Genomic DNA, 57,671 nt, shown 5'->3' with positions numbered 1-57,671 from the left:
CCTATCGGTTATTTGGTTATAGAGCTTAACTCTGAAACACCAAAAGCTTCTGATGATGCACTTCTATCCTTGTGTGTCGAAAACATATCCCTTGTTTACGCTGAAGAAACAAGTCGAGTTCTCCATGCTCCTGAGTCAATCAACCTACAAAACTTTATCAATTCTTTTCAAGAACATATTTGGGTTAAGAACTTACAAGGGCAATATGTCATATGTAATGAAAGTGTAGGCCTAGGGTGGAATAAATCACGTTCAGAGATCATAGGCAAAAACGATGAACAGTTATTTGATTCTGCAACGGCCAAAAGTTTTAAACAAGGTGACAGTCAAGCTATATCAGCGAAGGAACCCATTGTTGTAGCAGAATGCGAACGTATCGATCAGCATAATAACCGTCATTGGTTAGAAACGATTAAAGCACCGTTAATGGATGGTTGTGATGACTTAGTCGGCGTTATTGGCATTACACGTAATATTGGTCGGCATAAAGAAGCGCAGACACAATTGATGCTAGCTGAAAGCGTATTTGAAAATACTGTTGAAGGTGTACTGGTTACTGATAGAGACGGTAATATCACTGAAGTTAATGCCGCTTTCAGTAAAATAACCGGCTTTAGTCGAGAAGAGGCCATTGGTCAAAATCCACGAATTTTGAACTCAGGCAAACATGATGATTTATTCTTTTCACAAATGTGGAATACCTTATTAGTTAAAGGTAAATGGCATGGCGAGATTTTCAATAAACGCAAGTCAGGAGAAGTGTTCCCTCAGTCAGTGACTATTAACGCTGTATATAGTCAGAAAGATCAAATTAACTTTTTTGTTGCGGTTTTTACTGATATATCTGCGCAAAAACGAAATGAAGAAATGTTGGTCAATTTATCTTATTACGACAGCTTAACTCAACTCCCCAATAGAGTATTATTTCGTTCTAACTTGCAACAACAAGTAGAAAGGGCCTTTAAGCAACAGACGCAACTGGCGGTCGTATTTTTCGATATTGATTTCTTTAAGCATATAAACGACAGCCTTGGTCATGATGTGGGTGATCAATTATTGGTTGAAGTTGGTAAAAGGTTATCTGAGCTTAGCTGTGAACAATGCATTGTTGGTCGATTAAGCAGTGATGAGTTTGTTCTCTTGCTGACAGATATTACCCAAAATGAAATGGTAACGAGCCATATCAATAAGATTAAGACCTTGATAGAGCAGCCCTTCAAGTTTGATGATAATCCTTCTATAAGAGTAACACTAAGTATGGGGGTTTCGGTCTTTCCTCATGACTCTTTAAACAGTGAACATTTACTGCAAAACACTGATACAGCCTTGCATATGGCTAAGCAAAGTGGCCGTAATAACATCACTTTTTATGACTCAACAATGACGATGAACTCTGCTGAGCATTTCAAAATCCAAAGTGCATTACATGAAGCAATTCAAGACAACCAATTTCATTTGGTCTATCAGCCGAAATTATCATTAGTCACAGGAAAATTAGTGGGGTTAGAGTCTCTTATTCGTTGGCAGCACCCTGAGTATGGTTTAATTTCACCTGCTGAGTTTATACCAATTGCTGAGAAAACTGGGCTAATTCATGAAATTGGATTACAAGTATTAACTATGGCTTGTAAACAAGGCGTTAATTGGCTTAACGCTGGCTATCGTTTTGGCCATTTAGCGGTGAATGTCGCGAGTTTGCAGTTTCAGCGCACAAATTTTATCGATAATGTTGAACGAATATTATCTGAAACCGGCTTTCCGGCTGATTTACTAGAATTAGAGATGACCGAAAGCTGCATGATGTATGAACCCGATAGAGTAATATCAGATTTAAAACGCTTAGGTAACCTTGGGATTCAATTATCCGTAGATGATTTTGGTACGGGATACTCATCATTAAATTATCTTAAGAAGTTACCGATCAATGTACTTAAAATTGATCAGTCCTTTGTGTCAGATATTCCATTTGACAGTAATAATACTGCCATTGCTAAAGCAATAATTGTACTTGGACATGCGCTAAAGTTAACTGTCATAGCTGAAGGGGTAGAAACAAAAGAACAGGCGGCCTTTTTACTGGAAAATGGCTGTGACCAAGCTCAAGGGTATTATTTTAGCAAACCACAGTCTGCGAAAGCTCTCACTTCGCAATTACCTTTATTATAACGTTGTACTTAACCCTATCTTTTTTAAAGCGGTAATTTATATATTACCGCTTTTTCATGGGTAAAATTTTATTGAACTAACCTACAACAATCCAGCATTAAGCGTAGGTGTCGATACCTACGCTTTCTTGTTGATCAGATTGAGAACTAATTTGGACGAGTGTTTCCAAAAATACACTGCCAATATCTTTGGCAGATAAATCCTCAGTCAATGGTTTTAGTTCATCTAATGCATTTTTTAATTCAACTTGTTGCTCTTTCGTCAGAGAACTTAGCATGTCTGAAACTTGCGTTTGTTCTTCTTCTGATAATGTTGCTACAGCAGGTTCAAGACCTGGTGGAGTTGAGCCTGGTGGTGGAGGTGGGCCTTTCGGTTTGTCTGCTGCGCTTATATCGAACTGATTCGTAGAGCTTGAGATATTGAGTGAACTCGTATTAATTTGCATGTTAGCCTCTATTATCTTTTTTGACGTTGAGGTGGCTTATGATCCTCTGGGACTGCCACAAGTTGGTCATCCATCATTTGGCATGTCGCTGAAATTTCATCTCCTTTAGGAGTGGTGATGTTTACCACGTCATTTTCTGTTTTATCTTCACAGAGGGTATAAGCTTCTTGAGGCGGTTTTCTCTTTTGCCTTTGTTGTTCTTGAGCCAATAAAGCGCTAGAAAAACCAATGCTGGTAATGAGAACTGAGCTGATAACAAGTAATTTTTTCATGTAAGTTCCTATTTATTGATGAATCTAGTTTTTGGGTGAGTTTTACCATACCAAGTAAATATGCAGGAAATGTGCAGAAACGAAGGAGATTGTAATTAGCTTGTTTAACGAACTAGTGAGAACAAGAACAGATAGATATACTCAGTTAACATGTAAATTGCGATCCAATATTATCACCATGAGAATAATGGCTTGTTCATAAATTTTATTTTTATATCTAAACCTTGGTAAAACCTGAATGAAAATTTCTCAGAAGTTATTTTTAGCCTTTGTCGGCCTGACGAGTGTGGTGCTTATTGCAACCTTATCTCTTGCTCGATGGGGTTTTGATCAAGGTTTTATAAGCTATACAAACTCCTTACAACAAGAAAGGTTAGAAGAGCTCGCTGTTTCATATTCTGAGCTTTATCAACAATCAGCTTATGATTGGAACAATGTTTCGAAAAAAAAGTTTGCGCAAATTATTCGTCAGTTTACGCCATTACATGGACCGTTTGAGGGGGCTGAACGAAAAGGTCCCCCGCCAAGACCTAAACATAAGCCACCTCGGTTTGATGGACCTCCACCGCATTTGACTGGTGAAGCTAGAGGTGATCTACCGCCTCATTTAAGAGACTCAAATCAAACAGTGCCGCCTAAACGACGCAGGCCTGTTACTGCATTGTATTCAATTTCAGGACAGTTATTGGCCGGCGATAAGTTTGATATTCTCGGTTCGACCATTTCTGTTGACGTCACATATAATGACCAAGTCATAGCCACGCTATACACAAAGGCGGTTGTCAAAGTAAACAGTATTTCGGCAGAAGCATTTTCTAAGCAACAGCTCTGGACAAGTATTTGGATAGGTTTGTTGTGCTTGATTCTGGCCAGTTTAATTTCTTGGGTGCTAGCACGTTTGCTACTTATTCCCGTTCGTGAAGTCGTTAACGGGATTTCTCATTTATCGAAAGGAAATTATAGTGAGCGCTTCAAAGCAGCTAGAGAGGATGAATTAGGGTTGTTAATGAATGATATTGATCATTTAGCCATGACCTTAGATAAAAACCGTACGGCAAAAAATAGATGGTTTGCTGATATCTCCCATGAGCTTCGCACCCCACTGAGTATTCTATGTGGTGAAATTGATGCGATAAAAGCCGGCATAAGACCTTTTAATCAGCAACAACTTACTTCACTTGAGCAAGAGGTGATGCGGATTAAGCATTTAGTGGATGATTTATATCAATTATCACTATCCGATGTTGGCGGGCTTAAATATCATTTTGAACCCACCGATATTACACTATGTATTGCAGAAACCTTGAACTCATTAGCTGATAAAGTGTCAGATAAAGGGTTATCGCTTAACTTTATTCATACAAAAACTATCACAATCAATGGCGATAAAATGCGCCTTCAACAACTTTTATACAATGTTATATTAAATTCAGTGGCTTACACCGATAGCCCTGGCAGTATAAATATTGATTTGATTGAAGAGTTAGGCTCACTATCAATATTAATCAATGACACCAAGCCCGGTGTGCCACTCGACGAGTGTGAATTGTTATTTGATGCATTACATCGACAAGACAGTTCAAGAGTCAGACGAAGTAATGGTGCAGGGTTAGGGTTAACCATTTGCCGTAATATTGTAGAAGCCCATAATGGCCACATCACTGCAAGGCCTTCGAACCTAGGCGGTCTTTGTATTGAAATTTCCTTACCCATTTTATAAGAGTCATATTAATGATGAATGTAAGTCATCCAAAGATGAAAGTGTTGATTGTTGAAGATGAACCTAAAATTGCACAGATATTAGTTGATTTCCTGACACTGGAAGGCTTTGATACACAGGTTTTACACGATGGACTCAACGCAGTTGAAACAATCAAGCAAGGTAACATTGATTTCGTCATACTGGATCTCATGCTGCCATATAAAAATGGACTCACGATTTGCAAAGAAGTGCGACAATTTTCAAGTATTCCACTGCTGATGCTGACTGCGAGAGTTGAAGAAATCGATCGTCTTATTGGTTTAGAAGTAGGGGCAGACGATTACGTATGTAAACCATTTTCAGCAAGAGAGGTGGTGGCTAGAGTTAAAACCATTTTGCGACGAGTCGATGCAGCGCCTCAAACTAACGAAGATGAAATTGCTTATAAGCATCTGCTAATCAATATTCAACGCTTTAAGTGTAGCGTGTCTAGTATTGAGGTTGATTTAACCCCTGTTGAGTTTAGATTGCTGCATACAATGCTTAAACGCCCCGGTGTTGTTCACTCAAGAGATAGCTTGATGCAAGTCTGCTATATTGACGATCGCGTTGTCAGCTCACGCACTATAGACAGCCATATTAAAAATTTACGCTCTAAATTAACGCTAAATAATACCCAAGTAAATTTACTTCAATCTATTTACGGAGTGGGTTATAAATTTGAATAACTTTACTTTATAGGCTTTATTAGGCAGTTATTAAGCCTAACAATATTCAATATTTAGGCTTTTTTTGTAAACTCAGTTTGTTTTCTCGCACCTAGGCTAGCTTTTGTTTAGAATAGCCATGAATTATTACTCCCCTTAGCCATCGCTATTTGGGAAAAGTTAACTGAGGCGGACTGTTTTTCTGCCTAGGAGCCTTAATGCAACTGTTTGTAAAAGATTTAACCGTTATCGATTTTTCTTACTTATGTCCAATTCGTGGCATGGTAGGTGAAAGCTGGATTGTAGATGTACTACTTGATGGCGGCTTAGATGAGCAAAACATGGTTCTTGATTTTTCCAAGGTCAAAAAAACCATCAAAAATACCATTGATGATGTTGCCGATCACCGTTTACTCATTCCTACCGCTTGCGGCGAAGTTCGCTGGCAGCAAAAGGGCGATCGTGTTTGGATGGACTTTTCAAGCAAACTTGGTGATATCCATTTAGCTTGCCCATCTGAAGCATTTGCACTTATCCCAACTGAAGTAATTGACTTTGAAAGTGTTAATTCATTTTTGATTAAAGCATTACGTGAAGCTTTACCTGATAATGTTGAAGGGATTAGCTTAACATTACGTAACGAAGTATTAGACACGCCTTACTATCACTACACTCATGGTTTACGTAAACATGATGGCAATTGTCAACGGATTGCACACGGGCATAGAAGCCCGATCACCGTATTTGAAAATGGCATTGCTGCGCCTAAATGGGACCAGTACTGGGCTGATAGATGGCAAGATATTTATTTAGGTAGCGAAGAAGATGTAGTTGATGTCGCGACGCTTGAGTTATCTAAACAAGCGGATGTTAATGACAATAGTCATTATGGGTTTCATTACCAAGCCCCACAAGGGGATTTTCAATTAGCGATGCCAAGAGACTGTTGTGACATTATTCCTCATGACACTACGGTAGAACTATTAGCGCAGTTCATTGCTGAAACAATGGCGCACAAAACCCCAAGTTCTGAATTCAAAGTTATTGCATTCGAAGGCATAGGTAAAGGTGCGATAGCGGTAAAATGAATGTGTGAGCAATGAGTGTCATATAGAGACTCATTGCCTTTTCTTTTAAGCTGTTAATCTTCTGAGCAGTAACTCCTTTTTTTTCCTTCTAATTATCCTTCATTTGTCTATTAGCATTCTCAACTGTCATTTCTCAACTGTCATTTTTCTATTGGCATTTATTTTTCGTTATATATCTGTACTCATTAATCCGTGTCGATACAAATTTGAATAAATTACCACAACCCCTTAGTATTAAAAGATAATTTGAGTGTCTCTAAATTCATGGTTCTTAAGGTACATAATGGCTGCTAAATTTTTAATCCGTGTCGGGGTAACATCGTTGATGGGACTGATATCGTTCGCTTTTACTGCACAAGCTGAAATCAATTTACAAGGTAAATTCGAGCAAGGTGCGTTGGTAAGGGGTCATGTTCCAGCAGGAAGCACGGTCAAACTTAATGGTGAAGATGTTGCTATTACGGCAAAAGGCGAATTTGCCATTGGTTTCGAGCGTGAAGCTAAAGCAGAGCAAATGCTTGAAGTCGTTTACCCAAGCGGGTTAACCGAGCTAAAAACGCTTAATATAGCGACCAAAGAATATAAAATTGATCGGGTTACTGGGATCAGTAAAAAGATAATGAAACCCAATCCCGCTGCACAAGAAAGAGCCGCAAAAGATGCTAAACAAACTCGTGCAGCAAGAAATACCTTTAGTGAGCAAACTGCATTTATGCAAGACTTCATTTGGCCAGTGACCGGTCGGATATCTGGCGTCTACGGCAGCCAGCGTGTGTACAACGGCAAACCTGGTAACCCGCATTATGGCGTCGATGTTGCCCGCCCAACGGGTACAGTAGTGGTTTCACCAGCCGATGGTGTTATCACACTAGCTGAACCTGATATGTTTTATTCTGGCGGCACTGTGATTATTGACCATGGTTATGGGATAAATTCAACTTTTCTTCACTTAAGTAAAATCTATGCAAAAGTTGGTGATGTGGTTAAGCAAGGACAAGAACTCGCTGAAATTGGTGCGACAGGGCGCGTAACTGGACCACATTTAGACTGGCGCTTGAATTGGTATCAAATGCGCTTAGATCCTGTAACCGTCGTTCCACCGATGAAAGAAGTACTTGCAGCAGAGAAAGCAGCTCAATAAATTTGATTCGAGGTACTAACAAGTAATGTATAAAGATGTTGCTTGGTTTCTGGTTACTACTTATTAAAAAGAATGGGTTCAATTTATTATTGAACCCATTTTTTATGTCTAATATATTATTGCCATAAGCATTGCTATGAGATGATTAATCTTGCTCACTGGCAATAATGGCTTCAATCGTATGAGTATGGACTTTGACGCAAATCCCATTTGATTTAAAAGCAATAGTTGGATTGGCAAGGCGCTCATTGTCACCTTTGGGAGAGCTTAATTTAACCTTGATATCGGTATTACCAGCGAGGATTTCTGCAAGGTTTGGTGCTTTTTCTAAGAGTTGTTGTTGTAAGTCTTCACAATTTTCCGCATTCGACGGAAATACCAGTTCAACATGTTCCCAGCCTTCTTGTGGATACACTTTATCAGAAGGATATGGCAGCTCGACGCAATAAATATCTAAGCCATTGAGCATCAGGGGTTTAGTCAATTTGATGATTAAAATAGGGCGGCCATTAATCATATTATTGGAAATGACTTGACCATATTTTTCAAATTCTTGGCTGAGTATATTCGCAGCATCATTGCTATTCACACGAAGTGCGCAATGATCGCACTCTAGATTTAAACTATCTAAACCTAAGCGTTGAATAAAGGCGCTGATACGCTGACCAAAATCAGGCCAGCTTTGGGTTAACTGGTCATAGTGCATAATATCCTCTGACACCTAAGGCGTGTTTAAAAATGACTGGCGTTATAGATTTAGAGTTAACTAACATAGGTTAGATCTAAAACAGATTAGAGTTGCAATGGATAATAAATAATACCGAATACAAATGCGATGGGTTAAGGCCAAATCTCAATTGGCGTGCCTTCTTCGATGACTCGCCAAAGTTCATCCATTTCTTTATTTGTTACCGCAATACATCCGTTAGTCCAATTATATTGCTGCGCTTGTTCTGGTGTGAGTGATGAATTCGGGTTTTGACCATGGATCATAATCATTCCACCAGGGCTAACCCCTAAGGCATTGGCACGTAAACGGTCTTCTTCATTCGGGTATGAGATATGAATTGATTTATAAAATGCACTATCAGACTTTTTGTAATCAAGAATATAACGCCCTTGCGGGGTGCGTTGATCGCCTTCTTTCAATTTATGACCTTGTGGCGCATCTCCCATGGCAATTTGATAGGTTTTAATTTTTTGGCCTTCATGATAAATCGACATGCTGGATTCAGATTTATTCACCACGACTAAATCGACTTTTGAGTTGGCTAATTGGCTGATAGAGGCCTGAGCGAGGGTTGAGCTAAAAATGGCTAGTAAAATAAAGCATTTAACCAAGTACATGAAGTCTCCAAAAAGCTTTTTTATGAATTTGTGGTGTGAGTTTGTATTGTTAATAGTGTTAACATGAGTATCGTTGAATAGGCAATTTATCAGAACAACATATAATTACGATAACAATTTGAAATTTTTTACAGATAATACCGTACTTTTAACATGTATGCGGGATTAAATTTTCAGTCATCTTTGAGTGAGCTATGACGTTAGAAGAAAAACAAGATACGCCATTTAAAAAACAAATTAGAACGGTGATATTTGGTACTGAAACCCGTATGGGGCGGTGGTTTGATATTGGCTTAATAATTTGTATATTGCTTAGCGTTTTACTGATTATATTAGACACCATTGACAGCTATCATCAGCAATATGGTCAAGTTATCTATTATGCCGAGTGGGCGTTCACTTGGTTATTTACTATTGAATACTTATTGAGATTGTATGGTTCGGTAAGCCGTTTAGCGTATATGCGAAGTTTTTACGGCATTGTTGATTTACTGTCCATACTTCCGAGCTTTTTAGCGTTAATTTTTCCTGGTGCAAACGTGTCTCTCGCATTCAGAATTTTGCGCTTGTTTAGAGTCTTTAGGGTGCTGAAGTTACTGCGCTATTTAAGCGAAGGTAATTTGTTATTAAAGGCCATGATCCAAGCAAGAAGAAAGGTGTTCATATTTTTCTTCTCTGTAAGCCTGATCATTATGGCGTTAAGTGTCGTAATGTATGTGGTTGAAGGCCCTGCAAATGGTTTTACTTCTATCCCTAAATCAATGTATTGGACTATTGTTACTATCACTACGGTTGGCTACGGTGATATCACGCCTCAAACAAATTTAGGCCAAGCGATTGCGTCGTTAACCATGCTAATTGGTTATTCCATTATTGCGATTCCAACAGGCATTTTAACCGCTGAAATATCTCATGAGATGGTTGTTGAACGTGATTTACGTAAATGTATGAACTGTGGAACCCGCGGTCATAACTTACAAGCATTATATTGTCACCATTGTGGTAGCGAGTTAGAGCAACAAGATTCTGAAGGGAACTCATGACCGAAGCTAAGTTTGTCCAAGGCTCCATTTTACGTCACATATTAGTGATGAGCTCTACAGCGGCTGTAGGTATTTCTGCGTTATTTGTGGTTGATTTACTTGATATCTTTTTCTTAAGTTTATTAGGTGAGCAAGAGCTGGCAGCAGCAGTTGGTTATGCAGGTGCTATTTCATTCTTTACAACCTCTATTGGTATTGGTTTATCGATTGCCCTTGGTGCGCTTGTATCTAGAGCTATAGGCGCTAAAAATATGGTGCTGGCAAAGCGCATGTTACTCAACAGTGCGGTAGTATCTTTGCTTACCAGTGTGGTCGTTGCGGTAACAGTATTTATTTTTATCCCAGAACTTTTGGCACTAATTGGTGCTAATGGCGAAACAGCAATACTGGCAGAAAGTTACCTCAGAATATTAGTCCCTTCATTACCATTTATTTGTCTCGCTATGGCATTAGGCGGTGCACTAAGAGCCATTGGTGATGCCAAGTTATCTATGATGTCAACACTGGCAGGTGGCGGAGTAAATTTAGTACTAGATCCGATATTTATCTTCGCTTTAGGTATGGGGATAGAAGGTGCAGCAATTGCGTCTGTGTTTGCTCGTATTGCGGTATTTATCATTTCTGCTCGTGGGATTGTGGTTAAGCACAATATGCTGGGACAGTTTAATCGCCAGCACTTTGTTGAAGACATTCGAACTATTTTCGCGATTGCATTGCCCGCTATGCTAACGAATGTCGCTACGCCAATCGGTAATGCTGTTGTGACAAAAGCCATTGCGGATTTTGGTGATAGTTATGTAGCGGGTTGGGCGGTATTAGGTCGCTTAATCCCTGTGTGTTTCGGGATGATTTTTGCTTTAAGCGGTGCAGTTGGCCCCATTATTGGTCAAAACTATGGTGCACTCGAATTTGAGCGTGTTAAAGAAAGCCTGACTAAAGCGATTCAGTTTTGTGTTGTATTTGTACTTGGCGTATCGATTTTATTATTTTCATTGAAACATCAAATTGTCTCAGCATTTGATATGCAAGGTGAAGCGGCGGAGTTGATTTTATTCTTCTGCAAATATATCGCCATTTTCTTTATTTTCAACGGCATTTTATTTGTTGCCAATGCATCATTTAATAATTTAGGTAAAGCTAAGTACTCCACTTTCTTTAATGTGGGTAAAGCCACTATTGGTACCATACCTTTTGTGTATTTTGGTGCTCAAATAGGCGGAGTGTATGGCGTGCTCATTGGCCAAGCTCTAGGATCGATTTTATTTGGTTTAGGTGGTGTTTGGGTTGGTTATCGATTGATAGATAAAATTACCGCAACAGAACATTTTAAAGCGGATGAAAAGCCCGTATCTGAGGATGATGAGATTGAACTGGAAATGAGCCCGACATCTTCACCGCAATCATCTTCATACATTCAGTTAGCTCAGCTCAATGAAGAACCTTTATGTGAAGAGATAGTTCGTGATGGCGATTTAGACAATCCGCTGTCTTCAAAGGATAAATGATTGAAGCCTTAGAGTTTACGACTAAGACGAAAAAGCCCTCGTAGTGCTAGCAGCATTATGAGGGCTTTTTTTAAAGCTAATTCGATGACTAAACGGGTATTTTTATTTAGTACTAGAATTTAGTTTTAGTATTACTTTGCTTCTGAAGTTGGACTTGCTTCTGCTGAAGTCTCAGTGGCTTCACCAGCTTCTGCAGCCAGTTTTTGTTGCTCTTCAAGTTCCATTTTCGCACGTACGGCTTTGGAGATGTAGCCCACTTTAGGATTCTTTTGCGGGTTATCTTTTACAATTTTGTTTTGCTTAGCTTTAGTCCGCTTTGCGGTTTTTTTGATCATCAGCTGTTTTCTGTTCATGGGTCTATCTAACTCGCTTAATTATGCCGTAGGCACTTTAGAACTGTATAAAACATGTAGCCAGTGATTGCCTACATGCTCTTAAAATTGGATTTGGTTAAGTTTAGCTCAAACTGACGGGAGGTTATAGTTAAACCCTTTATTTATCTTGTTGGATGGTCACTTTTAATGGTTTACATGTGATGTTGTGAACCATAGGTTAAAAATTACGACTAAATTTTTTAATATCTTCTTCTGTTGCGCCATCATTACATTCGCCGCGAACTTCGCCTCGGCCTTCACTCACACTGCGGTTAAGCACTATGTATCCATCCTTGCAATAGCCTGTCATATCAATGGTTTTTTGTAGGCCTAAATCCACTTGTCGGCTCCATAGCTCCAATTGTTCTTGGCGGCGTTCTTGCTCAATGGCATAACTGCGGGCATCTTGGCGACGTCGGTTGACTCTTTGCTGGTGGGGCAGAGGATCTTCAATGCCGCGATCTGTCGCTGTAGCGACTTTAGCTTGGTAAGTAAAAAGCTTTATGCCTTCACCTTTAATGGAAGTACTAAATCTATCTTTAAATTGTCCAGCAAAAGCTTCAGGTTCGATGGGTGCAGATGAGCAAGCTGATAACAGCAGAAAACCAACAAATAATACAGAGTACTTTGGCACCAGTAATAATCCTTTTTAAAAACTTGGAAGGGAACAATTCATATTAAAACGAAACAGCTTCTAATTGATAGTATTTGAAAGTGATTTAGCAGGATAAACAAGATATCAGCATTTGTGTATCGGCTTTACTGTGATAAAGCCAATACACTCTGTGATGTGCCAGTGATTAAATTAAGCGTATTGCTTAGATAAATAAGCAATGATGTCACTGGATTCGTACATCCATTGAGTTTGGCCATCTTTTTCAATTTTTAAACAAGGCACTTTAAGTTGACCACCTTGTTGTACAAGCTCTTGTTTATTGTTTTCTTGTTTGGCATCAACCGTGACGATGTTTAATCCTTGGCTGCGAATTGCTCGGCGCACTTTTACGCAAAAAGGACAGGCAGCATATTGGTATAAAGCTAACGCTTTGGTTTGCTCATCTATCTTTGCTTGCTCTGTAACAGGGCGTTGATATTTTTTACCTGGGAACAAAAAATTTGCTAATAAGATAATACGGCCAAGAATCCAGCGAATGACAAACATACTACTTCCTTTAAATATCGAATTGAACGATTTAGCCATTAGGGCAATCGGTACTGCAACATTCTACTTAATTTGCAGCGACAGTTTACGTGATGTTGTTCACAGATAATAGTCATCTGTGAACGGAATCGGAGTCGACGTCGTTTTAGTGTTTAACAGTCCCTAATAAGCTGTATAAAAAACAATATAAACATGATTGTTGTGTTCTTAAATTAGGCTCCCTTTAAGTGCACCGTTAATTAGCATCTAAGGTCAGTATCGCATGTGCATCGGTTTGTTCAAAATGCACTCGACTTTCTAAGATAAATACACGACTAGGGTCAATGTTGGCTTGTTCAACTAAATAGGTTTTAATGGTTTTAGCCCTTTGCTGAGCCAGTATACCAAGCTGAGCTTCAGAAACAGCTTGCAGGTTTAAGCTGAAATTATACAGTGCAATATGCCAGCGAGTTTGTAATTCGAGGGCCTCGATTTGTGGGTTTTCCTCAGTAATCTTTTGCTTAATTAATAATGGGTCTAATTGGGTTTCAGTTTGATATAACGCGATTAAGGCATCGACTAAAGGACCTTGCTGTGGATACTGGCTTGCTGATAAGTCAGTTGGTAGCGCTGTGACCTCAATGCCTGCTTGGTTTGCCAGTTTTTGATGTAGCTGTTTTTGTTGTAATGCTAATTGGTCATTGGCTAAATCAACGCTACCTTTGATATTAAGTATCAATAGTGGTCGATCGTCTAACGCCTTAGCAAGTGAGGTTAATGTTGTTTGTTGCTCTTGGGTAATAGTTGATTGGCCATACTCAAAGCTTACTTTGTCCATGCTGTCTTCATCACCCCCCACTAAACCTGCTAATAAAGAAAATGGCGCTGTAATGGCTTTGGTAATGACATTAGTGATAGCGCTCATAACGATACTGCCAAAACTGAAGCTAGGAGAATCTAAATCGCCATCTACATCGACACCCAAATCGATGACGCCGTGTCTGTCCTGTAATAAGGCAATTGCTAAGGTGATCGGCAGGGAAGTAGCTAGCGAGCTATTGCTCGGTTTACCTAACTCTAACTGATCAATGACTAAATGGTTACTGCCAACTAATTGATTATTCTCTAATTGATAATTGAGCGCTAAAGATAGTTGGCCTTTATCGATGTAATAGCCCGCATAGGTTCCTGAGTATGGATTAATAGAGGTGAGCTCGACTTTATTAAAGGCGAGGTTTAAATCAAGATATGGATTTGCCAATAAAGGATTAATATCACCTTTTAATGTCACTGGCGCATACTTATCGATTTTCCCTTCTAGATTAACCGATGCGCGTGTTTGCGGGTTGGTAGATATTTGAGTGATTTCACCATTGAGTTGTTCAATACCTGATGCAAAATTAGGTGTTAAAGAATTATCGGCAAAAAAAGCAGAGCTGTCTTTAAAGCCAATTCGCTTTATATCGATAGCAAAGTCTGACTGCTGTGATATTTGCTGATTTTCAGGTAAACGAGACGAACCTTGATTATCTGAGTCAGCGACTACTGGAGCAGTCGTTGCATTAGTAGCAGTAGTAGGTGTAGTTGATTCGTTATTGTCTTTACCTGCAGGAGTGACTATCAAGTCAGCAATGTTAGTGCTTCTGTCTTCGGCAATAATCAATCGGCTAAATAAGCTGTCAAATAACACCTCATCGATAGTTAGGGATTGACCTAAATTATCAAAGGCCAAATCAGTAATAATCATTGACTCCCAATTAAGCAGGGGCTGTTTTAATAGATTATCTTTGATTTGTAATTGATTAACTGATGCTTGTCCTTGATAAACAAACTTCTGTTTTGCATCTGCACTAATGTGACCTTTAGTATTGAACAAACCTGATTCGAGGGTGATATTCATAAAAGGTGCAATATAAGGCTGTAACTTGGTTAAATTGACCTTCTGGTAGTCAATATCCGCTTCTAGACTGATTAACTTAGCGTCAAATACTCCAGTTGAGCTAAATTGGCTCTGATCGTTTATTGAAAGGTCTAGTTGATACTCAATCGGTAATGATAAGTCTGATTTAATGGTTTGGGTGGTGAAATTAATATTAGATAACTTCCAAAAGTTAGCGGTTTTATTCGCGACGCTTTCAGTCAGTTCAAATTGATAATTTTCAACATTTAATTGGTGTAATGTCACTAACCACTCTGGTTTTGACTCTGTTGTACTGCTGCCTAAATCAGAAGGTTCTTGTACGCTAGCTTGCAAGCTGGCTTGGTCTTCAACACTGTCGTTGTCAGTTGTTTGATTAGTTGTTTGATTAGTTGTTTGATTAGTTGTTTGATTAGTTGATTGTGTAGCTTTTGTATTAGCTTCTGTATTAGTTTCTAGATTAGCCGCTTTATGGCTAGAGTCTTGTCGTGTGTTAACAAAAATTGGAGTGAATAATTCGACTAAATTAACTTTCTCAGGGGCAACCGTTAGCCAAAAATTAGCATCGCTGGTGCGAAATTGTTTTATGTCGATGTTTTGTTCTTGGCTAGATACTGTAATACCCTCTAAGGCCAACAAATCTACCGTGGTAACTTGTCGCTGATCATCATTGGCAACAATATTACTCAATGTAATGTCAGTATCAGTAATATTAAAATCAACTATCGGAGAGTCTGTTACTGCTTCAATCCCCGTTTCTGTGGCGGCAAAGGAAGATATTAGGTTCAGGTTTGCAGATTGTAATGAGACTTTAAATAGATCCTCAACGAGAGACCAGTATTGAGTTAACTCCATCTGATTGATAGCAAGTTTACCTTTAGCATCTAGCGGAAATAACTGCGCTTGGGTGTCTAGTTTAATCTGACCATTATTATCATCGCTTATAGTAAGGTTTATTTTATTTGCGTCAGGGCTTTGTGAAAGTAATGCATCAGTTTTCACCATGGTCGCTGAAACATTTATTCTTGGGTAAAGTAATTGGGTCTCAGTTAGCTTATCGTTTATCTGTAAAGCGGCATTATTAAAGTTAAAGCGATTTAGATGAATGGCAATGGGCTGAGTGTCTTGTTCTTTCTCTACATCAGTCTCTATTTCACTTTGTTTATTGTCATCTTCTGAAGGATTAGTTCTAGCTAGGGCTTTGGCTCTTTGATCAAATGTGTTGATGATGTCAGTAAAATTGAATTGATATCCCGATGGCATACTGGTGTCAGTTTGATTTGCCAAAATAGCTAATCGCTCAAGTGACAATGTCGTTCCATCGACAGTTAAATAATCTAAGCTGATATTCAGGTTAAACAGAGACTGCCAGAACATGAAATCTACTTCGGCATTATCAAGATGGAAAAAGGCTTTTTGACTATCTTGTTCATTAACCGTCAGTTGACTCAAGCTCAATTCAAATGTGAATGGGTTAACTTTAATGTTCTCAATTGTGACTTGTCTGCCTAGCATTTCTGATAATGATTTAGGCGCTTGTTTAGTCGCAATGAAAGGGATGAGTAACCCTAACGATAGTACAAAGAGTAAATAAATAAACGAACAGATAATTGCAATTTTCTGGTAACGGGGGCGATGATTAAATCTTTGTTTCATTGTGCTCAACGACGACATCATAGGGACGACTGCTTATAGTAATAGTTAGACAGTATTTGTTAGACATTTTAACGAATTTAAGGTTCAGTTACTCGTTTGTTTAAGATTTTTTTACAATTTTTCTTCATTAGGTGTTTTCAATGGACAAAAGTGGAATTTATCTTTAAGCTAATGTATTAATGAGATTTTTAAGTTTAAATTAGATTGTATTTACCAAGCAGACTAAGGTCCCATAAAAGCTTTGTTGATTTATTGTTGTGTAATTCATTTAAGGCTCTCATTGGTTTTAATTTGTATTCAACACTCAGATGATAATTTTGCCGCTGTGTAAATTAATAATTTCAAGGATGAAAGCATGAATATTCGACTAACTTCAGAGTTAGATACCGATGTTTTAGTGAGCTTATTTGACGACTATAGACAAAGTATGGGGTTTAAATCTGAACCTAAAAAATGCCGTCAATTTATTAAAACTCGTTTAATAGAAAATGATTCGATGATCCTAGCGGCTTTTGAAGAGCAAAAGTGCTTAGGTTTTGTTCAGCTTTATCCTTCTTATTCTTCGTTGTTACTTAAACCTGTTTGGTATTTTGACGATGTATTTGTTGATGCGAGTCGTCGAGGCGAAGGCATCGCGACTCTGCTTATCGAAAAAGCAAAAATGTTAGCCCAAGGTACCGACGTCATGTTAGTCAAACGCACAAAGGTGCTTGATAACGGACTAGAAACTAATTTGTCTAATCAAACCGAAGCTGAAGGGATGTATTTGTATCATTCTGGATTGTAGTAAAAGGTTTTAATAGTAAGTTAGGGCGGGTTGAATTGTGGTCGAGATAAAATCCAATCAAGCGCGGCGAGTGAATTGCCGCCAAGCAATCTAAGCACTCTAAGTAATCTAAGCACTCTTTGTTCGCAAAAATTTGCTCAACAATGTTGAATCCGTTTTTAGCCCAACCCTTTGGGCAGCGTTTGTTGTCCATTTTTTACCAGCTTATCGGTTTCTTTATCTAGAATGACTACATCACAAAGTCTCTGCCTTTCGGCCTTGATGCATAGAATGGCCAACAACTCGCTGCCAAAACAACTTTAAAAGATCAACACACCCTAGTATCTAACCTTTGGAAATTGATAGAATGCCAAAGGTTTTTTTATGTCTGAGGATTTTAGATTGAACAAGAGTTTAGTGACTAATGTCATTGCCGCAGCATTAGTGTTGATTGGCTATTTTGCAGAAGTAACCATGGTATTCACAATAGGGTTATTTGCGCTATCTGGCGCGGTAACCAACTGGCTAGCAGTCCATATGTTATTTGAAAAAGTCCCAGGTTTATATGGCTCAGGTGTTATTCCATCACGCTTTGAAGAGTTTAAAGCCGGTATTAAACATCTGATGATGGAGCAGTTTTTTACTCAAGAAAACATTGATCGTTTACTGACTGAAAACAGTGCGAGTGCTATCGATTTAACGCCTGTAATTGATAAAGTGGATCTTGAACCGTCATTTGACGCTTTGGTGACTACGGTTGAAAACTCATCTTTTGGTGGCATGCTATCTATGTTTGGTGGAACAGAAGCATTGATCCCATTAAAAGAGCCTTTTATTGATAAAATGAAACAGTCATTGACTGAGCTAACTCAAAGCGAAGAGTTTAATCAAATTTTGATTAATGAGCTGGAACAGCCTAATGTCATGGCCGATTTACAACAGAAAGTATCGAACATTGTTGATCAACGCCTTGATGAGTTAACCCCAGTGATGGTGAAGGATATTATTCAAGAAATGATCCGCAAGCACCTAGGCTGGTTAGTGGTTTGGGGTGGTGTATTCGGTGGATTAATTGGCGCTTTAGCAGCTATTATTCAATCTTAATTAGGTGACTAATTAAGTGACTAGTTGCGTGGGATATAGACTATAACACTCGCTATAAAACGTTTTTATGTCAGTTTTTATGTCAGTTTTTATGTCAGTTTTTAATAACTGTTTTCTATACTGATTTTGTATTGCAGCAGGTCATTAGTCGAATTTAATCTGCACTCGAAAAAGTGATAAGGGCTTAAATAAGATCTTGTTTATGATTTGTTTAAGTCCTTGTCTAAACTCTTACCTAAGACCTTGTTTTATTTTCTTATATTAAAGTTTTGTCACTTATTTAATTGTTATCTGAGTTAGGGACTTTTACTGCCAAAGTTCGACATCCCCTAATTATTCCTCTATTTTGAATATAGATACGTGTCATTATAGGCTAACCTATTCAACCTAATTTAAGAGGTTACTTATGTCCCAACATCATAAAATTAATTACTTAGAAATACCTGTTAAAGATTTAGTAAAAACCAAAACGTTTTTTACTGAAGTGTTTGGTTGGCATTTTAAGGATTATGGCCCTGAATACAGCTGCTTTTTGGATGTAGGTATTGATGGAGGATTTTACCAAGCGGAGCAGGGCTTCAATTTGAAAAGTGCCTGCCCGTTGATAGTGTTATACAGCCAATGTCTTGAAACCAGTGAGCGGAAAATATTGGCTGCTGGTGGCGTAATCCTTAAACCTGTGTTCAGTTTCCCTGGTGGTAAACGATTTCATTTTGCAGATATTAATGGGAATGAATATGCAGTCTGGTCCGAATGAACCTCGTTCACCCTGTGTGGGGAATTGCTGCCTTGATCAACAAGATATCTGTTTGGGCTGTCATAGAACTCATCAAGAAATTTTAGCTTGGCACAAAATGAGTGTTGATGATAAAAATACCCACTTAACGGTTCTCGCAATGAGGGCCGCTCAAGCAAAAAAGCGTCGACAATGTCAGGGCGTTACACAGTAGGCCATTTATTTCATTAACTGTCTGTAACAGTTACGCTTCAATTTCTGTCTTGAATAATGAAAACCCTCGAGCTTGGTAATTTTTCAACGCACTAGGGTGATCCAGCGAGCAAGTGTGCACTGAAACACGCTCGGTGTTATCGAGTAACCAAGCTTGTTCTATCGCTTGGCTAAGCAAATATCCACCCATGCCTTTACCAATAAAGCGCACACCAAGCCCAAAATACATAATCTCGACGTTATTATTTCCTTGCTGTTGCAGCTCAAAGTAACCCGCTGGAGAACCGTCAAAATAGGCGACATATAAGTGAAGTTGGCTATCTTCACTGTATTGCTGCCATTGCTTATCAGTCCATCCTAACTTATCTGTCCATTCCCACGCCGAGCCAACAAATTGATATAGAAAACGATTAAATTCGTATTGTGGTACCAGTGCTTTAGTCACTGTTAACCCTTTAGCATCCGTTTTGGCTTGTAACTGCGTTGGTTGTAACATCTCTAAATGGAATATGGTGACATCTGTCATGGCAAGCCTTTCAATGTAATCAGTATTTATGTGGGGTAGACTAAATCAATTAGCGGCAATAAAAAAGCCACCCTGCGGGTGGCTTCAAATTTATTGTTGAGTTAGTTGAAATCTACAACTTAATAAGCACTGTCATGGACGTTTTTAACGGCACGTCCTGATGGGTCGTTAATGCCCTGTAAGCTTTCATCCCAAAGTAGTGCTTCTGGAGTCGAACAAGCCACCGTTTTACCACCGGGTACTGTTTCAGCTGCAGATTCAAGTGGGAAAAACTCTTCAAAGAAACTACGGTAATAATAGGCTTCTTTAGATTCCGGTGTGTTATATGGGAATCTAAATTTAGCATTGGCCAGTTGTAAATCATCTACTTGTTCAGCAGCAATGTCTTTCAAGCCATCAATCCATGAGTAACCAACACCATCACTAAACTGCTCTTTTTGACGCCATACCACTTCATGCGGGAGTGCGTGTTCAAAGGCTTCACGTAAGATGTTTTTCTCAATACGGCCATCTTTAGACATTTTCGCTTCAGGGTTGATGCGCATCGCTACATCCATGAACTCTTTATCTAAGAATGGAACGCGGGCTTCAAGTCCCCATGCTGCCATGGCTTTGTTAGCTCGTAGGCAATCAAATAAATGTAATTTATCTAACTTACGGACTAACTCTTCATGGAAAGCTTGAGCATTTGGCGCTTTATGGAAGTACAAATAACCACCAAATAGTTCGTCAGCGCCTTCACCTGACAATACCATTTTGATCCCCATGGCTTTAATTTTACGGGCCATTAAATACATTGGTGTAGCGGCACGAATGGTCGTAACATCATAAGTTTCTAAGTGATAAATCACTTCTTTAATCGCATCTAAACCTTCTTGGAAAGTGAAGTGGATTTCATGGTGAATCGTGCCAATATCGTCAGCAACTTTTTTCGCTGCAATTAAATCTGGTGCGCCTTCTAAACCTACGGCAAATGAATGCAGTTGTGGCCACCATGCATCTGTTTCACTGTCATTTTCAATACGACGTTTAGCAAAGGTTTGCGTAATCGCTGAAATAACGGATGAATCTAAACCGCCTGATAATAATACCCCGTAAGGCACATCAGACATCAACTGACGTTTTACTGCAGCTTCTAGGGCATCACGTAACTCTTCTTTGCTAGCAGGGTTATCTTTAACTGCATCGTAGTCACGCCAATCACGCTGATAGTATTGAGTTAAATCAGCATCTTTAGAATAGTGATAATGACCAGGTTTAAATTCTTCAACTGTTTTACATACTGGCATCAGTGCTTTCATTTCAGAGGCAATGTAGTAGTTTCCTAAGCTGTCACGACCAGAGTAAAGGGGAATAATCCCCATGTGATCACGACCAATTAAAAAGGCATCTTTTGTTTTATCGTATAGAACGAAAGCAAAAATACCGTTTAGCTTGTCGAGAAAGTCTACACCGTATTCTTGGTATAAAGCTAAGATGACTTCACAGTCTGAGTTGGTTTTGTATCGGTACTTTTCACCTAACTCTTCTTTAAGTTGTTTATGGTTATAAATTTCACCATTCACTGCTAAAACGATACTGTCATCTTCGCTGATTAATGGCTGAGCTCCGTGATCAACGTCAACAATGGCAAGGCGCTCATGAGCGAGAATCGCTTTATCATCTGCATATACACCAGACCAATCTGGTCCACGGTGACGTAATAGCTTCGACATTTCTAAAGCCACTTGACGCAATTCTTTAGCGTCTGATTGAATATCTAAAATTGAAAAAATTGAACACATAATGAGGCTCCAGAAATCGTATAGCGAATCGTAATAATCTTTATCTGGGATTCACTTTGACAGCATTTTTCACAATGTTCAACGCTGATTTTTAAATTATTCTCAACAAAAGGTGGTTTTAGGTGTGGTTAATCTTTGTTTTTGCATTGTCATTTTGAGGATCGGTTAAACTTGTAACGATATTATTGATGAATATTGATTTTACTCTCTGAAATTGCCATTTCGATTTGAGAATATTGAATCAGAGAGAGATAAATTCTAAAGATTAAAATATGTATTTATTTGACGTAAATTTAAACAAAAATCCCTTGTGAACATTATCACAAGGGATTTTAGGCTTTAGGGATGAAACTTTCGCAGTTTAATCTTTAGCAGGGCGCAAACTGTTAAATTCAGAGCCTTTGTAATAACCTGGCCAATCCCCATTATTGGCTAATGTTTCAGCAGCTTGATAGTAAACGGATAAATCTTGTAATGCGCCAGATAAATCCCAGTCAGCTCGGTAATGATCACAAACGTTGTGATAACACCCTTTCATTTGTGCTTGCATCGCTTGTTTATACTGCGCGGTTGCATCATCTAGAGGCACACTACCACCGCCTGCAAATACTGCCGGCACGCCAAGTTTTGCAAAACTGAAATGATCAGAGCGGAAAAAACCACCTGATGCAGGGTTACGCTCACGGGTTGCTGTTCTATTTTGGCCTTTAGCGACATCAATTAAATAGGCTTCAAGCTCCGACTGCCCTTTACCTACAATAGTGTAATCTTGGGTTTTACCATACACATTGGTGCTATCAAGATTAAATACGGCAACTGTTTTATCTATTGGATAAATTGGGTTGGCAGCGTAATAGCGTGAACCTAATAGACCTTGTTCTTCGCCTGTAGTCGCAATAAAGGTCACTGATCGGTTTAACCTATTACCTTGCTGTGCTTGCTTAGCAAACTGGCGAGCGATTTCTAGTATCCCAGCGGTGCCTGATGCATTATCTAATGCACCGTTATAAATATTATCGCCATCTTTGGTCAAACCGATGCCAATATGGTCCCAATGAGCGGTAAATAATATATGTTCAGCTGCGGCGTTTTTACCGGGTAGAGTAGCGACGACATTGTAACTATCGGCGTACTCAGCTTCGCTATTGAAAGCGATGTCTGCTATTTGTTTTAAGTCTAGGTTTATTGCACTGTCTGATGCGCGAGCCATGAGGTTTGTTAGTTCAAAACCCGCTGTTTTGAATATGGCGGTCGCACTATCTAACGTCATCCAGCCTTCTACCGCGATACGTTGATCTTGTACTTCTTTACTGAAAACTAAATCTTGTTGAGCGCCAGTCCAGCTATTTTCTACCACCGACCAAGGGTAAGATGCTGGCGCGGTGTCATGAATGATGATTGCGCCTAACGCGCCTTGTCGGCTAGCTTCTTCAAATTTATAGCTCCAGCGACCATAGTAAGTCATCGCTTTGCCATTAAATTTATCTGACTCAGGGTGAGCAAACCCAGGGTCATTGACCATGATCACCGCGATTTTCCCTTTCATGTCTATGTCTTGGTAGTCATTCCATTGATATTCAGGTGCGTTTATGCCGTACCCTACAAAGACTAATGGTGCATTATTGATGTCTACGCCACCTTTATCATGGCGTGTACCTAGGACAATATCCTTACGGTTTTCCATGGTCATGCCAGCTAAGCTAATTTGTTGTGACTCACTAGCGGTGTAACTCACCATAGGCACAGGTTGTAAGTAACTGTCTTGATAAGTCGTATCTAAGCCCATTTCTTTAAAGGCTGCAGATAAATAATCTAATGTGAGTTTTTCGCCTTTAGTGGTCGGGGCGCGGCCTTCAAACTCATCTGAAGAAAGGGTTTTAATATCTTTTCTAAAACGTGCTTCATCAAAAGTGACTTGGCTTGCGGCAGCTGAAGCACTGTTGATTGTTGAAGGTGCAGAGGTTTGCTCATCAGCACTTTGAGGGCTGCAGGCGCTTAATAACGCTAATGCGCAAAAAGGGAGCAAGTGTTTCATAGGTCATCCTATTGTTATTTTTAAGTATTATTGGAACATTATGGTATTAGAATCACAATGCACTGACTGCATGTTGGTTTCTATAAGCTTATTACTAGAGGTCTATTAACGATAAAATGATTAGTTATGTACACTAAGTATTTTCGGGCAACTAGCCTAATGCTATCAACGCATGATGTATCAAGCTTATGCAGCAAACAAGAGCATAAGCTTGAAATTATGTTACCTAATGTTAACCGAATGAAGATGTAGCAGATTCTACTGATTTAGATGGTTTTTAAAGAGCATCACAACATAAAACCTTGCTGACATACTCTTAAAACTCGTTTTATTAAATTAGATTTAGTTGCCATGTTCCAGCAAAGTTAATACTTTAGACAACATCAATTTCGCCAGCACATTTAAAAACGTGGTTGGGTCTGAAAGGTTCTTTATCAATATCGCCCATTTGGCTGACGCCGCTAGTGACCAGAATTGTTTCAAGTCCAGCTTGGAAACCTGCCAAAATATCAGTGCGCATATTGTCACCAATAATCACGGTATTTTCTGAATGACCTTTAATATGGTTTAACGCTGAACGTATGATCCACGAGCTTGGTTTGCCAACATAAAATGGCTTTTTACCTGTTATCCGTTCAATCGGAGAGCACAATGCGCCGCAAGCAGGGCTGTATGCTGGGCCGTGAGTATCAGGGTTTGTTGCAATAAAACGCGCGCCATTGGCAATAAATCCAGAGGCTTTATGGATCATGTCCCAGTTAAATGAACGAGTTTCACCCACAATAACAAAGTCAGGGTTGATGTCTGTAATGGTAAAGCCTGCATTGTAGAGTTCATGGGTGAGGGCACCTTCACCGATAACATAGGCTTTATTACCTTGTTGGTGCTTTAAGAAATCCGCAGTTGCCATTGCAGAGGTATAAAAACAGCTTTCAGGTACATTAATTCCAGCTGCGCCAAGTCGATTTTGCAGATCTTTCCCAGTTTGTACAGGGTAGTTGGTAAGAATAACCAGCGGATTACCTTGTTCTAGTACTCTATGGATAAAAGTATCACTTCCAGGAATGAGTTTGTTGTCATGCAGTAAAACGCCATCAATATCGCAGATAATATTTTTCATTACTAACCCTTTGGCTAAATTATTAACTTAATTAAAAAATCGATTTGCTGTTAATTCATACAAACATACTTTGGCTTAAAAATCATCTTGAGAAGGGCTAAATTGTGAGCGTAAAAAAGCTGGGCGGGTAATGAATATTGGCCTTTATGAAAGCGGGTATGATTTATTTAAATAAGGCGATAAAAAACGGCTTACTTGCTGATGACATAATCCGACTTCAACAGTAATGCCGGCTTTTTCGAGGATACTGATCCCTTTACCGCTATTTCTAGCATCAGGATCTAACATTGCGACTATGACGTGCTTTATTCCTGACTCAATAATGGCATTAGCGCATGCAGGAGTGCGACCAATAAACGCGCAAGGCTCAAGGGTGATATAAGCAATGACATCTGACATAGCGCCTATAAAAGAATCAGACATATCACTAGAATATGCCTTCAGAGCTTCTATTTCTGCGTGATTATGACCAATTTCCTGCGTGAAACCTTCGGCGACAATCTCATTATTTGTTACTAGTACACAACCAACAGGCGGGTTTGGCTGACATTTTGGCAAAGCCTTATGTGATATTGCTAATGCTCGCAGCATGAACTCTTGTTGCATTGTTGTACTGAACATTATCGAGCTTAGAATGGTTGAGTTGTTATTATTTGGGCTCATTGGATGTATGTACTTATCGGTTATGGTTTATTTCTTTAGACCATGATTTCCACTCTACACTTCTTCCAGGAAATACTATTTTGGTAAACGGCCAGCTATTTTTAAGCCAATGATTAATCGTGTCATAAAGATCGTTTTCTAAATAAACATTATCATCCCTAATCCAGAAATAAACTTCGCAGTGATAATTTGGTGATTGACTTGGATCAATGTATACAGACCCAAGACAGCGAGTATTTGACTTATCAAACACTGAATAGGCAAATGCTGTTCTTGAGTTAAATTCTTGCTGATGGACTTTCAAGCTAGCGGTGTTTTCTTCGAGTGTCATGGAGTTTTGTGGCCAAACGGAACTTGGACCAAAAAGATACCTTAAACGTTTAATGCTTGACATTACAGCGTCGTAATCTTGTTTAGCCACACTTGGTTCGAGCATTCTAAAGTTGAAATTTTTGGTGATGAATGTTGTTGGCACGTCGAAATCTAAAGCAATGAATTCAGTTGTTTGTATTGGCACTTAACACCTCTTTTAGCCGTGAGCATGTTATTTAATGGCTAGTATAGAACATAATGATTAAGCAAGATTTACGATAAAGTTAAACACTTCTTTCATATTTAGAGTGTTACTCAGCAGTTGGTATTAACTTAATCAGACACCAAGTTAGCAGAATTAGATAGGCCTTGGTTTATCGTATGTTGCATATAAATAACATGAAAAAATGAGGTAAATATTGGGTCTAACCAAAGTCGGTCGCCTTTGTTCGCGGCTGATAGGCTGTTAATTCTATTACGAACCATAAATATCCATACCATATCAAAAACAGTAGAGATGACATGAATACCAATGGAGCCTTTCAGCATCAGAGGATCATGTAAATTGATAATGGCGTAAATCAGGCAGCTCAATGACATGGTAAATAAAGCTATTGTAATAGCCATAAATGTAGATGATATTTCTTGCGGGGTACTGTTGTTTATCTGAGTTGAGAATTGATAAAGCTTATAAATAAAATATATCCCAATGGTTAATACACAAAGTAGGAGTGTTTTAACGACTGAGTCAGCTTTGAAAACGTTTTTAAAATCCATTTCAATCAATTCCTGTTAGTAACAACTGAATTTTTTAATTTTTTTTATTTATAGAATCGTTTATTTTGGACTTTTAGCATTAATGACTTTTTTGATAACTGCAGTTGAAGCGATGGCGATAACCAGAACTAAAAAAATGGTAGAACCAATAATATCCTTGTCGATGATGTTATAAACTAATCCAAGAAGGGTAATTGCGGTAATCACTAAGTAACCACTTTTGTCTGATAATTTATCCATAAATATTTCCTGAAACTCCTGTTTCAATCATTCAATAAAGTTGACTAATTAGCGTAAAGTATCACTAGTTAGTTGAGAAGCAAAGGTGAAGTAAAAAATATAGGGAATAGCGCTGGAAATGATTCAAGGTCAAATCTGTAAGGCTTGGATTAGAGTTTCTTTCGCTGGGAAAAAAGTGAGAGAAAGATTTAAGCGTTAAAAAAGAGGCTGTTAAGCCTCTTTTATTCATCAACTATTATTCATCAACTATATCAGTGAGATAATATTATCTCATTAACACTCGACAATATTCACCGCTAAACCACCTTTGGCAGTTTCTTTGTATTTGCTGCGCATATCTTTGCCGGTATCCATCATGGTTTTAATCACTTTATCTAAACTGACTTTATGATTACCGTCACCACGAAGCGCCATACGTGAGGCATTAATCGCTTTAACCGCACCCATGGCATTACGTTCAATACAAGGCACTTGCACTAGCCCGCCTACAGGATCGCAGGTTAAGCCTAAGTTATGCTCCATGCCTATTTCTGCGGCATTTTCTACATGTTCGACAGTGCCGCCCATAATTTCAGTGAGCGCTGCTGCGGCCATTGAGCATGCCACGCCAACTTCGCCCTGACAGCCAACTTCAGCGCCAGAAATTGATGCGTTTTTCTTATACAAAATACCAATTGCTGCTGCAGTTAATAAGTAACGACAACAAACATCCATATCGACTTCTTGAACAAAGGTATGGTAATAGCAAAGTACGGCAGGAATAATTCCCGCTGCGCCATTGGTTGGTGCGGTAACGACTCTATCACCAGCAGCATTTTGCTCATTGACTGATAAAGCGAATAAATCGACCCAATCCATCGCGGTTAATGGGTCCATATTGTTGCGGCCTTCAGCTTGTAAGCGACGATATAACGCTGGAGCTCGTCGACGAAGCTTTAATCCGCCAGGTAGCATGCCTTCTTTTTGATAACCGCGTTCAATACAGTCTTTCATGGTTTGCCAAATTTCCCACAAACCCTGTTTAACATCATCTTCTGAGGCGATACTTAACTCATTTGCCATCATCAGCGATGAAATACTTAACCCATTATCACAGCACAGATCCAACAATTGACTGGCAGAGTCAAAATCATAAGGCGCAGATTTTATCGGCGTAGCAGGGGATGCATTGGTTTGGGTTATTTCATCTTCATCAAGAATGAAACCACCGCCAACGGAGTAATAAGTACGTTCATAAATGCATTCGCCTTGGCTATAGGCATATAACGTCATGGCGTTAGCATGAGCAGGAAGACTTTTACGGCGATGATAGGTAATACCATTGTCGCGAGTAAATTTAACTGAGCGACCATCTGCGAGTATCAGTGTTTGATTAGCGGAGACTTGTTCAAGAATGTTATCAATAGCATCAGTATCGACGGTATCAGGGTCTTCACCCATAAGACCAAGGATGACCGCTTTACCAGTACCATGACCTTTACCTGTTTGGCCTAATGAGCCAAACAGTTCTGAACGTAATTCATCGGTATTCTGTAACAAACCTTGGTTTGCTAAATGCTGCATAAACAGCTTACCCGCTTTCATTGGTCCGACAGTATGGGAACTTGAGGGCCCAATACCGATTTTGAACATATCAAATACGCTAATCATTGTTATCAACCTTAATACTCAGTCGTTTTTTATTATAGTCGTTTATTATTTTACCGCGGCGAATATCACAGCTATAAACCAGATTAACAATTCTTGGTAAACTGTATCTCTAGCCACTGTTTCTCTGCATAATAGTCAATATTACATACAGATTTTAAAGCAGTATTTGCCTGACGGTTTTCAAATCTCGTCTGTTATTTAATTGAGTATCCCATACTTTTTATTAGATCGTTCATTAGATTTTTTTATGCGATGTACTTCAGATTAGTTGAAGTAATTGTAACCCAGATCACAGTGGCGACTTTTTTGTAATATGGACAATCAAGCCCGTGACGCTAAGGCAATAATAGGAGTTAGTGTGAGTTATTTAATGATGGATTTAGCTGGCCTGAGTGTCAGCGAGGAAGAAGCCGCTTTATTACAGCATCAACAGGTGGGAGGAATTATATTATTTTCCCGCAATTTTTCTAATAAAGCGCAGTTAATTGAGTTAGTAAAATCAGTTCGTGAAATTCGTGCAGATTTATTGATAGCAGTGGATCATGAAGGCGGGCGTGTGCAGCGCTTTAGAGAAGAGTTTACTCTGATACCTGCGATGGGAGATATCTTACCTGCAGCTAAAGGGGATATGGCATTAGCACAGCGCTGGAGTCGAGAACTTGGCTTTTTAATGGCGATTGAATTGGTCGCTTGCGATATTGATTTAAGTTTTGCGCCAGTTCTGGATGTTAATGGTGTCAGCGATGTTATTGGTAAGCGCAGCTTTAGCGCTAAACCTAAAGAAGTGGGTTTATTGGCTGAATCTTTTATTGAAGGTATGAATCAAGCCGGTATGGCTGCGGTGGGTAAACACTTTCCCGGCCATGGCAGCGTGAAAGCGGATACGCATGTGGCCATGGCTGAAGATAATCGCAGTAAAGATGAAATCTTTAACTTTGATATGCAACCTTTTAAGCAGCTGATGGCGAAAAAACAATTGAATGGTGTGATGCCTGCTCATGTTGTTTATAAGCAGGTTGATCCTAATCCTGCTGGCTTTTCGTCTTATTGGCTGCAAGACATATTACGTCAGGAACTGGCCTTTGACGGGGTTATTTTCTCAGATGATTTAGGCATGAAAGGTGCCTCGTTTGCAGGGGATTATTTGGGGCGTGCCCAAGCCGCTTTATCGGCTGGCTGCGATATGATTTTGGTATGTAACGATCCTGAAGGCGTTAAAACCTTGCTGTCAGAGTTTTCATGGCCTGAAAAGGGACCAGCGTCGAATGCTCAGGGCTTAAAAGCAGATATGGAGCAAGTGATGATTGGTCTTGGTTCAACTGAACGTTGGGAAAAAGCGCAAATGCTAGCCAAGCAAATCTTAAGCTAGTTTTTTGGAGTAAGCGTGAACTTTGAGAGGACTAATAGGTGATTCTACATCGCTAGTTGGTTAATTGCTAAGCAGTTAACTCCTGGTAGTTAGCAAATATGATACGAGTATGCTACAAAATGATACAAGTGAATTTAACATGCGACTTAAATTCACTTATATCAATGTCATATTATGCAAATTTTTGCTTTATACAGCTAATCGAATGATTAGCTGTTTTTTTATGTAAAAAAACCGAATGAGATGTATTGTCAATACTACCCATTCGGTTCTAATTTTTGCTAAAGCGACTCGCTAACGTTTAATTAAAACCGCTTTTAATTAAGCTGGCGTTGAGTCGAATTGATACCAGAAGCCATCGATTCAGTTACAGCTTCAGCATTTAAATCAGTCAGTGAATCATCTTCAAGTACTAATTCTGCTGGCTTTGTCGTAGTAGGTTGTTCCATCTTTCTGATTTGCATAATAATCCCCATATTTGGGTGATCAAAATAATGCACTTCACCAGATCTTACTCGGCGGTTTTGCACCATAGGTATTGATTGTAAAAATGGACTAATGACTTTTTCATCATTGGCATCAACACTGTATTGATAATAGTCACTTTGATTGGTTTGCTTTTGAATCGGTTTGCGTAAAGCCAACTTAGTTTCAATAAACAAATAATGACTTAAGTAAATATTGATATTACCGTCAAGCTCCCACACCGGCTTTGTTTGAGGTTCATCAACAAAGCTGCCAAATGACGATGTGAAATCAAACGTTGAAAATTCATCATCAACTTCTTCAGCGACTGGGTTACCGGCGTAATCAAATTGCTCTGAAAAATCCTTACCGGCAAAAATACGAATTGGCTTAGCGCGATTACGTGACTTCATATCTTGTTGCCAAGTGATGTGCAGTAAGCTACGAACGTCATTTTCTCGACGGACTGTGCTGATTATTTCTGCAAATTCACTTTGAGACTCAGCTAACAATAACGGCCCTTCACCTAAATACGCCACTTGCGGCGATTCAGCAGCAATCGAAAACGGCACTTGGCTTGGGAATGTGGTTTTGTTGGCGCTAACTAAAGGGTCTTGGCAATCGACTTCGCTGCTTGTCCAGTCGGTTGAGGTACAACCGGTTAGCCCAAGTGCAACGCCAGTAATATCATTACTGATCATGGGCGTGATTAAATCGATATTTTTGCGATTAGCAGGGGTTGCAGTGTTTTCTTGCCACTGCTCGAGACTGTTTGACTGTCTTTCAAATACGAAGACTTCAACCTCAAACCAAGATTTAGCTTGAGCATTAATCGACGCAGTCATCGCTGTTAAAGCGGCAATGGAAATAGCAAAGTTACGCAGCACTATTTAGTTTCTCCAATACGGTGTTTAGCTAATTGCTCTAGCAGAGTCTTGATTAAGTCTAGACGTTGTTTACTGGTTTCTGCAGGCATAGTGAACTTTAACTTATTTGAGCCTTCCATTCGATAAATTTGTGGCTGACTTTGTAATAAACCAATGATAAACATAGGATCGATTTTATGATCGTCAGTAAATTCAATGCTGCCACCTTTTGCATGCATCTCAATTTTACTGGCGCCTAACGCCGTCGCTTGATGTTTGTATAAGGTTAGCTCCATCAAGTTACGGGTTGGATCTGGCAGTAATCCAAAGCGGTCGATAAACTCAACTTTAAGTTCATCAAGCATTTTTTCGGTTTCACAATTGGCAATGCGTTTATATAAAGATAAACGCATATTAACGTCAGAGACATAGTCATCAGGTAACAATGCTGGGATACGCAAATCAACTTCACACTGTGAATTAAGCATGTAAGCGAGTGAAGGCTCTTTACCTTCTTTTAACGCTTTCACTGCTGATTCAAGCATTTCCATGTATAAGCTAAAACCAATTTTAGAAATATGACCGCTTTGCTCATCACCGAGCAGTTCACCTGCACCGCGAATTTCTAAATCTTGTGTCGCTAACATGAAACCTGCACCTAAATCTTCTAGGGCATCAATTGCAGCAAGGCGTTTACGGGCATCAGCACTCATTAGTTTCGGGTGCGGGGTCATTAAATACGCATAAGCCTGATGGTGTGAGCGGCCCACACGACCACGTAATTGATGCAGTTGTGCTAAGCCGAACTTATCGGCACGGTCGATGATAATTGTGTTTGCGCTCGGTACATCAATACCGGTTTCAATGATGGTGGTACACACCAACACATTAAAGCGTTGGTGATAAAACTCTGACATCACTTTTTCAAGCTCACGCTCGCGCATTTGGCCATGAGCGGTAACAACACGGGCCTCAGGCAATAAATCACGAATGTCTTGGGCACACTTTTCAATGGTCTCAACATTGTTATGCAGGAAGTAAACCTGACCACCACGTAATATCTCACGCAAGATAGCTTCTCTGACGGTAGCAATATCATACTCACGCACAAAGGTTTTCACTGCGAGACGTTTTGCTGGTGGCGTAGCAATGATTGATAAATCACGCATGCCAGACATGGCCATGTTTAAGGTACGCGGGATTGGGGTCGCGGTTAATGTGAGAATATCGACATTGGCACGTAAGGCTTTAATTTTCTCTTTTTGACGTACACCAAAGCGATGTTCTTCATCAATAACCAATAAGCCTAAATTATCAAAATTAGCTTCAGCTTGAAGTAATTTATGAGTACCGATGACAATATCGACTTTGCCTTCAGATAGCTGTTGTAATACTTGGTTCTGTTCTTTGGCTGAGCGAAAACGTGACATCACTTCAATGACTACAGGCCAATCGGCAAAGCGGTCTTTGAAGTTTTCGTAATGCTGCTGGGCAAGTAGGGTAGTTGGCACCAGCACAACCACTTGTTTGCCTGCGTTAACGGCAACAAATGCGGCGCGCATGGCCACTTCGGTTTTACCAAAGCCCACATCACCACAGACTAATCTGTCCATTGCCATTGGGGTTTGCATGTCAGTTAAGACGGCTTCAATAGCGGTTTCTTGATCGACGGTTTCTTCAAATGGGAAACCTTGGGCAAACTGGGCATATTCCTCAGCTTCGATTTTCATCGCATCGCCAGGTCGAGCTTGTCTGCGGGCATAGACATCTAACAGCTCAGCTGCGACATCTCGAATTTTTTCAATGGCTTTTTTCTTGGCTTTAGCCCAAGTTTCGTTTCCTAGCTTGTTTAAGCTAGGCGTTTCATCAGCGCCAACACTGTAGCGGCTAATGAGATGCAGTGATGAAACAGGTACATAGAGCTTATCGCCGCCAGTATATTCAAGCTGTAAATATTCAGCGACTAAGCCGCCGGTATCAAGGGTTACTAAGCCTTTGTAAAGGGCTACGCCGTGCTCCAAGTGCACAATAGGCTCACCGACTTTAAGTTCAGCGAGGTTTTTAACTAGAACATCAGAGCTGACTTGTTTTTGTTTTTCACGGCGGCGTTGCTGCGAAATACGTTGACCAAATAATTCAGTTTCACAGATGACACTGACTTCGCCTTTAGGCGAGTCATGAATAATACAGCCTCGTGAGAGTGGCGATACAACAAGACCAATCGTGTCTTTAGCGGTTTTAGCGTTAAGGTAATCATCAAGGTGGTCAAACAGTTTTGGTTTAATACCTATCTTGGCTAAAAGCTCGATAAGTGCTTCGCGTCGACCTTCTGATTCGGCGCAAAATACCAATTGTTTATGAGTTTCACTGTATTGTTGCAGGTTGATCAGTGGCTGCTTTAATTTATGATTCGCATTGATGTCAGGTAGAGCTGAGACATTGGCAGATTGTGCTTTAGCATTGTCTTCAGTACCTAATGCCAACTGTGAACGTTGGTAGTTTTTAAAATTCGCGAACAGTTCATCAATCAGTAAATACAGCTCTTGGGGGGCAAGTAGCGGTCTTAATGGATCAACGCGTCTGTCTTCATAACGCGCATTGATTTCATTTAAGTGATGTTGGCTTGCCTGCTCAATATCACCCAACGTCATTAGCTGAGTGTCAGCAGGTAAATAGTCAAACAAGTTGGCTGAGTCATCAAAAAACAGTGGCAGATAGTTTTCTATCCCTGCTGGCATCAAGTTGCGGCTGACTAACTGATAAACTGACTCGGCTTCTTTTGAAATGACTTCGAAGCGGCGACGGTAGCGTTGTCTAAAGCCTTCGATACCGGCAGCATCCGTTGGAAACTCTTTAGCGGGTAACATGCGTACTGCATCAACTTCCTGTTTCGAACGTTGGGTATCAACATCGAAATAGCGAATCGACTCGACTTCATCGTCAAACAATTCAATACGCAGTGGCTCATCAGATCCTGTCAGGAAAATGTCCATAATCGAGCCGCGAATGGCAAACTCGCCGTGCTCGTAGACTTGGTCAACTGAGTAGTAGCCAGTATCGGTAAGATGTTGCCTAACTTGCTGCAAGCTATAAGTGTCGCCTTTTTTCAGCAACATCACATTGGCGGTTAAAAACGATTTTGGCGGCAGTTTCACCATTAATGTATTCACCGGCACAATAATGACATTGTGTTGGCTTTGGCTCATTTGCGCTAAGGTTTCTAATCGCTGGGAAATCAAATCCTGATGGGGTGAAAAACTGTCATAAGGCAGGGTTTCTCTATCGGGAAATAAACACACATTCACATCAGACTGAGATAACAAGTAGGCTAGCTCAACTTCAAGTTGTAATGCACTCGGGGTATCACTGGTGACAATTAAACTGGTACCAGGATGTTGAGCAATTAAACTTGCGAGAGTGACGGCTTGAGAGACGCCCCCCAGGGTTGATAATGTCTGAAATTGCTGGCCTTTTTTGACACTAGGCGGTGTTAAAACGTTAAAATTCTTCATTGAATTATTAAGTTGGCTTCTTTAAATGTGTGATTCACCCAGTTTGATGATGTTTGAGTATATTAAAAACCTTCAAACTGGTGTTAATTAAGGCAAGCTTTCCCCGTTACCTTAAATGTCTGGCAGCTATTATATGCGAGCAAAAACGAAGTTGCAGGAAAATTCGTTATTCAACGCTTTGTTGGCGGCTTTGCTTGCGCATCTTTAACATCTTTTGTTGAACATTTAGGCTGGCTTTAACCAGTTGCTCGACATCTGCATCCAGTATTTGACTGAATTCTAGACTGATGTTGTATGTGGCAGTTTGTGACTCGTTTTCAATACGCTGGCATTGGGTTACTTGGCATAAACATAAAATGGCAACTAACTCGCTACTGATATAGATTGAGGTTTTAAAGTAATCACCGACATTTAACGCAGTTTCTGAAGTTAAGCTAATACCACTGCCGCCAAAGTGAGAACCCTGGAACTTGTCACCCGTTTGCACTTCTTTTTCTAACACATGATGTAACACTAAATCGACTTTGCGAGACTGAAGTTTGAGAAAGTCGACAACCGCCTTAGCATCATTGTCTAAGCCTCTCAATTGTAGAAGGCAACTGGCTTCAAGCTCTTTTACTTCAGACAGTAGTTTTAACCCTACAGATTGCATTGAGCGCAAGTCAGCTTCAGTCGGAATACCTTTGGATTCTGGCCAAGATTCTAGGTAGACATTGAATTGATGAGGCACAGTAAAGTATGCATTAGATTCAGTGAACAAGGTTTGCCTCTTTATTTATCAAACTAATACCCCTATTATCATGCCCATCTTTATCATTTAGCAAGTTTTAACCCGCTTGCGTAAATAAACTGCTGTTTTATATTAAACAATATACAAATAATGCCGTTTTATTCGCCTTACAAACTTGGGATGTGCTTTCCTTTATGAATTTTCGGTTTTCACTGTTTATAGGTTACCGCTATTGGCGCACAAGAAAAGCCAATGCTTTTGCATCTTTCATTACTTTTTTTGCTGTTTCGGGTATTTTTTTAGGTGTCGCTGCGCTGATTATTGTTAGCTCAGTGATGAACGGTCTAGAAGGGCAACTCAAAGAGCGAATTTTAGGTGCTGTGCCGCAGTTAACCCTAGTTAATGACGCAGGTTTTAGTGATTGGCAGCAACAGACGCAATCATTAACTGCCCAATCTCAAGTGCATGGGTTAGCACCTACTGTAACCACTCAAGCCATGGTGCAATCCAGTCAGAATATCAGTGCTGTGCAAGTTTATGGCGTATTCCCAGAATATGAACAAAATTTGTCGGCCATAATCGCTAATACCTATTCCAGTGCGTTTGAGCAGTTGACACCGGGTAGTTACAATATTGTACTTGGCAGTGAATTAGCGAGAAAGTTATCCATCAATATCGGTGACAGAGTCAGACTACTTAGTGGTGATGGTGTGGTGTATTCGCCACTCGGTCCTGTGCCAAGCCAGCGAAAATTTACTGTAGCCGGTGTATTTGAGATGGGCTCGCAAGTCGATTCAGCGTTAGCTTATATTCATTACACAGACGCAAGACGATTAATGCGATTAAAGCCAAATGAAATCAATGAGCTTAGAGTGTATTTGGCCGATCCGTTCGCTGCGCCGCAAATGGGTGAAAGTATTGCCGCAGAACTTAAACAGCAGAACATTGATATCACAACCCGAGATTGGCGTGAAAGTTTTGGCCATTTATTCGCTGCGGTCAAAATGGAAAAAAACATGATGTCATTGATGTTATCGCTGATTGTCGCAGTTGCAGCGTTTAACATTGTGTCAGCGTTAGTGATGATGGTTATAGATAAAACCACTGATGTGGCGGTATTAAAAACCCAAGGGTTAACCACTCAGGCAGTGATGAATATCTTTATTGTGCAGGGCTCGCTTAATGCGATTATTGGTCTGGCATTAGGGGCGCTGGCTGGTGTTACCATCACCTTAAATTTAAATATTATTTTGGGCGTATTAGGCATTTCAGTATTGGGAGCAGGGCAAATGTTACCGGTCGAGATCTCGGTTACCCAAATCGCTATTATTGTTGTTGGCACCTTGGCGATGACGCTTATTGCCACGATTTACCCAGCATTAACCGCTGCACGCGTTCAGCCAGCAACCGCATTGAGATATGAATAATGAAAAAAGAAGCTTCAGTGATATTGCAAGTCAGTAACGTAAGCAAACAGTTTCATGATGGTGAAACCACCACCAAAGTGCTGACTAATGTTGATTTGAATGTGTATAAAGGCGAACAACTTGCCATTGTTGGTAGCTCTGGTTCAGGTAAAAGTACCTTATTGCATATTATGGGAACATTGGATATTCCTACCGCTGGCGAGGTCTTGCTTGATGGTGAAAATCTCTATCAATTAAACGCCACTCGTCAGGCCGAAATACGTAATCAAGATTTAGGGTTTATTTACCAATTTCATCATTTGTTACCTGAGTTCTCAGCACTTGAAAATGTGGCAATGCCAGCATTTATTCAAGGCCGAGATAAAAAGCAAACCTTGAAAGAAGCGACTGAATTACTCGAAAGAGTCGGCCTTGGGCATAGATTACAGCATATCCCTGCGCAGCTTTCAGGCGGAGAGCGTCAGCGCGTCGCGATTGCTAGAGCGCTTATTAATAAGCCTAAGCTAGTGCTTGCAGATGAGCCAACGGGTAATTTGGATGCTAATAGTGGCGACAGTGTGTATTTGCTTATTCGCGAACTCGCTCAGCAATTAGGGACTGCATTTGTTGTGGTCACTCATGATTATAAGCTGGCTGAAAAGATGGATAGACAGCTAACGATGAAAGACGGTGTATTGCAGTCTTTAACGGGGGCTAATAACCCTCTTGCTGCAAAAGCTGAGTCAACTGCGATGGATAATAGTTAATGAAATCATTACTGCCGCTCACAATAGGTTGGCGTTTTTATCGGGCTAGACAATCTAATGGTTTCATTGGGTTTATTTCATTTGCCTCCACAGCGGGTATCGCACTGGGTGTTGCGGTACTTATTTTGGTGTTATCCGCCATGAACGGTTTTGAGCGAGAGCTTGAACAACGTTTGTTAGGTGTAGTGTCTCATGGCGAGTTGCTCAGTGTGAATGAGCCTTTACATGATTGGCAGTCTATTGCAGAAACAGCTAAAGATATGCCCGAAATCGTCGCCACAGCGCCTTTTATTCGGATGCAAGGACTCGTGCAAAAACCGGGTGGTTTTCAAGGTATTGAGCTTAACGGTATTGAACCTGAATTTGAGCAAAAAGTATCAACACTCGCAGAGTTTATGCCGGCCGCTGCCTGGAATGCGTTGGCTGAGCCAGTAAACAATATTGTCTTAGGTCGCAGTCTATTAGACAAGCTTGGCTTAAGTGTTGGCGATACATTATCTATGTATACGCCGGACATGAGCCAATCTAATAAATTGTCAGCAGCTAAAAGTCACCGTTTTATCGTGGCAGGAGTTTACGATTTAGGCGGCGAGATTGAATCGACTCAGGCTTATGTTTCGATGTCATACCTTGCTAACGTATTAAAAATTCCCCAAGGTTCAGCAACGGGCCTTAGAATTACCGTTAACAATGTGTTCAGTGCGCCAAGAATTACTCGCGATCTAGGTTATGCGCAAAGTCAGTATTTGCATTTAAATAACTGGACTCGCTCTCAAGGGCATTTATATCAAGATATTCAGCTTGTTAGAATGGTAATGTACCTTGTGCTAGCACTTGTTATTGCGGTGGCGTGTTTTAATATCGTGTCTACCTTAGTGATGGCTGTAAGAGACAAAAGTGCTGAAATTGCAATTTTAATGACCATGGGCTTAAAGCGCGGCGCCGTGATGGCGATTTTTATCATGCAAGGCGGCTTAAACGGATTATTAGGTTGTACCATCGGCGCTGGTATTGGTGTACTGCTTGCAACCAACTTAAGCGCAACAGCCAGTTTTGTTGAACAAACCTTTGGGATCCAGCTTTTAGCTTCTGATATTTATTTTATCGACTTTTTACCGTCTGAATTACAACAACAAGATGTGATATTAGTGGTCACTATGGGACTCGTCATGAGCTTGTTTGCGACGATTTACCCAGCTTATAAAGCCACTAAAATTGCTCCAGCATCAGCACTGGCAGGTCGTTAAGGGCTTATTACACAATAGAATATGCACATATGATAAATGAGAAAAACTTAGTCATGGTGATTTACAGGCAATAGAACGATCATGGGGTGGATAGTCCATTAAGTCGATCCTGATACGGCATCTCAAGATGAAAATCTTACGTCATTAAAGCAAATGATGAACTCTGACTTTATGAGTTGTTTGCCCCACTTAGCTAAACCGACTTCAAAGTAAGCTGCTCAGCCTATTATCTTTTAATATCGCAATTTAATCATATCAATTGACAAAGTTATCACTCTATATCCATTGGACTTAAAACGCCTGTTTGGTGTAAGCCTGCAACTTGGGTATATATTTTGGGTGTTTTTACATCATTATGACCAAGTAACTCTTGAACGGTTCTTATATCGTATCCACGTCTAAGTATGTTGGTCGTAAATGAGTGTCTACAAGTATGGGCGGTGATACGCTTATTGATGGGGTCTTTTGAACCGCTTTGCGTAATGCTTTACGAAAGGTTGTAGGATCAATATGGTTTCTACACATATACCCATTAACTGGATGTGAAACGCTGTGAATTGAAGGAAAAGATATTGCCAATGTAATAGTTCTGCGCTTGCCTCAAATTTTTTGAGTAGGCTAGTCGGTAAAGAAGCCAAACCAACCCTTGGGACAGATCGTGAACATGAATCTTTTGCACGTGGCACATCTGCTGCTTTATGAGCTCTATAGCCATGTTAGGTAAAATACAAACCCGATCTTTTTTTCCTTTGCCTCTAAAAACGAACAATGTTCTATTTTCAACATCTATATCTTTAACTCTCACGTTCAAAGCTTCAGCTAATCTCAGCCCTGCACCATATAGCAAGCTACCGATAAGTTGATATTAACCCTGTAAATTATCAATGAAGTGTTTTGCCTCTGTATCAGTTAACGCCTGCGGTATGCGTGTTGGTGCTTTAGCATATTGAAATTGCAGGTTATCGGTATTCATTGCCAGGACATGCTTGAATGCAAAAACAAGGGCGCAAAGTGCTTGTTGTTGAGTGCTGCTTGATACCCTTTTACTATTGGCCAAAAAAGATAAAAATTGTTCAATATGAACAGGGGAGATTTGTTTAGCTGTAGAAAGTTTAAAATGACGGATAAATATTAGTTGACTATTACAGTATAATAAACTGATATTTGTAGGTCATACTTGTAATTTAGTGGGATACTTATGAAAGAAGTAGTAAATGGAATTTATGAAACCAATAAAATGAAAGTGGAAATTAGGGAAAATATTGTTTCTAAGACATTTAAAAAGGTAGGTAACTATAGTAAAAGATATACAAGAGAGAAAACATCACTACAGCGGTTATCAGAATCATCACTATTTCCTAAACTAGTTTCGTTTGATGATAAAACAAATAACATAAAGATGAGCCGCATACCAGGAAGTCAACCTGAAAGTCTATCTGAAAATCAAATTGACTTATTACGACAAATGGTAAAGAGTATGCATGATGCAGGGGTTGCTAGACATGCAATACCGATAAGAGATTTACTTTCTAGTAATGATAAAGAGCTGGGAATGGTAGATTTTGAACGTGTCACACTTAAGCGGTTTAGTTTTTCTCCTATTTGGCTAATCGCAAAGAAAGTCTCGAATTACCACTTGTGCCGTTTAATGAAAGAACATCAATCACACCTTCTTTCTGAGTCAGAGCAAATATTTCTTGAAAAAATAAATAAAATCAGGAATACACTACAAAAAATTAAACATATAAAGAGTAAACTTAAATCTCTATTTAGTTAGGGTTGACCAGTACACACCTTAGTCAAAGTAACTTTTAACACTGTCCCAAATGCCTAACGATGTATCAGGAAATAAGTCTATACCCAGTGCCGATTTTAATAGGTACAACATTAGTAGCCCAAACAGCATACTAATAATGATAAAACCACTGACACTAGCAAACATCATCAGCATAGATAGGTTCTTTTCTCGACGAGTATAGGCTCGTTTGTTTTTACCTAGTAAAAACACGTAATAAAAACGCCACTTAATGAAAGGAAATTTGAATGTTCCCCGTTTATCTACGAAGTGTCCGCCCCAAGTATTAGGGCCCAATGACATCTTTATGGCATGGAGTTGTTCATCAGTGAAACTTGATGCGACATCGGATGGTGAGCGTTTGAGCACTTTTTCAATAAGTGGATCTTGCCTTATGGTATCGCTGGTTGTTTTTTGAGCAGGGCTTGTCATCGATACCCCTTGTTTATCATTATTAACGATTAAGTTAAATCTAGCATACAATTATAAAGTTACTGAAATTGAACACAATAGACTATTAAAGGCAATGATGATGACAGATTTTCAGCAAGTGATTTCATTTTGGTTTGATGACATAGACAAGTCTATGTGGTTTAAAAAAGACAACGAGTTCGATCGGATTATCATGTCTAAATTTGCTAGGTTACACAGTCAAGCCATGGCTGGAGAACTATATGAGTGGCGAAAGCAGCCTCAAGGTCGGTTGGCGGAAATTATTGTATTGGATCAATTCTCCAGAAATATGTACCGAGATTCTGCAAAAGCGTTCGCATCAGACACACTTGCGTTGGTATTAGCGCAAGAAGCCGTAGCACAGGGGCAAGATAGGCTGTTAACAGCAACTGAACGTAGTTTTTTGTACATGCCTTACATGCATAGCGAGTCTGAAGTCATTCATCAGCAGGCACTCGTCTTATTTAATCAAGATGGCTTGGAGTCAAACTATCAGTTTGAAAAAAAGCACTTTGATATCATAAAGCAATATGGCCGCTATCCTCATCGAAACAGTATTTTAGGAAGAGAGTCTACTGCCGCAGAAATCGCCTTTCTCACTCAACCTGGATCATCGTTTTAAGGCCAATTAATATAATAAGCAGCTCAGTTAAAAACAAAAACGCCTATCAATAACTTGATAGGCGTTAATCTTACGTCACGAATATGCGTTGTTTACACAATAAGCGCGATTAGTCGTAATGTTGCTCGTAACGAAGTAATGCCAAGTCATCGTTACCGTTGAGTACATGTTTAATAAATGGATTATTAAACAAACTCTCACTCTTAGCGCTATGCAAGGTGATTGGGCCGCTTGTTGGCACTTGTTCAAGGTAAATATCATTAAACAAATGGCTATAATAGTTAATGAAGCTTGGTAAAAGCAGTACAAGTTCTGACGATAATGTTTGTATGAATTTGAAAATATTCATACGAATAGTTTTATCAATTGCCACGACACTTGCCAGTTTCAGGTAGCCGTTTTGTGCAACACAAAAGGCAAGGTGCCCGATAAGTGAATTGTTATAGTAAAAACATACAACCTTTAAACGCTTACATCCAATGTGTTCAAGGGTTTCATTAAAGTCGTAACCGCTTTGCACTTCATGCGCTTGGTATATCGACTCTTTGTCATCTTCAGCCATCTCATCAAACCAAAATTCTTTAATTTGATTAATGCTGTAATTGTAAATGTTTGGCATTTGGCCATCATGAATACGATTTTTACGAGCTTTTCTGATAACTTTTAATTCATGTTCGTCGTATTGATAACACTGGTTAAAAAAGTTCGCTAAACCTACTCTTCGATTTAAAGATGGCAGAATAGTGCCTTTTTCCCAAAGACTCACCATTGACTGGTTTATGTTTTTGAACAGGCTGTGATTATTCGCTAAATCATCAGCTAAAGTTTGTTGAGATAGACGATACGATTTACGGTATTGTCTTAACACACTCGAAAAACTTTCTTTGTTAAATTCGGTTTCAGTAAACTGATTTGCCACGTGCTTCCCCTGGATACATATGTGAACTAAATGTCGTTGTCATTTAAACGACGCAAATCTTAGTTAACACTTGTGACGCGGGCTACTTATAATAACTATAAGCTATGCTAATATTAGGGCGTATTTGTCAAGGATTAACGCATGTACGTAAAGTATTCAGATCAAATAAACCTTAACTATTTACGTGTATTTAATGAATTGTATATAACGCGTAGTACAACTGGTGCAGCGGCAAAATTAGGTATCTCTCAATCAGCTGTAAGCCAGATATTATCTAAGTTACGTGAGGCAACTGGCGATCCATTATTCATCAAGGGTCAAGGTCATTTAGTGCCTACTGTTAGAGCAACAACGATTGGTGAAGGTTTAGCTGCTGAGCTGATGTTATTAGAAAAAAAGTTATATCCTGATGAGTTTTTTAATCAGGCCGATTTTGACGGCGAGATCACATTTGCGATTTCCAGTCCACTGATTGATATCATTTCAAAACCACTCGTAGAGATCAGCTCAAAGATTTTGCCAAAGGCGAGAATTTCGTTTGTTCATTGGAACGATCATACTCTTGATCAAATTATTAATGGCGATGTTCATATTGGTTTTAACCTGTTTCCATTAAATGCACCAAAAGAAATTAGACAAATACCTATTAGAGAATCAAAGCCCATTTTTGTTAGCAGAACGGAAAATAAATGGATTGAAGAGGGAATGGAAAATAGTGGTTTCAAAGACCATGTTTTTGCGGGTGTCATACTCAGTGGGATTAATCGTATTAAGGGGATCCTAGAAAACACTGATTTAATGGAAGGGTTTAGGTTTAAATATCGCTCTGAGTCACAATCGATATTGGCGAATCATTTACTGACCGACAATAGCGTTATTCTGGTCGATGAGTTGTCTAGCCATCATTATGAAGAATATTATTGTTACCAGGCGCCTCAGCGACTTAATAAGTTATTACCGACTTCCTTGAGTTACGCTATTTATTACTTGCAAGCAAATCATCAACATCCAATTTACTCTGATGCAGAAAGGGTTGTTCGTAACATACTGGATGAGCTTCTTGCCAACATTAAGATTATTCCCAACCAAAATCGCTATTAAGTCATCAGAGTGCTGTGGCATTGATAACGTCGTAGGGTTAACTGAGCATAAAAAAGCGCTACATTTTGGGAATGTAGCGCTAATAAGCGGTTTTTAAAACTCACTGAAATCGATTAGTGCAAAAGTCGACGGAGAGAAACGACTTAACCGACTTACAGTTTCACCATCAACTTACCTTTGTTGCCACCGCTAAAGAATAAATTTAACCCATCAATTGATGATTCAAGCCCTTCTAGTACGTGTGCACGATGTTTGATTTTACCCTGCAGCACATAAGGGGTTAACTTCTCTAATAGGCTTGGTACTTCGCCGTAATGATCTGGCATAGTAAAGCCTTGCACCGTAATCCGTCGTTTAAGGATATTCATCCAACTCGGTCCTGGGGCAGGTGTCTGTTTACTGTAATCTGCAATCAGTCCACATACCATGACGCGTCCATGTGGATTCATTCTATCGACAATTAGGTTTTGAATCGGGCCTGCGGTATTTTCAAAAAATAAATCAATCCCTTGCGGGGCTAACTTATCTAATTCAGCAGCTAAGTCTGCTGTTTTATAATTTATTGCAGAATCAAAACCAAGCTCGTTCACTATCCAGTCTGCTTTTTCATCACTGCCTACAACGCCAATGACATGTAAGCCATCAGCTTTAGCTAATTGCCCTACAATAGAGCCTACAGAGCCCGCTGCACCGGTGACAATGATTGTTTCGCCAGCTTTAGGTTTACCGACATGAAATAAACCTTGAGTTGCGGTTAAACCTGGTAGGGCAAAGACCGATAAAATTGCTTCGTCAGGGAGTGGTGCATCGATTTTGTTTAAGCCTTTACCTTCACTGACAAAGTACTCTTGCCAACCCATCATCCCCATCACGCGATCGCCCGCTTTAAAATCTGGATGATTACTTTCAACGACCTCGCCAACACCACTACTGCGCATTACATCGCCTAAATTAACCGGTGGAATATAGCTATCAGTATCTGGTTGCATCCAACCAAACATAGCCGGATCCAATGACATGTAGTTTTGCTTAACCAGTAATTCACCTGGTTTAACAATAGGCATTGGCTTTTGAACCACTTCAAAAATATCTGAAGTGATTGGGCCACCTTGTGGGCGTTTGACAAGGTTAATGGCGGTATAGGTGCTCATTGAAATATCCTTTTACTCATTGGGTTCGATATATTGTTTGTTGAAGTTATTATTCCTTTTCTTTTTTATAAGATATAGTGGCTAAAAAGCGATTCTTTATTGCTTTTATGACAACAATGGATGATTTATGGATCAATTAAGAGCCCTTAAGTATTTTGTCAAAGTCGTAGAATTAGGCAGCTTTACTCAAGCGGCTAAGACTTTTTCAGTGCCTGCTTCATCATTGTCACGTCGTGTGGCTGATTTAGAGAAAAGTTTAGGGGCAACCTTATTAAAGCGATCTACACGTGCGGTTAGCTTAACTGAGATTGGTACTGAGTATTATCAACAAGTATCTTCGCTGCTGAACCAATTAGAGCAAAGTAATGAAGCCGTTAGAAGTTATCAAACAGAACCAATGGGGACGTTGCGGATCAGTGCGATGGTAGGGATTGGCCGTGAAGTACTTATTCCCTTAATGGATGAGTTTTCTCGTTTATACCCCAAAGTTATTCTTGATATTGAACTCAGCGATGAGCTGTCTTCAGTTGGTCGGGATGATGTTGATATCGCGATTCGGGGCGGATACGCCCCAAATGACAGAGTGGTAGCGATTCGGTTAATGGACAATCAATTTATTCCTGCAGCGACCGAGCAATACTTGCAGCAAATGGGCACTCCTCATCATCCATCTGAATTGTCACAGCATAAAGGGTTATATTATCGCTCGCCTAATGGCAGAGTACCTTGGTTAAGTTTTATCGATGGTCAATGGCAAGATGTGTCAGCTCCTGCAGCTGCCATTAGCAATGCTGGGGAGTGGTTGATTGAAAAAGCCAAACAGGGTGATGGCATTGTCATGATGCCAAGATGGGTGTTATCGCCTTTTTTACACCGAGGCGAGCTACAAGAACTTGATTTTGAGCCACCGCTATCAGCCAGCCAAAGCGCTGACTTTGGAGTTTACTTGATATATCAAAAGCAGCGCTATCACGTGCCCAAAGTAAAAGCTGCGGTAGATTTTTTAGTGGCGAGAATTAAACATGCGACATGGGGCTAACTATTATTAGCTTTAAGTATTGGCTTTAAGTATTGGCTTTAAGTATTGGCTTTAAGTATTTGCTTTAAGTATTAGCTTTAAGGAAATATTCATTAGTATGGCTTGGGTGAAGATCGTTTAAAGTTTAGCAAGTAGCAAGTAGCAAGTAGCAAGTAGCAAGTAGCAAGTAGCAAGTAAAAAAGTGACACATAGAAAAGTAACTGCTGGTCAATGATTACAGGGTATATAAGGTTACCAATATGGACTTTAAAATAGTAACTCAGCATTTGAGCATACGTGCCTTTAGGGAAGAGGATTTGGCCTTCTTTGCCGAATATAGAGCCGACCCGAAAATCGCCCAATACCAGAGCTGGACTGACTACAATATTGAACAAGCACGTGCGTTTTATGCAGCAATGGATTATCAAACCTTCGGTCAACCAGGTCAGTGGTTTCAATTGGCTATTGCAGATAAACAAACTCAGCAGATTATGGGCGATGTTGCACTGCATTTTGTTGATGAGCAGCAAATGGAAATCGGTTTTACATTGGCACAGCAATATCAACAACAAGGCTTTGCCTATGAAGCCGTTACTGCTGTAATTGAGTACTTATTTTTTAAATTGAATAAACACCGTATTGTGGCGACAACTGACGCCAACAATAAAGCTTCAATGGCTTTATTAACCAAGTTAAGTTTTAGAAAAGAAGGTCATTACCATCAAAATATCTTTTTTAAAGGCCATTGGGGTGATGAATGTTTTTTTGCTCTGCTAAAGGATGAGTATATGACCAAGCTTGAGGAAAACTAGATGGCTTGTGATGATTGCCAAGAATCCATTTTTAAGCAAAAGATTGGACGGTGTAAAGCCTGCATGTGGCAATTAACGGGTTTGTCGCTGGTTGGCTGGCCACTATGGTGGTGGCTTTATGCTGAAGATATGACCTCTGTTGAGTCAATTGCTATGGTATTTTTCTGCTGTGCTTTTAGTGGATTACTGTGTGTGCATTTAATTGTATTGAGTTATCGAAAACTTAATTATCTTGAATGAGCTTGAACTAATAACGCAGGGATAATACCAAATTAGTCGGTAAAATTATAAAAAAAGTCAGCAAACATGCTGACTTTTCTATGGTGTTTTTTACAGACTAATTCCTGCTTTTCCATTTGAATAATACTGAGTATTTCCAAAGACTTTTAATCACAAAAAAGCTGATAAAAGCAAAAATAAAGGCGTAAACAATACACCCTAATAGGAATGGTGGGCCTATGGTGCCAATAGAGCTTTCAACCCATTGCCAACTGGCTTCAAAGTTAAAGTGAGTGGTTTCCATGCCTAATATTTTCGAGCCCAGTAAATAAGCCGCATAAAACATGAATGGCATAGTGATTGGATTTGTTAACCAAACGAGTGCAACTGCCAGTGGAATATTGACGTTAAAAAATATCGCCATGCCAGCAGCAATGACCATTTGAAATGGAAGCGGAAGCCAAGCAACAAATAACCCAATCGCAAATGAGCCAGGAGCTGACTTACGATTTAAGCTCCAAAGGTTAGGTTTATCTAATAATTTGCCGAAAACACGTAAATATTTGTGATTACGTAATGTTTCAGGATTCGGCATAAATTTTTGTAATAATTTTTTTGGCATATACGCGATTACTGTCTTTAATTAATCAATGATAAATCGATTCATTTATGGTTTTTGCGCCAGTATGCTTTTTAGCAATATATTGCCAAGCTTACTTCCTATATGGATGGCGTCTATCATTCTGATTGTCGTTTTATCCACCTTCATAAAGTGGCCGTTCATCAGCGGGACACTTTTTGGAGTGATGTTAGTTTCTTTTTGTTTTAATTCACTATTTTCTTTACACGAATCAGAAATCCCTGTTCAAAAACAATTTAAGGCAGAGATAGTATCACTAGTTAGCACAAACAGCGACTGGATAAGTTTCGACGTTAGAGTGATTTCTGACCAATACGAGTTTTATCACTCTAACTATAGACTCACATGGCAAAAGCCGCCTGAAGTAAAAGTGGGTCAGGTTTGGCTGTTTACATCGCGAATGAAGCCAATTACTAGTCCGTTGAATCAAGGCGGATTTAATCAACAAAAGAATTTATTGAGTCGTCATATTGTTGCTAAAGGTCGCGTTAAGCAGGCTGAACTTGTTCATTATGACGTGCCATTAAGACAATCGGTCATCAATAAGATGACGCCAATATTACATTCACTATCCCATGGGGCGGTGTTGAATGCGTTATTGTTTGGCGACAAATCTGAACTTACTCAAATGCAATGGCAACAACTAAGGCAAACAGGTACAGGGCACTTAGTAGCGATATCTGGTTTACACCTGTCAGTCGTGTTTGGCTTGTTTTGGTTTATCTTCCGTCATAGCCTGCAACACTTCGCACCTGTTTTTAGTCGCAGAAACCTGCTACTTGCGATGATGTTTTCATCGTTAACCGTATTGGGATATGGCTATTTAGCTGGTTTTGCTATTGCAACCCAGCGTGCACTCGTCATGTTAATAATGTTGGTGATGCTGTCCATCGTAAATCATCATTCATCCCCATGGCAGCGGCTTACTTGGGCACTGTTTGCTGTATTAGCTATTGATCCTTTTGCGAGTTTAAGTGCTGGTTTTTGGCTGTCTTTCAGTGCGCTGGGGATCATATTGTTTACCCTTGAATACACCGCAACTAAAGCAAACACTGAGAATAATGCAGTTGATGAAGCTAATAATTATGGCACTAATAATAACAGTAATTATGAGCTTCAAGATCTTGAGAATGAGCTCGATGAAAAGGAAAATGACGAGATTGATGAAGGGCTAAAGCCCAAGGAACTATCAGCAGTTAAGCATTTATTTTATCAAAATTTCAAATCGACTTACCGTCATTATCAACAACAAACCCTGTTATATCTGCAAACATTTTGGGCCATACAGTGGCGATTGGCTGTTGGGTTAGGTTTATTGCAAGCGATACTGTTTGGCACCATTTCCATTAACAGTATTTGGGTTAATTTATTGATGGTGCCTTGGTTTAGTATCGTGGTCATTCCGCTCAGTATTATTGGTTTGGTGGGGAATATAATCCTAATGATATTGCCGCTCACTGAAGGCGTTAGGCAGCTAGTTGGTGCTAAATTGATGGCTTTAGGGGATATTTCTCTTGCGCCTTTTGAGTCTCTTATTAGTCAAAGCGATCAGTGGCCAATGGCGTTAATGTATTTACCCGATACGATGGTTGTCTGTTTAATGATGTTTGCTTTAGGGTTATTTTTATTAAAGTGGGCAGTGGATACCCCTTGGCGATGTGTGGTTGGTTTGTTATGTGTGCCATTTTTTCTACAATTAACAGTGAGTATATTTGAGTCGAAAGCACCGTTACAGCAAGAGCCATTTGGTCAACAACAGACCTGGCACGTACATGTGCTAGATGTCGGTCAAGGTATGGCGGTGCTGGTACAACGAGGTAATAGGGCGATACTTTATGATACTGGCGCAGCTTACGGTCAAAGCTTTAGCTATGCTGATCGCGTCATAGTGCCAACTCTGAGAGCAAAAGGAATTAATCGTCTGGATTATATTATTGTGAGTCATGACGATAATGACCATTCGGGAGGGTTAAAGGTGTTAGCTCAGCATTATCCCAAAGCAGTGATTATCAGTGATACAGCAGCGCATTATGATGCAATGACTGCAAATAGTATTATTGATCTTCACCTAAGCTCAGGCTCAGATACCCAAAAAGGCACAAAAATAGGCATCCCAAAAGACACAGGAATAACAACAGCCACAGACAATGCACTTAACCACTGTGTAAATCGTCAATTCCAATGGGCTGATTTAACAGTGAGCCTTGCTGCAAACCCCACTGCCACCAATGACAATAACCGCTCATGTATTGCTTATGTTGATGATGGTAAGCACCGGGTACTACTGACTGGCGATATTGAAAAAAGCACTGAACAATATTTAGTAGAACACAAACTGTTATCACCCACTGATATTTTGTTAGCACCACATCATGGTAGTCGCACTTCATCATCTGAGGCGTTTATTGATGCTGTATCACCAAAGCAGGTTATTTTTACTGCGGGATTTGCAAATCAATATGGATTTCCTAAAAAAGATGTTGTTGAGCGATATAAAACAAGAGGAGTTGAAACACTGATTAGCGGGAACTCTGGTCAAATAACTATCGATTTCAACTCGTCAAGTTATGCGATTCGTCAATATCGTTCAGATATTGCGCCATTTTGGTACAACAAGCTGTTTAGATTTGGTGAGAAAGTTAAAGCAGAGTAGAATATGGCCTTTGTTTGCTATTCAAGTGTTAATGTAATCAATGACAACAACTAATAACGAAATGTCGAGCGTATTTAAACGCCTTCTTACTTATCTCATTCCGATGAAAGGAATGTTCCTATTAGCCATTGCAGGCCTACTTACATATGGCCTTGTTGATGCAGCTTTTATTGCATTCATTAAACCTTTTATTGATGAAGGTTTTGGTCAAGCCCCTGCAGTTGTAGGCGGTGTTGAAGTTGATGTACCTACCCATGGCGGCTTTAACGCCAATAAAGATATTATGCTAATGGCGCCGCTGGTGGTCATTGGTATGTTTACTTTGCGTGGGATTGCCAACTTTGTGTCGACCTACTGCGTCTCTTATATGAGTGCGAAACTGATTATGGATATGCGCCAGCAAGTGTTTGAACACTACTTGCGTTTACCTGTCAGCTACATTGACCGTGAAAATAGCGGTAACTTAATTTCTCGCGTGACCTTTGATACTGAGCAAATCGCTCGAGCATCAGGCAGTGCGTTAATTTCTATTGTTCGTGACTCCATTACTGTCATTGCCATGTTAGCTATCATGTTTTTCTATTCGTGGAAATTATCCCTGTGTATTTTGGTGATAGGCCCATTAATGGGGATTGTGATAAGCGTGGTGAGTAAGCGTTTTCGTAAAGTCTCTAAGCAAATTCAATCAGCAATGGGTGGCGTTACTGCAACTACTGAGCAAATGATTAAAGGCCATAAAAATGTATTGGCTTTTGGCGGTCAGAAAACGGAAGTTAATCGATTCTTTAAAGTGAATGACTCTAACCGTCATCAGAATATGAAACTGGCTGTCGCTCAAGCCATTAGCCAACCTGTAATTATGATTATTGGCTCGTTTGCGCTTGCATTTGTGTTGTATGCAGCAACGTTCCCTGGTCTTAAAGAAGAATTAACTGCAGGTACTTTCGCTGCAATTCTTGGCGCAATGATGGCCATGCTTCAACCAATTAAAAACTTAACTCGGGTTAATGCTGAATTCCAGCGCGGGATTGCAGCTTGTACCACGGTGTTTGAATTACTCGATACCGCACCTGAATCAGATGCAGGTGAGTTTGAAACAAAGCGCGTTAAAGGTAACTTGAAGTTCAATAACGTGACGTTTAGTTACCCTGATACTGAAAAACCTGCATTAACCAATATTGATTTTGAAGTTAAACAAGGTAAAACCATTGCCTTAGTGGGGCGCAGTGGCTCAGGAAAATCAACGATTGCAAGTTTGATGACGCGTTTTTACACAGGTGTATCAGAAGGGGATATCACCCTTGATGATGTCAGTATTTATGATTACAAGCTTAAGTCACTACGTAATCAAGTGGCGCTTGTTTCGCAGCAGGTGACATTATTCAATGACACTATTGCTAATAACATTGCTTACGCTTATCCAGGTGAAGTGACTCGTGAACAAATAGTCAAAGCCGCTGAACTTGCTTACGCAATGGAGTTTATTGAAACCTTGCCAGAGGGCTTAGACACTGAAGTAGGCGAGAATGGCGTGTTGTTATCTGGTGGACAACGTCAACGTATTGCCATTGCACGCGCCATGTTACGTGATGCACCAGTGCTGATTTTAGATGAAGCGACCTCAGCATTAGACACTGAGTCAGAAAAAGCGATTCAACATGGTTTAGACAATTTACGCCATAACCGTACATCTATCGTGATTGCCCATCGCCTTTCAACGATTGAATCAGCAGATGAAATCCTAGTGATTGATCAAGGCTCGGTAGTTGAGCGTGGTACACACACGGATCTTGTTGCTAAAGAAGGTATTTACGCTAACTTGTATCAAATGCAGTTTGGTAACTAAATGCAAGGGTTAGTCAATAAAATTTGGTATCAAGGCCATCCAGCTAAGTGGTTGTTATTGCCACTTAGTGGGTTGTTTGCCCTAGTGTCATACATAAGACGCCTCGGTTTTAAACTGGGAATTAGCCAAGCTGAGACCTTACCTGTTCCTGTCATCATCGTCGGTAATATTACCGCAGGTGGCAGCGGTAAAACCCCCACTGTTATCTATTTGATTAACTTATTGCGCCAACATGGTTATAAGCCTGGGGTGATAAGTCGTGGCTACGGCGTCAATATAGATGGTGTAAAAGCCGTTAATGTTGCAGATAAAGCCACCGAAGTGGGTGACGAACCAGCAATGATAGTTGCTCGAACGCAGGTTCCTATGGTTGTTGGTGCTAAACGCATTGATGCCGCTAAAGCACTGTTAGCTCAATTTGATGTTGATGTGATCATTAGTGATGATGGCTTGCAGCATTATGCTTTAGCCCGAGATATAGAACTGGCTATTGTCGATGGTCAGCGCCGATATGGTAATCAGTGTTTGATACCAGCAGGGCCTTTACGTGAAGGTTTATGGCGCTTAAAAACGATTGATTGGGCAATTAATAATGGTGGCAACCCGCAAGCAAATGAAATTGCTATGACTCTTGAACCTTCTGATCTTAAAGCGGTAAAACCGTCATCGAATGATGAAAAATGGCAACAGCAAGAAGCGATAGCAATGGCTGGCATCGGAAATCCGCAGCGATTTTTCGATAGCTTAGTGACATTGGGTTATAAAATTAAACAAACAAAAGCATTTGAAGACCATCAAGCCTTTGATGAGAAGGAGCTTACGCAGTTGTCTTTGCAGATGCCATTGATTATGACCGAGAAAGATGCGGTTAAATGTCGCGATTTTGCACAACAAAACTGGTGGTATTTGCCAGTTAATGCGAAGCTTAATGAAAGTTTTGATACAGCATTTTTGAATCGACTAAAAGAAGTCGTCAAAGTTAAACAAGGAAACCTCCATGGCGTTCGATAAAAAATTACTTGAGATTGTGGCTTGCCCAGTATGTAAAGGTAAGCTGGAATTTGATAAAGAAGCAGATCAATTGATTTGTAAAGCTGACAAGTTAGCTTACCCAATTACTGAAGGTATTCCTGTTTTACTTGAAAACAGAGCAATACCACTGGAGTCTTAATTGACGACTGAATAAGTTCTCGATTAATTCGTAGCTAATTCAAGAGTTCTGATACAACTCCTTATGACTGGAAAAAGCGCTATTGTTGGCGCTTTTTTTGTGGGTGTCATTCGGTCTGATATTGGTTTTTGTTAAACGGTACATAGACATTAGTTGGTTAAATTTTATGCATACCATGTTATTTGAATGTAAGAGGTGTTTATAGAGTGATTGCACTAATTATTAATTAAGTAAAACTTACTCTAATACTGTTTGCTAAATTTGCTTCGATTGACGATTTGTCCGGATACTGAATATACAAATCAGTTGTGGATACTTGTTATGACTCAAATGCAATCTTTTAAAGACAAAGTCGCCCTAATGTTGGTATTAAACAAAGGGGAGCGGATCAGTCAGTTTGAACATCATGGTAAGCGTTACTGGTTAAAACAAGTTGAGCAGCTAACAGGTGCAATGCGTTTTTTAAAAGCAGATTCTGCTAAAGCCCTAATTAAAGAAACCCAAGTATTAAAGCAGCTAGACGCAGAGGGAGCGCCTGTGCCCAAAGTGGTGGCTAATGGTGAGGGATATTTGGTGATTGAAGATGCTGGGCGCACAGTACGTGATTGGTTAGATAACAATGATATTGCAGCTACAGAGCAGCAAAACATTTTGAATGATTCAAGCCAAGCGTTAGCCGACTTACATCAAATGCAACTAGCTCACGGCCGTCCAGCACTTAGAGATATTAGCTGGCGCAGTGGTGAAGTTAAATTTATTGATTTTGAAGCTAATCAACAAAAGGGATCTGTGGTAGAGCAACAAATCCGTGATTTGTTGGTTTATATTCACAGCTTGTATCGCTATTTAGGCGCAGATAGCGAACGTATTTCGAAAACCATCACAGCTTACCGACAAGCAGGCGGTGAAGCTATTTGGCAAAAATCCAAAGACTTTTTGGCCTCATGGCAATGGTTGTATTACTTCGCGAGTCCGATTAAAAACGTTGGCGGTAAGGATTTAAAGCCGGTTTATTGGGTGTTATGGCATTTTAGAAACAACTAGTGAATCAATCGAAATTAAAAAAGCTTGTGATATTCACAAGCTTTATAGTCATCTAAGCTTTGGTGATTTAATACGTTACTTTTTCAAATCCTGATATAGCGTATTAATCCATTTTTCTTCAGTGATGAAGTTCCAGCTCCAATCTTTCCACTTTGGCGGTACACCTTCAGCTTGGATTTGTTCAAGTGTTTTACCTTGAGTGAGTTTCTTTTTCATCCAGTTAATCGAGTCATCAAGCATGTGCTTAAATTTCATTAAGTCATTTTTGTTGGCGAGTTCACCATGGCCTGGTATCACTTGAGTCTGTTTATCCATCATGGTTAATGCTTTGGCAACATTGTCTCGATAACCAATGACTGAGCCGCCACCGTTTAAATCCACATACGGGAAACGGTCTTTAAAGAATAAATCACCCATATGAACTAAGTTATCGTTTTCCCAGAACACCACACTGTCACCGTCAGTATGGCCAGGTCCCATGTGTTTTAAGGTTAATGTGTCATCGTTAAAACGGATGGAAACATCTTTAGAATAAGTCACAACAGGGAGGGCTGCTTTGGGTGTGCCTTCTTTGGCACTTAGGCGTTTTAATACATTATGGTGGGCAAAGATAATCCCTTGTTCGCCAAAGTGCGCATTTCCGCCAGTATGATCGCCGTGATAATGGGTGTTGATAACGTATTTAGGTTTACCCGCTTGGATTTCATTTAACGTAGCACTTATTTTATCGGCTAAAGGCGCAAATTGGTCATCGATGATTAAGATGCCATCAGTGCCTGCGGATACGCCGATATTGCCACCTGAACCTGTGAACATATAAGCATTTTCGGTGAGTTTCTGGGAGGTGATAGTGACATCTTTAAATCGGTCATCGTCAGCGACAGTTGAAAAGCTGGTGATGGAGAGTGCAAGTAAGCAGCTAAGTGATGTACGGGTCATGATGGGTTCCTGTGCTATGTGGCCAAACTGTCCATTTAATGGAGCAGTTTGGCCTATTTATCCTTTTATTAAGTCCAAGGTAGCAGTTTTTTAGCCCGTTTGTCAGCTAAACCTAATTTAACAGAAGATTGATAACGGATTCGGTATAAGGCTTGGTAACACAAAGGCACCAAATACAAACTGGTGACAGTTGAGAAGCTTAAACCACCAATAATCGCTATTGCCATTGGTGAGTATGGTGGCCCGCCGCCACCAATTTGGGTGTCGCCCATAGCTAATGGAACTAGCCCTAATACCGTAGTTGCTACCGTCATTAACACTGGACGTAAGCGGGTAATACATATTGATTTAATCGTAGCTGACAGGTCAGTTAATTTGGGTGTCATTTGGTTTATTTGATCGACCAACACAATGCCGTTGTTTACAACAATTCCCATCAAGATTAGGATACCAATCATGGCCATCACTGACATTGGTGTGCCTGAAATCCATAATGCCCAAAACACCCCAGTAATCGAAAACAAAATCGAACTGATAATCGCAGTTGGAAGCAACAGTGATTCAAATAGCGCTGCCATTACGATGTAAATCATGGCTAATGCCAAAATCATGTTAACCGCCATGATCGATTGGTCTTCATCTTGACGTTGAAAACCGCCTCGCAGGCTGTAGTCATATCCATAAGGAAAATTAACATTCTGCATGACTTTTTCGATTTGTTCTTGGGCTTCCTCGGTAGTGATTTCGTTAACGTTTGCGCCAATAGATAATGCGGTTTGACGGTTATAATGCCTAATAGTGTCAAAGCGTGGCTGAATGGTTATTTCAGCTAAGTTATCTAAACTGTAGACGCGCTCTCCTTGACGAATAATAGGCAGCTGTTTTAGTTGTTCTAAAGAACGTTGCCAGCTTTTATCGTAAGCTAACTCTATACGTAACTCGCCGTTTGGATCATGTCTAAATGAGCGCAGTGGGGTTCCACGCAGTGCCATTGAAATGTGAGAGGCAACTTCGTTGAGTTTTAAATCTAAACGAGCGGCCATTTCACGGTTTATAGTCACAATCACTTCTTGCTGAGCCGCGTTCACTTCTGAGCGCACGTCTTCAAGCCCTTCAATGGCACTTAATAGCGGCACCACTTGCTGGCTTAAGGTAATTAACTCAGAGGTAGAGCGACCCGTTAAAGTGATCCTTAAACCAGAGTTTTCATTTCCCCAGCCAAACTGTGGCGTAGCTGCGGCGTACTTAGGAAAACCTTCTCGAATGGTTTTCTTTAGTTCTGACATTGGAGTTTCAATGTTTTTTTGCAGCAAAATTGTGGTTTGAATACTGTCAGCTGAATAGTAGCTATACACAGAATCAATCATGAAAGCTTCTTTATTGCCATAAAGGTAGTCTTCCATTTGGTTAATCATCGCTTCAGTGACTTTTAGGTTATGTCGACCTTCTAATTGATAATTGATATATAAACGGTCATTTCCTTCGCCATCAGATTGATCTTGTTTAACTAAATTCAAAGGCAGGGCAGTTGAAACCAGTATCAATACTGCTAATACCCCTGAGATTTTTGAATGGGCCAATACCCAGGTCAAACTGCGCTGATAATAACGCTGCAGTCTGGATTCTTTTTCTTCGGTTTCAATTTCAAAGTGCAATTTGGTCAGCATTAGTGGTATTAGGGTTTTCGCCACCAATAATGAAGCCGCAAGTGAAATACAAATGGCGATAGCTACGTGCTCAAGGAAGATAGTCAGTTCAACTTTAACGCCAACAATATTCGGTAAAAATACAATAGCTGTAGTTAAAGTGCCGGCAAGTACGGCCAAAGCAACTTTTTCAACGCCTGTGAGAACAGCAGATTCGTTTGCTTTTTGACATTGAGGCTTAGTATCTTCTTGGCCTGTTAAGCCATTGCGTTGTTTTTCCTGCAATACGCTTTCGGTAACCACAACCGCATTATCAATCAGCATACCCACCGCTAATAACAGTCCCATCATTGATAGAATATTTAAGCTGTAACCCAGTAAATACATACCAGCCAGAGTCATACAAATTGAAATGGGTACTGACGATACCACGACCAAGGTCATTTTTAAGTTACGTAAAAACAGGTATAACACGCCAAAAGATAAGAAGGCACCGATTAAGCCCGAGATTAATAAGTCTTGCAGTGAGGACTTAACGCCATAAGCTTGGTCCTCCATCACAAATAGCTTAATGCCTTGGAATTGTTGATCTTGTTTAGTTTGCTCAATTACCTTTAATACACGTTCAGAAACATGGACTAAATTAGCGCCAGATTCTTTAAATACATCTAAGCCCACAGCGTATTTTTGATCTAGATGACGACCTTCAAAAGGTTCTGGCAAAGTAAATTTAACCGAAGCAATATCGCCAAGGGTTGTGTTGGTATTGAGTTTAACCGCTTTGATATCTTCTAAAGATAAAAACTCACCTTTAGGCGACACCTGAAATACCTGGTTATTGTTACGAAC

Annotated in this window: 54 protein-coding genes and 1 pseudogene (2 of these 55 running past the window's edge); 26 read left to right on the top strand and 29 right to left on the bottom strand. The window is 39.8% G+C overall.

What is annotated here, in order from left to right:
- A protein-coding gene (locus LMH66_RS07380; protein WP_229369101.1) for an EAL domain-containing protein crosses the window boundary here: on the top strand, window positions 1-2,166 show its 3' portion. Its footprint begins 294 nt before the window's first position; the window shows 2,166 of its 2,460 coding nt (coding positions 295-2,460); its start codon lies off the left edge, out of view; its stop codon occupies window positions 2,164-2,166.
- Window positions 2,167-2,263: 97 nt separating this feature from the next.
- On the opposite strand, the gene LMH66_RS07375 is transcribed toward LMH66_RS07380, so the two are convergent.
- Window positions 2,264-2,611: a hypothetical protein gene (locus tag LMH66_RS07375; protein ID WP_229369100.1), complete on the bottom strand. Its 348-nt coding sequence runs from the start codon at window positions 2,609-2,611 to the stop codon at window positions 2,264-2,266.
- Window positions 2,612-2,622: 11 nt separating this feature from the next.
- Window positions 2,623-2,883, bottom strand: coding sequence for a hypothetical protein (locus tag LMH66_RS07370; protein WP_102529451.1), 261 nt, complete (start codon window positions 2,881-2,883; stop codon window positions 2,623-2,625).
- Between the two features lie 238 nt (window positions 2,884-3,121).
- Between LMH66_RS07370 and LMH66_RS07365 the strand changes: the two genes are divergently transcribed.
- The 4 genes from LMH66_RS07365 (at window position 3,122) to LMH66_RS07350 (ending at window position 7,521) form a co-directional block, all read left to right on the top strand.
- Window positions 3,122-4,603 (top strand): ATP-binding protein, encoded by a 1,482-nt coding sequence (locus LMH66_RS07365; RefSeq protein WP_229369099.1) that lies wholly within the window; start codon window positions 3,122-3,124, stop codon window positions 4,601-4,603.
- A gap of 11 nt (window positions 4,604-4,614) precedes the next feature.
- Window positions 4,615-5,313: a response regulator gene (locus LMH66_RS07360; protein ID WP_371996335.1), complete on the top strand. Its 699-nt coding sequence runs from the start codon at window positions 4,615-4,617 to the stop codon at window positions 5,311-5,313.
- Between the two features lie 197 nt (window positions 5,314-5,510).
- A complete protein-coding gene (locus LMH66_RS07355) occupies window positions 5,511-6,380 on the top strand; it encodes a 6-carboxytetrahydropterin synthase (protein WP_102529453.1) in 870 nt (289 codons plus the stop codon).
- A gap of 325 nt (window positions 6,381-6,705) precedes the next feature.
- Window positions 6,706-7,521: a M23 family metallopeptidase gene (locus LMH66_RS07350; RefSeq protein WP_229369111.1), complete on the top strand. Its 816-nt coding sequence runs from the start codon at window positions 6,706-6,708 to the stop codon at window positions 7,519-7,521.
- A gap of 145 nt (window positions 7,522-7,666) precedes the next feature.
- On the opposite strand, the gene LMH66_RS07345 is transcribed toward LMH66_RS07350, so the two are convergent.
- Window positions 7,667-8,227, bottom strand: coding sequence for a VOC family protein (locus tag LMH66_RS07345; RefSeq protein WP_229369098.1), 561 nt, complete (start codon window positions 8,225-8,227; stop codon window positions 7,667-7,669).
- 134 nt (window positions 8,228-8,361) lie between these two features.
- Complete coding sequence (locus LMH66_RS07340; protein WP_102529456.1) at window positions 8,362-8,868, bottom strand: L,D-transpeptidase family protein; 507 nt, start codon at window positions 8,866-8,868, stop codon at window positions 8,362-8,364.
- Between the two features lie 194 nt (window positions 8,869-9,062).
- Here LMH66_RS07340 and LMH66_RS07335 point away from each other — a divergent pair, with 194 nt between their 5' ends.
- The gene (locus LMH66_RS07335) at window positions 9,063-9,911 is read left to right on the top strand and encodes an ion transporter (protein WP_229369097.1); all 849 of its coding nucleotides are present in this window, start codon (window positions 9,063-9,065) and stop codon (window positions 9,909-9,911) included.
- Window positions 9,908-11,416, top strand: a complete 1,509-nt coding sequence (locus tag LMH66_RS07330) for an MATE family efflux transporter (protein WP_102529458.1) — start codon at window positions 9,908-9,910, stop codon at window positions 11,414-11,416. The genes LMH66_RS07335 and LMH66_RS07330 overlap by 4 nt, the downstream gene beginning before the upstream one ends.
- A 131-nt stretch (window positions 11,417-11,547) precedes the next feature.
- On the opposite strand, the gene LMH66_RS07325 is transcribed toward LMH66_RS07330, so the two are convergent.
- The 4 genes from LMH66_RS07325 to LMH66_RS07310 all read right to left on the bottom strand — a co-directional run bounded on the left by LMH66_RS07325 (window position 11,548) and on the right by LMH66_RS07310 (window position 16,505).
- A complete protein-coding gene (locus LMH66_RS07325) occupies window positions 11,548-11,769 on the bottom strand; it encodes a DUF2986 domain-containing protein (RefSeq protein WP_229369096.1) in 222 nt (73 codons plus the stop codon).
- Between the two features lie 199 nt (window positions 11,770-11,968).
- On the bottom strand, window positions 11,969-12,424 hold the full coding sequence (locus tag LMH66_RS07320) for a hypothetical protein (protein WP_229369095.1): 456 nt from the start codon (window positions 12,422-12,424) through the stop codon (window positions 11,969-11,971).
- Window positions 12,425-12,595: 171 nt separating this feature from the next.
- The gene (locus LMH66_RS07315; RefSeq protein WP_102529460.1) at window positions 12,596-12,952 is read right to left on the bottom strand and encodes a glutathione S-transferase N-terminal domain-containing protein; all 357 of its coding nucleotides are present in this window, start codon (window positions 12,950-12,952) and stop codon (window positions 12,596-12,598) included.
- A 235-nt stretch (window positions 12,953-13,187) separates the two neighbouring features.
- Window positions 13,188-16,505: a DUF748 domain-containing protein gene (locus LMH66_RS07310; RefSeq protein ID WP_229369094.1), complete on the bottom strand. Its 3,318-nt coding sequence runs from the start codon at window positions 16,503-16,505 to the stop codon at window positions 13,188-13,190.
- A 355-nt stretch (window positions 16,506-16,860) separates the two neighbouring features.
- On the opposite strand from LMH66_RS07310, the gene LMH66_RS07305 reads away from it, so the two are divergent.
- The 4 genes from LMH66_RS07305 to LMH66_RS07290 all read left to right on the top strand — a co-directional run bounded on the left by LMH66_RS07305 (window position 16,861) and on the right by LMH66_RS07290 (window position 19,325).
- Window positions 16,861-17,292, top strand: coding sequence for a GNAT family N-acetyltransferase (locus LMH66_RS07305; protein WP_229369093.1), 432 nt, complete (start codon window positions 16,861-16,863; stop codon window positions 17,290-17,292).
- A 381-nt stretch (window positions 17,293-17,673) separates the two neighbouring features.
- Window positions 17,674-18,375 (top strand): DUF445 domain-containing protein, encoded by a 702-nt coding sequence (locus tag LMH66_RS07300; protein ID WP_229369110.1) that lies wholly within the window; start codon window positions 17,674-17,676, stop codon window positions 18,373-18,375.
- 406 nt (window positions 18,376-18,781) lie between these two features.
- On the top strand, window positions 18,782-19,132 hold the full coding sequence (locus LMH66_RS07295) for a VOC family protein (RefSeq protein ID WP_229369092.1): 351 nt from the start codon (window positions 18,782-18,784) through the stop codon (window positions 19,130-19,132).
- Window positions 19,101-19,325 carry a DUF1289 domain-containing protein gene (locus LMH66_RS07290; protein WP_324295164.1) on the top strand — a complete coding sequence of 75 codons (225 nt, stop codon included), beginning with the start codon at window positions 19,101-19,103 and terminating at the stop codon, window positions 19,323-19,325. Before LMH66_RS07295 ends, LMH66_RS07290 begins: the two co-directional genes overlap by 32 nt.
- A 30-nt stretch (window positions 19,326-19,355) precedes the next feature.
- Here LMH66_RS07290 and LMH66_RS07285 read toward each other — a convergent pair whose 3' ends face one another.
- The 9 genes from LMH66_RS07285 to LMH66_RS07245 form a co-directional block, all read right to left on the bottom strand.
- Window positions 19,356-19,850, bottom strand: a complete 495-nt coding sequence (locus LMH66_RS07285; protein WP_229369090.1) for a GNAT family N-acetyltransferase — start codon at window positions 19,848-19,850, stop codon at window positions 19,356-19,358.
- A 119-nt stretch (window positions 19,851-19,969) separates the two neighbouring features.
- Complete coding sequence (asnB, locus tag LMH66_RS07280) at window positions 19,970-21,634, bottom strand: asparagine synthase B (protein WP_229369089.1); 1,665 nt, start codon at window positions 21,632-21,634, stop codon at window positions 19,970-19,972.
- 361 nt (window positions 21,635-21,995) lie between these two features.
- Window positions 21,996-23,669, bottom strand: coding sequence for a M28 family metallopeptidase (locus LMH66_RS07275; RefSeq protein ID WP_229369088.1), 1,674 nt, complete (start codon window positions 23,667-23,669; stop codon window positions 21,996-21,998).
- A gap of 373 nt (window positions 23,670-24,042) precedes the next feature.
- A complete protein-coding gene (locus LMH66_RS07270) occupies window positions 24,043-24,789 on the bottom strand; it encodes an HAD-IIA family hydrolase (RefSeq protein ID WP_229369087.1) in 747 nt (248 codons plus the stop codon).
- 144 nt (window positions 24,790-24,933) lie between these two features.
- Complete coding sequence (locus tag LMH66_RS07265) at window positions 24,934-25,410, bottom strand: bifunctional diaminohydroxyphosphoribosylaminopyrimidine deaminase/5-amino-6-(5-phosphoribosylamino)uracil reductase RibD (RefSeq protein ID WP_229369086.1); 477 nt, start codon at window positions 25,408-25,410, stop codon at window positions 24,934-24,936.
- Window positions 25,411-25,465: 55 nt separating this feature from the next.
- The gene (locus tag LMH66_RS07260) at window positions 25,466-25,969 is read right to left on the bottom strand and encodes a hypothetical protein (protein WP_229369085.1); all 504 of its coding nucleotides are present in this window, start codon (window positions 25,967-25,969) and stop codon (window positions 25,466-25,468) included.
- Window positions 25,970-26,097: 128 nt separating this feature from the next.
- Window positions 26,098-26,541, bottom strand: a complete 444-nt coding sequence (locus LMH66_RS07255) for a DUF4234 domain-containing protein (RefSeq protein ID WP_229369084.1) — start codon at window positions 26,539-26,541, stop codon at window positions 26,098-26,100.
- Window positions 26,542-26,601: 60 nt separating this feature from the next.
- Window positions 26,602-26,781, bottom strand: a complete 180-nt coding sequence (locus LMH66_RS07250; protein WP_229369083.1) for a hypothetical protein — start codon at window positions 26,779-26,781, stop codon at window positions 26,602-26,604.
- A gap of 273 nt (window positions 26,782-27,054) precedes the next feature.
- A complete protein-coding gene (locus tag LMH66_RS07245; RefSeq protein WP_102528547.1) occupies window positions 27,055-28,431 on the bottom strand; it encodes an L-serine ammonia-lyase in 1,377 nt (458 codons plus the stop codon).
- A 358-nt stretch (window positions 28,432-28,789) separates the two neighbouring features.
- On the opposite strand from LMH66_RS07245, the gene nagZ reads away from it, so the two are divergent.
- Window positions 28,790-29,800 carry a beta-N-acetylhexosaminidase gene (nagZ, locus tag LMH66_RS07240; protein WP_229369082.1) on the top strand — a complete coding sequence of 337 codons (1,011 nt, stop codon included), beginning with the start codon at window positions 28,790-28,792 and terminating at the stop codon, window positions 29,798-29,800.
- 317 nt (window positions 29,801-30,117) lie between these two features.
- Here nagZ and LMH66_RS07235 read toward each other — a convergent pair whose 3' ends face one another.
- The 3 genes from LMH66_RS07235 to LMH66_RS07225 all read right to left on the bottom strand — a co-directional run bounded on the left by LMH66_RS07235 (window position 30,118) and on the right by LMH66_RS07225 (window position 35,403).
- On the bottom strand, window positions 30,118-31,152 hold the full coding sequence (locus LMH66_RS07235; RefSeq protein WP_229369081.1) for a peptidoglycan binding protein CsiV: 1,035 nt from the start codon (window positions 31,150-31,152) through the stop codon (window positions 30,118-30,120).
- Window positions 31,152-34,643, bottom strand: a complete 3,492-nt coding sequence (mfd, locus tag LMH66_RS07230; protein WP_229369080.1) for a transcription-repair coupling factor — start codon at window positions 34,641-34,643, stop codon at window positions 31,152-31,154. The genes LMH66_RS07235 and mfd overlap by 1 nt, the downstream gene beginning before the upstream one ends.
- A gap of 166 nt (window positions 34,644-34,809) precedes the next feature.
- Window positions 34,810-35,403: a hypothetical protein gene (locus LMH66_RS07225; protein ID WP_229369079.1), complete on the bottom strand. Its 594-nt coding sequence runs from the start codon at window positions 35,401-35,403 to the stop codon at window positions 34,810-34,812.
- 164 nt (window positions 35,404-35,567) lie between these two features.
- On the opposite strand from LMH66_RS07225, the gene LMH66_RS07220 reads away from it, so the two are divergent.
- The 3 genes from LMH66_RS07220 to lolE are packed head-to-tail and all read left to right on the top strand — an operon-like array spanning window position 35,568 to window position 38,793.
- Entirely contained in the window at window positions 35,568-36,800 is a 1,233-nt protein-coding gene (locus LMH66_RS07220) for a lipoprotein-releasing ABC transporter permease subunit (protein ID WP_229369078.1), read from the top strand.
- Window positions 36,800-37,546 carry a lipoprotein-releasing ABC transporter ATP-binding protein LolD gene (lolD, locus tag LMH66_RS07215; RefSeq protein WP_102528541.1) on the top strand — a complete coding sequence of 249 codons (747 nt, stop codon included), beginning with the start codon at window positions 36,800-36,802 and terminating at the stop codon, window positions 37,544-37,546. The genes LMH66_RS07220 and lolD overlap by 1 nt, the downstream gene beginning before the upstream one ends.
- Window positions 37,546-38,793 carry a lipoprotein-releasing ABC transporter permease subunit LolE gene (gene lolE / locus LMH66_RS07210; RefSeq protein WP_229369077.1) on the top strand — a complete coding sequence of 416 codons (1,248 nt, stop codon included), beginning with the start codon at window positions 37,546-37,548 and terminating at the stop codon, window positions 38,791-38,793. Before lolD ends, lolE begins: the two co-directional genes overlap by 1 nt.
- Window positions 38,794-39,064: 271 nt before the next feature.
- On the opposite strand, the gene LMH66_RS07205 is transcribed toward lolE, so the two are convergent.
- The 3 genes and pseudogenes from LMH66_RS07205 to LMH66_RS20560 form a co-directional block, all read right to left on the bottom strand.
- A complete protein-coding gene (locus LMH66_RS07205) occupies window positions 39,065-39,238 on the bottom strand; it encodes a tyrosine-type recombinase/integrase (RefSeq protein ID WP_324295165.1) in 174 nt (57 codons plus the stop codon).
- Window positions 39,239-39,325: 87 nt separating this feature from the next.
- The gene (locus LMH66_RS07200; RefSeq protein WP_267869109.1) at window positions 39,326-39,640 is read right to left on the bottom strand and encodes a tyrosine-type recombinase/integrase; all 315 of its coding nucleotides are present in this window, start codon (window positions 39,638-39,640) and stop codon (window positions 39,326-39,328) included.
- A gap of 138 nt (window positions 39,641-39,778) precedes the next feature.
- A pseudogene (locus LMH66_RS20560) lies at window positions 39,779-39,955 on the bottom strand (phage integrase N-terminal SAM-like domain-containing protein); the annotation flags it as partial.
- A gap of 36 nt (window positions 39,956-39,991) precedes the next feature.
- On the opposite strand from LMH66_RS20560, the gene LMH66_RS07195 reads away from it, so the two are divergent.
- On the top strand, window positions 39,992-40,570 hold the full coding sequence (locus LMH66_RS07195; RefSeq protein ID WP_229369075.1) for a hypothetical protein: 579 nt from the start codon (window positions 39,992-39,994) through the stop codon (window positions 40,568-40,570).
- Window positions 40,571-40,588: 18 nt separating this feature from the next.
- On the opposite strand, the gene LMH66_RS07190 is transcribed toward LMH66_RS07195, so the two are convergent.
- Window positions 40,589-41,020 (bottom strand): hypothetical protein, encoded by a 432-nt coding sequence (locus LMH66_RS07190; RefSeq protein ID WP_229369074.1) that lies wholly within the window; start codon window positions 41,018-41,020, stop codon window positions 40,589-40,591.
- Between the two features lie 97 nt (window positions 41,021-41,117).
- Between LMH66_RS07190 and LMH66_RS07185 the strand changes: the two genes are divergently transcribed.
- Window positions 41,118-41,663 carry a DUF924 family protein gene (locus LMH66_RS07185; RefSeq protein WP_229369073.1) on the top strand — a complete coding sequence of 182 codons (546 nt, stop codon included), beginning with the start codon at window positions 41,118-41,120 and terminating at the stop codon, window positions 41,661-41,663.
- A 109-nt stretch (window positions 41,664-41,772) separates the two neighbouring features.
- Here LMH66_RS07185 and LMH66_RS07180 read toward each other — a convergent pair whose 3' ends face one another.
- Window positions 41,773-42,582, bottom strand: a complete 810-nt coding sequence (locus LMH66_RS07180; protein WP_229369072.1) for a helix-turn-helix transcriptional regulator — start codon at window positions 42,580-42,582, stop codon at window positions 41,773-41,775.
- A gap of 141 nt (window positions 42,583-42,723) precedes the next feature.
- Here LMH66_RS07180 and LMH66_RS07175 point away from each other — a divergent pair, with 141 nt between their 5' ends.
- The gene (locus tag LMH66_RS07175; protein WP_102528535.1) at window positions 42,724-43,683 is read left to right on the top strand and encodes a LysR family transcriptional regulator; all 960 of its coding nucleotides are present in this window, start codon (window positions 42,724-42,726) and stop codon (window positions 43,681-43,683) included.
- Window positions 43,684-43,835: 152 nt separating this feature from the next.
- Here LMH66_RS07175 and LMH66_RS07170 read toward each other — a convergent pair whose 3' ends face one another.
- Window positions 43,836-44,834 (bottom strand): NADP-dependent oxidoreductase, encoded by a 999-nt coding sequence (locus LMH66_RS07170; protein WP_229369071.1) that lies wholly within the window; start codon window positions 44,832-44,834, stop codon window positions 43,836-43,838.
- Between the two features lie 127 nt (window positions 44,835-44,961).
- Here LMH66_RS07170 and LMH66_RS07165 point away from each other — a divergent pair, with 127 nt between their 5' ends.
- From LMH66_RS07165 to LMH66_RS07155, 3 genes are all read left to right on the top strand, one after another.
- The gene (locus tag LMH66_RS07165) at window positions 44,962-45,873 is read left to right on the top strand and encodes a LysR family transcriptional regulator (protein ID WP_102528533.1); all 912 of its coding nucleotides are present in this window, start codon (window positions 44,962-44,964) and stop codon (window positions 45,871-45,873) included.
- A 239-nt stretch (window positions 45,874-46,112) separates the two neighbouring features.
- Window positions 46,113-46,664: a GNAT family N-acetyltransferase gene (locus tag LMH66_RS07160; protein WP_229369070.1), complete on the top strand. Its 552-nt coding sequence runs from the start codon at window positions 46,113-46,115 to the stop codon at window positions 46,662-46,664.
- Window positions 46,665-46,904, top strand: a complete 240-nt coding sequence (locus tag LMH66_RS07155) for a DUF3624 domain-containing protein (RefSeq protein WP_229369069.1) — start codon at window positions 46,665-46,667, stop codon at window positions 46,902-46,904.
- Between the two features lie 97 nt (window positions 46,905-47,001).
- Here LMH66_RS07155 and LMH66_RS07150 read toward each other — a convergent pair whose 3' ends face one another.
- Window positions 47,002-47,505 carry a DUF2062 domain-containing protein gene (locus tag LMH66_RS07150; protein WP_102528530.1) on the bottom strand — a complete coding sequence of 168 codons (504 nt, stop codon included), beginning with the start codon at window positions 47,503-47,505 and terminating at the stop codon, window positions 47,002-47,004.
- Between the two features lie 28 nt (window positions 47,506-47,533).
- Here LMH66_RS07150 and LMH66_RS07145 point away from each other — a divergent pair, with 28 nt between their 5' ends.
- The 5 genes from LMH66_RS07145 to LMH66_RS07125 all read left to right on the top strand — a co-directional run bounded on the left by LMH66_RS07145 (window position 47,534) and on the right by LMH66_RS07125 (window position 54,237).
- Window positions 47,534-50,176, top strand: a complete 2,643-nt coding sequence (locus tag LMH66_RS07145; protein WP_324295163.1) for a DNA internalization-related competence protein ComEC/Rec2 — start codon at window positions 47,534-47,536, stop codon at window positions 50,174-50,176.
- A gap of 40 nt (window positions 50,177-50,216) precedes the next feature.
- A complete protein-coding gene (gene msbA / locus LMH66_RS07140; RefSeq protein WP_102528528.1) occupies window positions 50,217-52,022 on the top strand; it encodes a lipid A export permease/ATP-binding protein MsbA in 1,806 nt (601 codons plus the stop codon).
- On the top strand, window positions 52,023-53,033 hold the full coding sequence (gene lpxK / locus LMH66_RS07135) for a tetraacyldisaccharide 4'-kinase (RefSeq protein ID WP_229369068.1): 1,011 nt from the start codon (window positions 52,023-52,025) through the stop codon (window positions 53,031-53,033). It abuts the gene before it with no gap.
- A complete protein-coding gene (locus tag LMH66_RS07130; RefSeq protein WP_102528526.1) occupies window positions 53,020-53,193 on the top strand; it encodes a Trm112 family protein in 174 nt (57 codons plus the stop codon). The genes lpxK and LMH66_RS07130 overlap by 14 nt, the downstream gene beginning before the upstream one ends.
- Before the next feature lie 321 nt (window positions 53,194-53,514).
- Window positions 53,515-54,237, top strand: a complete 723-nt coding sequence (locus LMH66_RS07125) for a phosphotransferase (protein WP_229369067.1) — start codon at window positions 53,515-53,517, stop codon at window positions 54,235-54,237.
- A gap of 75 nt (window positions 54,238-54,312) precedes the next feature.
- Here LMH66_RS07125 and LMH66_RS07120 read toward each other — a convergent pair whose 3' ends face one another.
- Together LMH66_RS07120 and LMH66_RS07115 are read right to left on the bottom strand one after the other, a co-directional pair.
- Window positions 54,313-55,176: an MBL fold metallo-hydrolase gene (locus LMH66_RS07120; RefSeq protein ID WP_229369066.1), complete on the bottom strand. Its 864-nt coding sequence runs from the start codon at window positions 55,174-55,176 to the stop codon at window positions 54,313-54,315.
- Between the two features lie 68 nt (window positions 55,177-55,244).
- Window positions 55,245-57,671, bottom strand: the 3' portion of a protein-coding gene (locus tag LMH66_RS07115) for an efflux RND transporter permease subunit (RefSeq protein ID WP_229369065.1). It continues 684 nt past the right edge of the window; the window shows 2,427 of its 3,111 coding nt (coding positions 685-3,111); the start codon falls outside the window, past its right edge; the stop codon is at window positions 55,245-55,247.

It is taken from the genome of Shewanella sp. 10N.7 (assembly GCF_020806285.1).
Lineage (GTDB): Bacteria > Pseudomonadota > Gammaproteobacteria > Enterobacterales > Shewanellaceae > Shewanella > Shewanella electrodiphila.
This window is presented reverse-complemented; position numbering and strand designations above follow the sequence as displayed.

What these genes read in the sequence shown, in the direction of transcription:
- LMH66_RS07220 (WP_229369078.1), top strand. Translation starts at nt 35,568, where the DNA reads ATGAATTTTCGGTTTTCACTGTTTATAGGTTACCGCTATTGGCGCACA.
- LMH66_RS07145 (WP_324295163.1), top strand. Translation starts at nt 47,534, where the DNA reads ATGATAAATCGATTCATTTATGGTTTTTGCGCCAGTATGCTTTTTAGC.
- LMH66_RS07325 (WP_229369096.1), bottom strand. Translation starts at nt 11,769, where the DNA reads ATGAACAGAAAACAGCTGATGATCAAAAAAACCGCAAAGCGGACTAAA.
- LMH66_RS07125 (WP_229369067.1), top strand. Translation starts at nt 53,515, where the DNA reads ATGACTCAAATGCAATCTTTTAAAGACAAAGTCGCCCTAATGTTGGTA.
- LMH66_RS07360 (WP_371996335.1), top strand. Translation starts at nt 4,615, where the DNA reads ATGATGAATGTAAGTCATCCAAAGATGAAAGTGTTGATTGTTGAAGAT.
- LMH66_RS07185 (WP_229369073.1), top strand. Translation starts at nt 41,118, where the DNA reads ATGATGACAGATTTTCAGCAAGTGATTTCATTTTGGTTTGATGACATA.
- LMH66_RS07345 (WP_229369098.1), bottom strand. Translation starts at nt 8,227, where the DNA reads ATGCACTATGACCAGTTAACCCAAAGCTGGCCTGATTTTGGTCAGCGT.
- LMH66_RS07155 (WP_229369069.1), top strand. Translation starts at nt 46,665, where the DNA reads ATGGCTTGTGATGATTGCCAAGAATCCATTTTTAAGCAAAAGATTGGA.
- LMH66_RS07170 (WP_229369071.1), bottom strand. Translation starts at nt 44,834, where the DNA reads ATGAGCACCTATACCGCCATTAACCTTGTCAAACGCCCACAAGGTGGC.
- LMH66_RS07120 (WP_229369066.1), bottom strand. Translation starts at nt 55,176, where the DNA reads ATGACCCGTACATCACTTAGCTGCTTACTTGCACTCTCCATCACCAGC.
- lpxK (WP_229369068.1), top strand. Translation starts at nt 52,023, where the DNA reads ATGCAAGGGTTAGTCAATAAAATTTGGTATCAAGGCCATCCAGCTAAG.
- LMH66_RS07355 (WP_102529453.1), top strand. Translation starts at nt 5,511, where the DNA reads ATGCAACTGTTTGTAAAAGATTTAACCGTTATCGATTTTTCTTACTTA.
- LMH66_RS07335 (WP_229369097.1), top strand. Translation starts at nt 9,063, where the DNA reads ATGACGTTAGAAGAAAAACAAGATACGCCATTTAAAAAACAAATTAGA.
- LMH66_RS07275 (WP_229369088.1), bottom strand. Translation starts at nt 23,669, where the DNA reads ATGAAACACTTGCTCCCTTTTTGCGCATTAGCGTTATTAAGCGCCTGC.
- LMH66_RS07130 (WP_102528526.1), top strand. Translation starts at nt 53,020, where the DNA reads ATGGCGTTCGATAAAAAATTACTTGAGATTGTGGCTTGCCCAGTATGT.
- LMH66_RS07330 (WP_102529458.1), top strand. Translation starts at nt 9,908, where the DNA reads ATGACCGAAGCTAAGTTTGTCCAAGGCTCCATTTTACGTCACATATTA.
- LMH66_RS07350 (WP_229369111.1), top strand. Translation starts at nt 6,706, where the DNA reads ATGGGACTGATATCGTTCGCTTTTACTGCACAAGCTGAAATCAATTTA.
- LMH66_RS07290 (WP_324295164.1), top strand. Translation starts at nt 19,101, where the DNA reads ATGGGAATGAATATGCAGTCTGGTCCGAATGAACCTCGTTCACCCTGT.
- LMH66_RS07285 (WP_229369090.1), bottom strand. Translation starts at nt 19,850, where the DNA reads ATGACAGATGTCACCATATTCCATTTAGAGATGTTACAACCAACGCAG.
- lolD (WP_102528541.1), top strand. Translation starts at nt 36,800, where the DNA reads ATGAAAAAAGAAGCTTCAGTGATATTGCAAGTCAGTAACGTAAGCAAA.
- LMH66_RS07270 (WP_229369087.1), bottom strand. Translation starts at nt 24,789, where the DNA reads ATGAAAAATATTATCTGCGATATTGATGGCGTTTTACTGCATGACAAC.
- LMH66_RS07160 (WP_229369070.1), top strand. Translation starts at nt 46,113, where the DNA reads ATGGACTTTAAAATAGTAACTCAGCATTTGAGCATACGTGCCTTTAGG.
- LMH66_RS07375 (WP_229369100.1), bottom strand. Translation starts at nt 2,611, where the DNA reads ATGCAAATTAATACGAGTTCACTCAATATCTCAAGCTCTACGAATCAG.
- lolE (WP_229369077.1), top strand. Translation starts at nt 37,546, where the DNA reads ATGAAATCATTACTGCCGCTCACAATAGGTTGGCGTTTTTATCGGGCT.
- LMH66_RS07245 (WP_102528547.1), bottom strand. Translation starts at nt 28,431, where the DNA reads ATGATTAGCGTATTTGATATGTTCAAAATCGGTATTGGGCCCTCAAGT.
- LMH66_RS07370 (WP_102529451.1), bottom strand. Translation starts at nt 2,883, where the DNA reads ATGAAAAAATTACTTGTTATCAGCTCAGTTCTCATTACCAGCATTGGT.
- LMH66_RS07365 (WP_229369099.1), top strand. Translation starts at nt 3,122, where the DNA reads ATGAAAATTTCTCAGAAGTTATTTTTAGCCTTTGTCGGCCTGACGAGT.
- LMH66_RS07265 (WP_229369086.1), bottom strand. Translation starts at nt 25,410, where the DNA reads ATGTTCAGTACAACAATGCAACAAGAGTTCATGCTGCGAGCATTAGCA.
- LMH66_RS07255 (WP_229369084.1), bottom strand. Translation starts at nt 26,541, where the DNA reads ATGGATTTTAAAAACGTTTTCAAAGCTGACTCAGTCGTTAAAACACTC.
- LMH66_RS07150 (WP_102528530.1), bottom strand. Translation starts at nt 47,505, where the DNA reads ATGCCAAAAAAATTATTACAAAAATTTATGCCGAATCCTGAAACATTA.
- LMH66_RS07315 (WP_102529460.1), bottom strand. Translation starts at nt 12,952, where the DNA reads ATGTTTGTCATTCGCTGGATTCTTGGCCGTATTATCTTATTAGCAAAT.
- LMH66_RS07250 (WP_229369083.1), bottom strand. Translation starts at nt 26,781, where the DNA reads ATGGATAAATTATCAGACAAAAGTGGTTACTTAGTGATTACCGCAATT.
- mfd (WP_229369080.1), bottom strand. Translation starts at nt 34,643, where the DNA reads ATGAAGAATTTTAACGTTTTAACACCGCCTAGTGTCAAAAAAGGCCAG.
- asnB (WP_229369089.1), bottom strand. Translation starts at nt 21,634, where the DNA reads ATGTGTTCAATTTTTTCAATTTTAGATATTCAATCAGACGCTAAAGAA.
- LMH66_RS07165 (WP_102528533.1), top strand. Translation starts at nt 44,962, where the DNA reads ATGGATCAATTAAGAGCCCTTAAGTATTTTGTCAAAGTCGTAGAATTA.
- LMH66_RS07195 (WP_229369075.1), top strand. Translation starts at nt 39,992, where the DNA reads ATGAAAGAAGTAGTAAATGGAATTTATGAAACCAATAAAATGAAAGTG.
- LMH66_RS07190 (WP_229369074.1), bottom strand. Translation starts at nt 41,020, where the DNA reads ATGACAAGCCCTGCTCAAAAAACAACCAGCGATACCATAAGGCAAGAT.
- LMH66_RS07305 (WP_229369093.1), top strand. Translation starts at nt 16,861, where the DNA reads ATGAATATTCGACTAACTTCAGAGTTAGATACCGATGTTTTAGTGAGC.
- LMH66_RS07340 (WP_102529456.1), bottom strand. Translation starts at nt 8,868, where the DNA reads ATGTACTTGGTTAAATGCTTTATTTTACTAGCCATTTTTAGCTCAACC.
- LMH66_RS07295 (WP_229369092.1), top strand. Translation starts at nt 18,782, where the DNA reads ATGTCCCAACATCATAAAATTAATTACTTAGAAATACCTGTTAAAGAT.
- msbA (WP_102528528.1), top strand. Translation starts at nt 50,217, where the DNA reads ATGACAACAACTAATAACGAAATGTCGAGCGTATTTAAACGCCTTCTT.
- LMH66_RS07175 (WP_102528535.1), top strand. Translation starts at nt 42,724, where the DNA reads ATGTACGTAAAGTATTCAGATCAAATAAACCTTAACTATTTACGTGTA.
- LMH66_RS07310 (WP_229369094.1), bottom strand. Translation starts at nt 16,505, where the DNA reads ATGAAACAAAGATTTAATCATCGCCCCCGTTACCAGAAAATTGCAATT.